This is a genomic window from [Scytonema hofmanni] UTEX 2349 (assembly GCF_000582685.1).
In the GTDB taxonomy this organism is placed as follows: domain Bacteria; phylum Cyanobacteriota; class Cyanobacteriia; order Cyanobacteriales; family Nostocaceae; genus Hassallia; species Hassallia hofmanni.
This window is the reverse complement of record NZ_KK073768.1, coordinates 5,291,602-5,349,272: the sequence shown is the minus strand read 5'-3', so window position 1 is coordinate 5,349,272 and position 57,671 is coordinate 5,291,602. Positions and strand designations below refer to the sequence as shown.

Genomic DNA, 57,671 nt, shown 5'->3' with positions numbered 1-57,671 from the left:
CTTCTGGATATTTTTTTAAAGTTGCTTGACGCACAATTGGTGCTGCTTCATAAGGAGGAAAATACTGCTTATCATCTTTTAGCACCACCAAACCCAAGCGGGCAATCCGTCCATCAGTGGAATTACCATTTATCATATCTACTTGTTTTTGCAACAAAGCTCGATATATTAATCCCAATTCCATCAAGCGGGGAGGTTTAGCAAAGCGGAAATTATAAGTTTTCGCCAAACCGGTAAAACCATCTTCCCTTTCCACAAATTCATAACCGAAACCACCACGCCATTGAGGTGTATATTTAGCAGCTTGGGAAAGAGTTTGAAGATTATAACGCTTTGCATCCTCACCGCGAATAATCATTGCAAAAGTGTTTTCAAAACCCAAAGGTTTCATTACTTCTAAATCGAATTGCTGCGCGTAACCTTGTTTCAACTTTTCGTAAAGTACTTTTGGATCGTTGATAACTTTTTGCTTCAATATACTAGTAAAAGCCACGCCTGTATACTCAATATACGCATCAATCTTACCAGCAATCAAAGCACTATGTGTCACCAAAGCACTAGTAAAGCGGCGACGATCAACTTGTAAATTAGTTGTCGTTTCAATTTGCTGCGCTAATAGTTCGCTTAAAATATCTTGCTCGGTGAAGCCTTTAGAAGCAACAACGATATCAACGCCACTTTTATTATTTGAATTAAACTGACAACTTGCCAGTGTAATTACTAAAACAAAAGTTAAAAAGCAGAAGACAAAAAATCTGGTAAATTTCATATTAATTTTTAACTTTTAATTTACCTTCCAGCCAACCAATAGCAAAATCTATGATTAAAGCAATTACCGCAGCGGGAATTGCACCAGCTAAAATTAAATCATTATTTACAACTGAAATTCCGCGAAAAATTAATTCTCCCAAACCACCAGCACCAATTGCAGCGGCAATAGTTGCAATCCCAATCGCAATTACCGTCGCTATCCGCACACCGGCGAGAATTATTTGCATAGCCAAGGGAATCTCAACTTGCAACAACAATTGTATATCTGTCATTCCCATACCTCGTCCAGCTTCCCGAATGGCTGGATCGACATTTGTAATACCAGTATAAGTATTACGAATAATTGGCAAAAATGAATATAAAGTAAGTGCAACAATTGCTGGAGTTGCACCAATTCCGCCAATAAATGGCACAGGAATAAGTAATCCAAACAGCGCCAAACTGGGAATTGTTTGCAGAACATTTGCAAGAATCAGAATTGGTTGGCGCAAGCTAGTTATGCGGGTAATCAAAATACCTAAGGGGATGCCTACAAGTATGGCAATTACAATTGCAATGCTTACCAAAAATAAATGTTCTAGCGTATGCTGAAGGATTTCTGGGGCGTATTTGATCAGGAAGAAATTGTTCATAAAGTGTCTTTTGAAAAAGTTTCCACGGTACGCAGACATTCAAGAAAGGCAAGGGCTTCTGGATGAGGCGATCGCGAAGCGACTCCTTCGGAGTATCGCCTAAATTCTGCTGGCGTATCTAATACTACCAATTCCCCGCCATACATTAAACCAATTCTCGATGCCAAAACAAAAGCTTCTTGAATATCGTGAGTGACAAAAACAACTGTTTTGCCTAATTCTTGCTGCAACCTTCTAAATTCTTGTTGCAATTCTAAACGTGTAATTGGATCGAGTGCGCCAAAGGGTTCATCCATCATTAAAACGGGCGGATCGGCTGCTAGCGCCCTCGCTACACCCACCCTTTGCCTTTGCCCTCCCGAAAGTTCATGAGGATATCTTTGCGCGAATTGTCCGGGATTTAAACCGACTAATTGCAACAATTCATAAACTCGCGCTTTAATTTGTTTTGATTTCCAACCTTCCAAAGAAGGAACTAAACCCACATTGCGTTCAACAGTGAAATGGGGAAATAAACCAGTTTCTTGAATTACATAACCAATCTTACGACGCAGTTTAATTTCATCCCATTGAGTTGTCGGAATGCCATCAAATAAAACTTCGCCTTTTGTAGGAATAAATAGGTGATTAATTAATTTCATCGTCGTGGTTTTGCCACTTCCACTACGTCCAAGTAATACCAGTGCCTCTCCTTGACGGATGGTGAAATTGAGATTTGATACTAACGGGCGATTATTGCGGCTAAAGGTGACATTGCGGAATTCAACAGCAATTTGGTTATTTTGCGGCATAGGTGAGTTTAAAGCTGGCTTTATCTAATTATGTAATAATTTGGGCATGATACGCGATTCGTGCCTCCTAGAACAGTAAAATAGACCCATGAACAGATAAGCTCGGCGTTCTAAAGTTTGAGATAACTAATAAACACAAAACAAGGTTTGTAAGTGTGAAAGGCTATATCAAAGGCAAAACAGTAATTTTAAATGATACTTTACCAGAGAACCTCACTGAAGGGGAAGAGGTTGAGCATAAAGCCTCTGTTTGGGCAGGAATTGCAGGCTATTACTTAATCTATGATGTCATGGGTAGGCAAACCCCTTGTAGGGCATCTTCAAAGAAGAGTAACCCCAAAATTTATCATTTAACTATTAATATAGGAAAGTTAGACTCCTTGACTTTGGACAAAAAATATTAAACATTAATTTATTTCGTGCAATTGTCTTGTCTTGTCAATAGCAGCCTGCTTGAATAAGTAGTCTCAAGTAATACTTTGCAGACTCTTTATAGCAACTTTATTGAGTCTTGACCATATGTTAGTCATAATTAGCTACTAATATAAAATAGTAAGTAAAATTTCTAATATAATTTTTTAGCTGTTAATGCAAATACTGTTATGACTAAACACAATCAATCTTCTAAATCTTTATTTTATGGTTCAATCGATTTAATTTTAGTTATTATTAGTATTTTCACAATTATAATAGCGACACTTTACCCTTTTAATTTTTCAATCCCGGAAAATTATTCACTACAAGCGCTATTCAATCATTTTGATAATACAAGTTTTTTTCAAGACCAGGTAAATAATGTTTTGTTATTTATGCCTTTTGGACTTGGATTAACAAGTATTCTGCTACGAAGACAAATTCAAGGATTAAACCAGATAGTTGTCGTTGCGATCGCAAGTGCGAGCTTATCGTTTTCGGTTGAGTTTTTACAATCTTTTCTACCTTCACGTGACCCAACTCCGGCTGATATTATTAATAATACATTTGGTGGTTTTGTTGGGTTGCTTTGCTTCTATATTTGGGACTCACGCAGTTTTAATTCGACAATCAATTATCTTGAAAATACTCAAGCTAGTAATTCCCTCAAAAAAGTTACGGTATTTTTTACAGGGTATATATTGTTAACATTTTTAATGGGCTTTTCCTGGGAAAATAATGTCAGTTTGAGAGAATGGAATACAAATTTTTCATTAATAATTGGTAACGAAAAAACTGGAGATAGAGCTTGGCAAGGTTCAGTCTCACAGCTATTATTTGCAGATAAAGCAATCTCTAATAACGAGGTAAAAGAGGTATTTAATAATCCAGATTCTTTGCAAGCTGGTAGTAATTCTCTACTAGCAATTTACCAACTTAACGGTAAAGATAACTATCGTGATTCGACAGGGCAACTTCCAGAATTATTATGGCAGGGGCAATCGAAACCGCAAGTTATCGACAATAAAAAAGGAGTTGATATCACCCCAACTCGTTGGTTACAAAGCGCAGAACCAGTAAAATTAATCAATCAAAGAATTAGCGAAACTTCACAGTTTACGGTTAGGGCAAAATTTGCTACTGCAAATTTAAATCAAAATGGACCAGCACGAATAATTTCGCTTTCGAGGGATTCGTTGCACCGAAATTTAACAATTGGGCAAGATAATAAAGATTTAGCATTACGCTTGCGGACACCTATTACTGGGCAAAATGGGTCAGACATTAAACTTTCTGTACCTAATTTTTTTGCAGATACTAATCCGCATCGCATTATTATGACTTATACTAAAGCAAAATTACAGGTATATGTCGATAAATCAGAAAATGTCTATAGTTTTAATTTGCTAGAATTACTGCCAAATAATCAAAAAGTTTTTTCCTATGCAGTCACTTTCATTCCGTTAGGGTTGTGTTTAGCGTTACTCAGTATTATTGCCAAACGTCAATATAATTTTAATCGGTTCATGGTTCCCTGTGGGATTTTTTTACCTTCGCTGATAGTTGAAGCTTTTTTGATTCATCAGAGCGGTAAAGCTTTGAGCTTAGTCAATTTAGGATTGGGAATATTTTTTACAGCTTTAATAACTTTATTATTTAAAGCACGAACTTTGATGTTAGGAGTTAAAAGTTAGGAGTTATTTTCTTTCTCAACTTCCCCACTCCCTACTCCCTTATGTTTCGTTGAAAAAACTACTGCGGTAAAAATACACGCTGAAAAGGTTGGCGACGATAGCGACGATAAATGTCAAAATCTTTATCAAGAGTAGCGATCGCACTAATATTCAAACGCTCTGAAATTGTCACCAATGACAAATCTGCAAAATCTCCAGGCAAACTAGCGTACTGAGAATTGAGTTCGGCAATACGGGCAAAATCTTCTACCGATAGATGTTCACATTTATAGATATTATTAGCAACAGCAGATAAAAAGTTGTTTTGCAATTGCCAGTTAGGGGCTAATAACCACATTACCTCGGTAACACAACCAACTGTAGTTAATAGCTCACTGGTACAATTAGCAAAAAAGCCACGCACTTGTCTGTGATACTCATCTGTCGAATCGTAATAAGCGACTAATATTGATGTATCTATAAGAATAACAGGGTGATAAGTCATACTTCCTGTTTTTGAGAACGTTGATGTCGCTGTTGTAGATGTTCGGCAATATATTTTCTTCGCACATCTCGATCAGATAAATTACCTGGGCTATTAGGTAGAGTTCCAGGTAAGCTACCCACTTCTTCTAATCGCTCTAAAACGGTTTTTCGAGGCTGTAAGCTTTGCCAATGTTCATGTAACAGGCGTTTTATCAATTCATTACTTGTTATCTTTTCCTGTGCCATAATTTCTACTAAATACTTCTCGGCTTCATCATCCAAATTTACGTTGAGCATAAAAATTCCTACCTTCTAGACAAGATACTTCCATTATCTAATAACTTAAAAATTAATTAAAAAGTTAAACCACTGCAACCAATGGGCTAAGTTGGCAGTGTAAACGTCATAATCAACAGCATATTCATCACTTTTCTCGTGATAAATGTAAGCTTTTTTATCTGGACTAAAGGGACAAAATAGGCTGACTTGACGTTCTTTATCTAAGCTTGCCCAATCTAGGCTAATACCTCCTTCCTCATCTGTGGAAGCTGAGGCTCTTGGAAAGCTATTTCCCATTAAACAATGTACCTGTAAAACTAAATTCATTACAGTTTTAAAAGCGTAATCAGTTGGCTGAGAAATGCCGTATTCATCCTCTTCTTCACTTTCTAAAAGTGTCACAATACGTTTCAAGGTGATGGTAATTCCTTGAACATCTATAGCAATCCGGTTTGATTTCTGAATCACTCGTGGAGGTAAGGGACTGGGGACTGGGGACTGGGGACTGGGAAGAAGAAATAAAAGTGTACTGAGTTTTGTTCAAAAATCAAATAGGAGTCCTATATGGAAGTAGCCATTATATTTATTTACCTACATACTTTGCTTGTATTCTTCTAATAGTTGCGGAATGTGATCGTAACCATCTACACCAATTACAGCGATGATTTTTGGGCGATGTTGTTGCAATGCATCGCTGAAAATTTCTGCACCCATTTGTCCTTGCAATATTATTAGTAACGCAGCTGGTTTACGCCACTCTTGGGAAGTAATTTGATTGAGTAAATACATTCCCAAACAACCTGTGTAAATTGCTCTAGTAAAATTTGCTATGCTATAATTTGCTTCGGCTAAACTCGCTAAATTTAAACCTTGCAAATACAAATCACCGGATGTTTGCGCTGTGTTAAAACCGTCTTCTAAATGTTTTATAGCAAGTTGTGGTTGTTCAGTTACTAAATAAGCAATTCCTAAGCTGCTAACACACAATGCTTTACTTTGAATATCGCCTAATTGTTCTGATAACTTTAAGCCTTGTTGCAAATAGTTAATTGCCATTTCATAAGTTTCTGGTTCAATTTGTTTTAGTTGCTGCGCTTGCATAACTTCGCTGTAGCCTAAATTTACTAGCGCGTTTGCTTCTCCTGTCCGATCGCCTGCTTGTCTACTGAGTATCAATGCTCGTTGACTATTGTTAATCGCCTCGGTATAATTCTCACATGCCACAAAAGTACGGCTCAGATGGTTGAGATTGGCAATTTCACAAGGGCGATCGCTTGCATTCCTGGCTATTTCCAAAGCTTGTTGATGAAACCCAATTGAGCGATCGTACTGCCCCATTGCTCGCTGTGAATAACCTAAAAGCGTTAAAATCCGCGCTTTTTCTTGAGTTCCCTCTGCTTGTCGCAGCGGCTCATCTAAATAATCTAAAGCATCTCGTAAATAACTTCCAGAAAATGAAGCGAAAATTCCGCCATACAAAGGAAAATACGGACGCTGGGCAAAGTTTCGCAATATTTGTAACAACACTTGCGAAGAAGCATTGCTGTAGCGGCTTATACTAACAAAACCATTTGCTAACTGATTCCAAATCGCGGCAAATGTCAAGAAAGTTGAAATAGATAAGTTGGAACCGGCTTTGATGTTGTAAGCTTGTTGGTCAAACCAGTTAACTAAACCGCGTTGCAAGTACTGCAAAACCAATGTTAATTCTACCCAATCGCTATCTGTAATAAAACGTTGCTGTTGGGCAAATACGATCGCTGACTCTTCCATTGCCAGCGTGTGAAAAAGTGCTTGAATTAAAGGGCTATTAACTATCTTTTCCCAACTTGCCCAAGGACCTTTTTCACCGGGTACACCACCAAATCCAATTGATGAGCGGTTTTCCTCGTACATCCAGCCGAGCAAGTTATCAGAAAGTCGTTGCCAAGATGTTAAACCACGAGTGACACCTTCTGACAGTTGCAGAATTTCTTGATTATCAGAAACCTGCTGTAGGGATTTTGCCAGTTGTCCCAGTTGTTGTAAACTTAGGGGATACTTTCGGTTGGGGTCAATGACGCGTAATAATGCGGCAAGCCGATCGCCTGATTCTTGGGTAATTTCTTGAACTGCGGAAGCGATCGCATTGTTAGCTTTATTTTGCTCTTGCGTGCGTTGCCATTGATTTTCAATTGTCTTGATTGCTCTTAAGCTGCGGGTAGCTTTCGCTTTTTTCAGTTCATCTTTTTCTGAGTTTACCAAGCTTTGGGCGGCATCGAGGCGATCGCTCAAAGCTAACTCAAAAATTTCCCCCGTCTCCGAATTTACCCCCTTGAGCAACATTTGATAAACTTGCTCAACAGAGCTAATCTTACCCTTGAGGGTAGTTTCCACAATTTCATCAATGAAGGCTAGATAGCGATCGCGCAATGACAGAGAATCTGACACTTTAGCTAATAGAAAAGGTTACGTTAATTCTCATTCTAGTCATTATAGCGGTTCTCGGTTGAGTGAAGTACATAAAACCTCACCCTCGCTTTTAGCGTAGCTAAAATCTTTCCCTCTCCTTTATAAAGCTACCGTGTACACACAAGTCTAATTACCCCCCTTGGAAAGGAAAAAGAAATCTATCTAGTTCCCTCCCCTTTATAAGGGCAGGGCTGTTTCATTCCCTAAAAGGCTTTAAAAATCAAGGGTTCAGGAGATGAAAAATAAGCAAGGCATTCAATATTAGGCTTCAATTTGGTCAACAATTCATGACTAAAGCCCAAATATTTATCGCCAATGGTCTTGACAAAATACATACCTTGTCGAATGAAACAGCCCTGCTTTATAAGGGCAGGGTTAGGGTGGGGTAAAACCTTGGTTAATCAGCTATTTCAGACTTGTGTGTACACCGTAGCTTTATAAAGGAGAGGGATGTCCGGAACAGACGGGGTGAGGTTCTATATTGCATCCAAGTGCAATCGGCTATAATTTCTTTCTATTAGACATCTCCATAAATTAATTATGCATTTTCCGAAAACCTTGTAGAGACGTAGCAATCCTACCTTTGGTACATCTTTATTACCTAGCACCAATCCGGAAAATAGGTGTTGAAACGCCTACTAGAAAAAATATAACTTAACGGTAGCTTTTGACTTCTCCGAGAATCGGTTGTTGGGCTAAATTCTCCAAGTCAACATCTCGCAACAAATTAGCCCAATCATTAATAAAGACGGTATTTTTAGGTTCGGTAAAACGAAGTTTAGCTAACTCGGTTAAAGCTGAATACCAAATACCATTTTGAGCATAAATAGCAGTACGCGATCGCGGTCTCATATCTGCTTGCAAAAGTTTCTCTAAATTTGATTTGAGCGCTTTTCTTTGCACCCATCCACGCACAAATACTGGGTTAGATAAATTTTGCTGACTACAATAAATTTTAAAGTACCATTGATAGCTTTTGTTAAGTTCTAAGGTTACTGTGGATGGTACACTGAGGCTAACTATACCTGGTGTTTCCGGCAGCTTAAAAGAAGTTCGGTAAACATCATTGTTTGCCTCATCCTGCAACGTAAACTCCCCCCCGGATGTATTATTAAACTGATAAGGGACAAAAAACCAAAAGGTAGGATGCTCCTCAACCGTTAAACCGGGATTTTTATTGGGTATCAAAGCAGTAACTGGCATTTGCACTGGTGGACATTCTCCCCGGCTTCCTGTTCCTACCCTTTTGGAAGGTCTGCCTCGACTTGATCCATCTACTTCTTTTTCGTTGAAACGAATTTGTATATTAGATGAATCGAAATATGCCAGAACTGGCATCATGTAGGTGATGCACAGCGATGTCAAAATAATGGTAAATGCATGTTTTAATTTTTTATTAATCATTAGTCACCTAAAGTATGAAAATCTCTGTTGCCTAGTCCCTAGGGCGTGTTTTCGCTCCTGCCCAACACCCTGAAGGGTGGGGCGTTGCGCGTACCAAGTCCCCCTGCGCGGACTACGAAAAACTAGGATTTTTAGCCCCCACGTAGGTGGTCTTTGTTTGTATAGCCCTAGGCTTCCAGCCTGAGGGCTTTTGGAGGAGTAAAACACGCCTTAGTCTTTAGTGTATAGTGTCACGATTAGACTAGAAGCAACAAAAACCAAGGCTGAGGGAACAAGCGGTATCCATACCCCTTGTATTAATATATAAAGACAAACTCCATATAAAATAATCAAACCGCAGGCGATCGCTATTCCTAAATATGATGGTGAGCGGAAGTACCAAGCAATTATACCTCCGCTAATAGACCAAGACCATACCCAAAGAACTTCACCCCATTTCGGCAAGACTGATAATAATGGTCTGCGATCTAACACAGCACTGAGAATCTGACTTACCATATGCGCTTGAACAACTATCCCTGGCATCCTTTGGTAGGGCATTTTTTGAGCGCTGTAGGGAGTAGACCAATAGTCATGAAAGCTTTCAGCAGTAGTGCCAATGATGACAATGCGATCGCGCACTAAATCTGGTGTAAGTTCATTGTTGAGAATTTGTTTAATTGTAACTTCTGGAGCAATTTGAGGTGAGGAACGCCAGTTTAACAGTATTTGATGACCTGAGTAATCGATTCCGTGATAACCCCCGCTGTTTTTCTCCAAGTTTTTGAAGACGACATTGCCAAACTGGAAGTTTTTTTCAGTATTAAGTTGTGGTATAATTCCCAAATCAGCCAAGTAACGGTTCGCTAAACGAAAGTTGAAGGATTTGTCAGTTGAACAAGGAAGTGCTGGTGCGATCGCCAATAATTGTCGGCGGATTATTTCGTCGGGATCAATTACAACATCACTAAAGCCTTGACGTTCCAGACTAACTTCTGGAGGTGGGGGAACACCTGGGTTTTTGTCTTCTTCACTGGCTTTGCAGATTGCGAAAAAGCGATCGCTGTTTTCCATAGTGTTGGCTAAGTCTGGATAATCTGCGCTGACTGGATTCTCGCGATAAATATCCAAGCCGATGGCACGCGGTTTAAACTGTTCTAATTTTTTTACAACGAGTGCCAAAGTTTTGTCTGATAATGACGCTCCACCTCTTTCCTTGGGGGGTTGAGTGCGAACATCAACTTCGGTGACACCAACTATTAAGATGCGTTGATCTTGTGCTTCATAAGGACGCGATCGCATGAGATGATCGAAAGACATCAATTCTGACGACTGCAAATTTCCCAGCGATCGCATTCCAATTATCAAAGCTGTGACAAACAAGCTGACTTGAAAAACAATCTGTAGAATACGTCGGCTTGGTAAGGATTTGCGTGTAGAAGTAAGAATTGGTTTTTGCCAAACTAGCGCAGAAGAGGATGGATTCTGACACATCACAGGTAACCAACTAGCACAGGGAAACTCATTTTCTAAACCCTGCAACCGATCTTGTGCTTCTCGCATCGCTAAGTAGAAAGACTCACCATCAGCAAATGCTGCAAGAAAATGCTTCAAAAATTCTTGTGCGACTAAATCCGGCACAGGTTCGCGCATAACAATCATTTGCGGAATCTGCAAAGAAGCTAAATTCCGCGCCAAGGAAAGCCCATCGCAGGAGTTAAAAATAGCTAAACGCAACCCGCGAGCGATCGCTGCTTTCAGCGCATTTTTCAACTGAGGAACCGTCAAATAATCAGTTTTATTAATATGAATTCGTCCGGTTTCTCCATCAGTTTGAGTTGAACCATGTCCAGCAAAGAAGAGAATATCCCAACCCTGTTTATCCCACAGCCATTTATCTAACTCTTTTCGTTGCGGCTCCACGAGAAAAACTGTTTCAGCGCCTGGTAATTGTTCTAAAATTGCTTTATCTTTTTCGAGATCAATTCCTTCACTATTGCCAATAATCGCTAAAATTCTTAACTTATCCCCTGGCTTTTTAGGTAATGGCTTAACTTGTGCAATCTCAGCTGCACTGATACCGACAATACTTGATTGATAATCTTCAAAAAAATTCCATAGATGCCAAGGAAGCCGTTTTACTTCTTCGTCTTCTGTTGCCAAAATTACCCGAATTTCATCATTAGGGGCTAATGTTGTGCGTAATTTTTGGTCAATATTGCGAAATGTCTCAGACTTCAGCCAAGTATTGATTCCCTTAGATAAATCATCACATAAATTAATAAAATCTACCGAGGAAATATTAGTTACATCTTCTTCATCTATTTCAATTTCTTCATCTTGTTTCTCTACGTATCTCCGCCAACCTAAACTAGGATAAAGCGCTTCATACAGCAACTGATAAAGTAACTGCCAACGCCTGTAGAGTTGCCAAAGCGACGATGCCGGTGGTAAGCTGCCTGTAAATTGCATGGCAATGGGATTGCCTTCTTCCCATAGCTGAACTGTCACCGAGGGAAAGCCTCGCTTTAAGTCACCTCTTCCCAAATTTAATACAACTAACTTACTCATGCCTGGAAATTAAGCAGCGATTAAAGCACAAAGTCTTCTTTAATACTGATATCATGAAAAGCTATTTTAATACTAAATTTTTTTCCAGGATAAGATTTAAATTTCTTTAATTGAATCAAATGATCGTGATTTCTTGATTCTACTTCCTGAAGAATTTTCCCTGATTCCGAGAGCAAAAGCAGTCTGAGATAGGGTAGCAAGTAAATTTCTTCATTTGCCGGATGAAGTTGCACGCGAATACTGATTTTTTCATCCAACTCTGATGTTAAACCCACTAGCAGCACAACGGAAGTACCACCCAATTGCATCCCCAAATCAATCAACTTGGCTCGCTTGACACGCAGATCGTTCAACGTCACATCAGTTCTAAATTGAACACCTAAAGTTTTCTCTTGTGAACTAATAACCGCATCAAAAGATTGCCAACCCACCTCAAAGATATTTTCAAACCATTGGCTCAAGTTATTTGCTATATTGTTATTTTTTTGATTTTCTACCCGTAGTTGATAGAGACGCTGCCGATATTCCTCCACTGCCAGTAGTGCTCCCCACATTTCAAAAGGCACATCTAAACGAGGTGAATAAAACATGAATTTACTTAGCTGGTCTAATAATTTATCTACTTGTCTACTTGATATCGACAAAGGTTTTACTTCTAGTTTATCAACAGGGCAAACTTCTCGTGCTACCCACATCACATTCAAATCTGTAATTAAATCTTCTACATCCAAAGAATAAGTTTGATCCAAAGAATCATATTTAGCTTCTTTCCTGATTTGTTGATGAGTCGCGTATCCCCATACCCCAAACCAGCGTTCTTCCAAGTTTAACTGCACAGCCAAATAATAGTTAGCTGCCCAGTTAGGAATATCAACCCATTCTTGGGGAATCCGCAACTCTTGAAAATTACTTTTATCGCTAGGAATTAGCACTAAATTAGTATCACCGATGGTTAGCATCGTGCCATTTACAACTTCCCAGACGCTTGCTAGTTGCTCGTCATCTAGCCAAACCTTGACAGTCTCCCGCAAATCTGGGTCTTCTTTCAGCCAAGCCCAAAAAACATGCAAACACAGATTATTAAGGTAGGCATTCCAACTAGCATTTGTATGAGAATAAGACTTTTGTTTAGATAATCGCCAAGCGTGTTCTTGTGCTTGATCTGATATTTCTAACCATAATCTTTCTGGATAAATTATCATTAATTCATTTAAGTCAGATGTCATTTTAGTTCACCCTTTATTAGCAACATACAGTTTGCATTTTATCCATTCATCAACAAAAATATCTATTTTAGATTCAACTAAATCTAGAGATTTTGTAGTTAAATTCATATTATTTTCTAATTCTTGCTTAAAAGAATTTATTAAATTCTGTTTTATGTCTTGAAGCATATTAGATGCTTCATATAAGTCAACAATTAACGGTTTTACTCCTTGCTGTTTCAGCAGATTTATTTCATTGGTCAGAGTTAAAAGTTTTTTTGAATGATTGCATTGCTGTTCAATTTTATCCAAAATCGAATATAACAAGTTTTGACACAGCGACTGCAAGCACTCAATCATAGCGTCTTTTATTCGTTCAATATCTTTGTCATGATTTAAACAAATTTCTGGATTAATTTTCCACCACTGATTAGCCAAATCTTTTAAGAGATTTTTATTGTATCTTGCTAAATGACGAGCCACTTGATATTGCTTTTGCAATTCCGGATACTTGCTTTTTACAACGGCTGCGATTTCAATTTGAGTTAAATTTAATCCTAGCAAAAGTTTCAAGACTATTTGTCCAGCTTCTGGCATATTTGAAAATAATTCCCAGATGAGAGATTGAACTTGTTCTGATGCTTCTTCTTGTAAAAGTTTATCCCAAGGAGTAGGCATCAAGTCAGATATAGTATCATATTCTTCTAGAGGTAAAAAACGTTTGGTGCGGTAATTGCGAGCAGCTTTAATGCAGGTTGACAGCATATCTTGAATTTTGTCTACTGAAGTTGCTGTAGAAGAATTTAGTTGATTTTGCCGTTGATTGTAGCGAAAAGTAATTTGGGTTAATTGTATTTCACTTGGATATTTAAAATTCCTATTGTTTAGGCTCTGGTTCGGTTGATAAATTTCATCTAAGCATTGCCAAACTAAGCAGTATGATGGAATTTGGTTCTTGTTTATCCCTTGATAAGTTAAAGCTTCTCGCAATTCTTTATAACTTAAATTTTTTAACAAACCATAATCAGAAAACCTATCTCTTTTTGCCTCTATATCTTGACGATAAATTGTATTGCTGACAAAACGTACTAATGCAGTTTTAGCATAACCTTCTATATTGGTTTGCGGATGTTCAAAGTTAAAATTTTTGAAAAGTTTGGCTGGAGGATTTGCAGCTGAATTAGCTATCTGAAAGTATTCTTCTAATGAGTATTTGTGCCGAAGAAACTTAAATTTTTGATAATTTTTTTGAGAAGCCCACAAACAAGCTTCTTGTAAGTAAGCTGACAAGTGTCTTCCTGCTATTAAAGAAGATGGTGAGACAGAAAATTTGCCCGTGGCAGTTTGAATTAGTGTTTGTGTATCTTTTTTATTTTCTGCTTCTCTACTCTGGGAATGGGATACCTCTGTTAAAATTTTCAAAAAATATCGTGCCCAAAATTCTTTATTAGCCTCTGGTTCTGACTTGACTAAATGTTTTATGTAACGTTCAAGTTCTGGATCTGTGTGCCAAATCAGGTTTCTAGGAATATTCGCGTTTCCGAAGCTCAGAAACGTCGAGAATTTTTCCACGATGTCTTCACGTTTTTTCATGAAGTTACCTCTTGCTGGTTGTCAACGAGTGTTCATAACCTAGTGGTAAAGCGATGGTTCTACTTTATTGATGGGACTCACTTGAGGTTAATTATGCACTTAAGGCAGATTTTTGAGGAGGAAGCAGGGGAGGCAGGGGAAGCAGGGGGAGCAGGGGAGGCAGGGGGGACAAGTATTTCTTTTTTCTTATCCTTTCCCCTTTCCCCCTTCCCCTTTCCCCTTCCCCTTTCCCCTTCCCCTTCCCCTTTCCCCCTTCCCTCTTGAAATTGCCCAATGCCAGAGATTGAAATTTTCAAACTCATTTTGGGAACTATATAAGTAGGACTTACGCACTCGTTACCAGAAAACAAATCTTTGAGATTGCTTCCTGCCGTCGATAGGGACAGAAATACGTAGTTTGTGTGTAAGTCCTGTATGATAAATAGCACAAAACATCTTCGTTTAAGGGCGATGCCTTTTGCAAGGATTTTATTTTACGCCAACTGATGTCACTGAAAACGATCGCCACCCGCACCCAGCTTGCCCAGAAAGTACCATTACGCCTTGTTTTAGTGGTTCCGTTTGTTCTGCAAATCTTTGCTGCGGTGGGACTTGTGGGTTATTTCTCTTTACGCAACGGACAAAAAGCGATTAATGATTTGGCAACTCAGTTACAAACCGAGGTGAGCGATCGCATCGATCAGCATCTAGATAGTTACTTAGCTACTCCCCATCAAATTAATCAGATTAATGCCGATGCCATGAAATTAGGCTTGCTTAACCTGCAAGACTTTCAAGGCATAGAGCATTATTTTTGGAAACAAATACAGGTGTTTGATGTAAGTTATATTTCCCTCGTACTGCCAACAGGTGAATTTGCGGGAGCAGGCTATTACAAAGATCCCAACCATGCTGACATTGAGGAAATTTCCCGCAATCACAAAGGTAAAAACTACATCTACGCCACAGATAACGAAGGAAATCGCACTAAGTTAGCATTTATCGAAGACTACAATCCTCAGGCAGAAGATGCTTATCAAGCTGCGGTGAAAGCGGGCAAACCCGTGTGGAGTAAAGTTTATCCGTGGAATGATGCTCCAGATATTATATCTATCTCTGCTAGTTACCCCCTTTACGATGAAACCCACACTTTCATGGGAGTTCTAGTCACTGATCTGCGTCTTTCCCACATTCATGAGTTCCTCCAGCAATTACTAATTAGTCCAAAAGGCAAAACTTTTATCTTAGAGCGTGAGGGGTTACTCGTAGCAAGTTCCGCAACTGAAGCGTCCTACACAATCGTAAATAAGGAGGCAAAACGTCTCAAAGCCTCAGAAAGTAAAGATACCTTAATTCGAGCCACGGCACAGCATTTAAGTAAACACTTTGGCAATTTAAACCAAATTAAAGCCAGCCAATACTTAGAATTTACCCTCAACGGTGAGCGCCAATTTGCTCAAATTACGCCTTGGAAAGACAAATATGGTCTAGATTGGCTGATTGTGGTGACAATACCAGAGTCTGATTTTATGGGGCAAATTAATGTTAACACCCGCATTACTATTTTGCTCTGTTTATTAGCTTTAGGAGTGGCTACGTTTTTAGGTGTGATTACTTCTCGCTCAATTGCAAAACCAATTTTCCGATTAATTCAAGCATCTGAGCAAATTGCTGCGGGAAACTTAGACTCTTCTATGGAAATTGTCGGGGTGAGAGAAATCAGTATTTTGGCACAATCTTTTAACAAAATGGCAAAACAACTGCAAGAGTCTTTTACAGAATTAGAAAATCGAGTTGCAGAACGTACAAAAGAATTGAATTTAGCTAAAGAACAAGCCGAAGCTGCCAACCGTGCAAAAAGCGAATTTTTGGCAAACATGAGCCATGAATTGCGAACTCCTCTTAATGGTATTCTTGGCTATGCTCAAATTCTCCAACGTGATAGAACTGCTACTTCTAAGCAACAGGATGGAATTAACATCATTTATCAGTGTGGTTCGCATTTATTGACATTAATTAATGATATTTTAGATATTTCTAAAATCGAGGCACAAAAGTTAGAACTATATCCTACAGATTTTTATTTGGATAACTTTTTATTGGGAGTTCGAGAAATATGTAGTATTAAGGCAGAACAAAAAGAAATTAATTTCGATTATCAACCACTCAATCATTTACCTACAGCTATTCATGCTGATGAAAAACGTCTGCGTCAAGTGTTAATTAATTTGTTAGGAAATGCGATCAAATTTACTGAACGTGGTGGTGTAAAGTTTCAGGTTGGTGTGCTGACTAATTCGCCTGATTTTACAGATTATCAGGTTGAACTTGATAACGGAATTGATAGTGGAAAAATCACAAAAATTCGCTTTCAAATTGAAGACACTGGTGTGGGAATGAAACCCGAACAGTTAGATAAAATCTTTTTGCCTTTTGAACAGGTGGGAGATATAGCACAGAAAGCGGAAGGAACTGGTTTAGGACTAGCAATTAGTCGCCAAATTGTGGAAATGATGGGCAGTAAAATTCATGTTGAGAGTATTTATGGAAAAGGTAGTAAGTTTTGGTTTGATTTAGATTTAATAGAAGCAACAGATTTGATTAAGTTAGAAAAAAACAACTTTGAGCAAAATATAATTGGTTATCAAGGTGAAAGACGGAAAATTTTGATTGTTGACGATCGCTGGGAAAATCGGGCTGTTATTGTAAATTTGTTACAACCAATTAATTTTGAGATGATTGAGGCAAATAATGGACAAGATGGTTTAGAAAAAGCTCAAGAATTTCAGCCAGATGTAATTATAACTGACTTATCGATGCCTGTAATGGATGGCTTTGAGATGACTCAAGCTTTGCGTAATTTAGCAGAATTTAAAAATGCACTAATTATCGCTTCTTCTGCTAGTGTGTTCAGCTCGGATCGTCAAAAAAGTACAGAAGCAGGTTGCAATGATTTTCTTGCTAAACCTGTGCAAGCAAGAAAATTATTTGAGCAATTACAGAGTTATTTAGGGTTGGAATGGATTTATGAAACTAAGGATAACTCAGAATTAGTTGCGGAAAGTCAAGAGACTTTTACTAAGGTGGATGAAATGGTTATCCCCCCAAGTCAAGAACTTACCAATCTGTATCAAGCTGCTAAGGGTGGTTATGTTTTGCGAATTATAGAGGAAGCTAACCGAATTAAACAGCTAGATTCTAAATATACAGCTTTTGCTAACTCTATATTAAAGTTAGCGGATGAATTTGACGATGAAGCGATCGCTAATTTAATTCAATCTTTTATTTTGTAAAATTTTTATGCTAAGTACTTACCAAGATACTATCTTAATTGTTGATGATATTCCCACTAATATTAAAGTATTACTTGATTTTTTAGATGACTCTAATTTTAATGTATCTGTAGCTAAAAACGGTGAAAGTGCCTTAAAAAAAGCCCAAGAGGAATTACCACAATTAATTTTGTTAGATGTGATGATGCCAGGAATTGATGGATTTGAAACTTGTCGTCGTCTCAAAGCTAATCCCAAAACTAGGGAAATTCCAGTAATTTTCATGACAGCTCTTTCTGATGTGGTAGATAAGGTAAAAGGTTTGCAATTAGGAGCAGTTGATTATATTACTAAACCTTTTCAACACCAAGAAGTATTAGCTCGAATTAATGTCCATTTAGAATTGCGTAAAACTCAACTTAAGTTAATACAGCAAGAAAAAATGTCTTCTTTAGGACAATTAGTCGCAGGGGTAGCTCACGAAATTAACAACCCCGTCAATTTTATTGAAGGTAATTTACATTTTGCGGCAAAATATATTGAACAATTGTTAAAAATGCTGCATTTATATGAAATTTATACCTCTAATTATATTCCAGAAATTCAAGATTATTCCCGAAAAATTGAGCTGGCATTTATTAAAAAAGACCTTTCTAAGTTGTTAACATCAATGAGGGTGGGGACTCAGCGAATTCAAGAAATTGTGCGATCGCTAAGAATATTTTCTCACTTAGATGAAGCTGAACCCAAAGCAGTAAACTTGCATGATGGCATTGATAGCACTTTGATGATTCTCGGTATTCGTCTCAAACAAGCTCAAAATTATTCAGAAATCGAAGTAGTTAAAGAATACGGTAATTTGCCTTCAGTCGAATGTTGTGCAGGGCAAATTAATCAAGTTTTTATGAATATCTTAGCAAATGCCATCGATGCAATACAAGAGTCCTTTGTTCAAAAAAAAGGACAAATTAGAATTACTACAGAAGTTACACCAGACGAAAAGAGTGTCTTAATTAGAATTGCCGATAATGGAGTAGGAATATCTGGGGATGTAATACAGAAAATCTTTGACCAGTTTTTTACCACTAAATCTGTAGGAAATGGAACAGGTTTAGGGTTAGCGATCGCTTACTCTATTGTAGTCGAAAAACACGGCGGAAATTTAACTTGTCACTCCAAGTTAGGAGAAGGAACAGAGTTTATTATTACTTTGCCACTAAATAAAAATTCGGAAATGCCACTGGTATTAATTGAGTAACCCACCTGGGACTATTAATGGTGCGTTAAACTTCGTTAGAACTGATAGATAACTTGCACTAATCTCAACAACCGCAGATTTCAGGTTTAGAAAGTACATATATAAAACCCCTCACCTTGTAGAGACGTAGCACAGAATAGTCTGTTATGTCTATTCGATATTAGCGATAGGCTGGTGTATCTTATAATTATTTGCACCTAGCTTCAGAGTAGTGACTAATTAAAAAAGTTGTTTTACGATTAAATTATATAAAACTCATGCCGATTGCAGAAATTTGAAAACTTAAGCGGAGTATATTTACTATGAAAAGTCTGATTTCTTCTAACTGGTTGCGTACCTTAAAAGTATTTATTACTGGTGCTGCATTAACTGTGACTTTTGTTAATGTTGAAACAGGTGAAGTGTGGGCAAAACCAAAAAAGCAAATAATTGCTGAACAAATCCAAACTCTACAACAATCTAATCAGCGCTGGATTCAAATTAATCTCTCAAAACAACGTTTAATAGCTTGGGAAGGGGCAACACCGATGTATGCTGTTGCTGTTTCCACAGGGAAAAAATCTACCCCCACTCTCACAGGTACTTTTAAGATTCAATCCAAGCACAGAAAAACCAGAATGCGGGGTGAAAATTACAATGTTCCCAACGTTCCTTATGCAATGTTTTATGATGGCAACTACGGAATTCACGGTGCATATTGGCATCGAAAATTTGGCACTCCAGTGAGTCATGGATGCGTGAATGTCGCAGTAAATCATGCTAAATGGTTATTCAATTGGGCACCGATGGGAACTTCTGTGGTTATACAAAGATAGGAGATCGAGAGAGGGGGGGACGACTCAGGGCAAACGGATCTAAATTAGTCTTGACAAAAACCTTGGTTAATGAATAAAGGCTCATAATCAGAATTTCTCGTGTCAAAGCGATCGCCTAACTAATTATCAATAAGCAGACCTTAATGCGATTTGGGGCTTTATTGAGAAGATGCGTTTGCCCTGCTTGTTGATGCAACAGATTCTTTTCGTCTTCTGTTAGTTGCACCCCTTCAGAAGGCAGGAGGCAGAAGGCAGAAGGCAACCCACCCTTACTCATAGTGGGATTGTAACAAGGACGTTTTATACCGTCCGTGCAAGCCATCTTGAGTATAATTATTTGTTTCAACTGGGCTTTAAACCCACAAAGTAAGTTTTAATTGATACTCCTAACATAAGTGCCTTCTGCCCTCGAACTTCTGCCTTTCTTGTAAGTTTTTTTGCCGACCAATCATTATCCTGAATGGTTGAGTATTTGTGTCATCCTCACTTTAGCGTCAAAAATTTTTTAATATCAATTCGCTACAAACTTATGCAATACTGTACTTACCCTATCCTGAAATTACAAAGTATCTTGAAAAAGTGAAAACAATTCTTATTATTTGCTGTGTGTATGAAAAAGAAGTCATTTCTGCGTGGGCAAGGCGAAATCCGGCATACAAAGTTATCATAGATGTAGTTGAAGAGTACGTAAAAGACGGTTTATATCAGCAAATCTTGGATCGTATTCAGAAGTATAAAAACGGAATTGAAAGATTTGATGGTGTTGTTGGAACAAATGATCTACCTAGTCTAGTGGCGTCGATTCTAGCTGAGAGACTACACCTTCGCGGTCCTTCTCCTGAGTCGATAGTAAGAACACAAAATAAATATCTCTCTCGTCTCTCTCAGAGGGAGATTGTTCCAGAGTGTACTCCGAAATTCCAACTTGGTAGTGAAATTCAAAGAGATGAAGATGTAACACTTTCTTTTCCTCTTTTCACAAAACCGGTTCTGTCTAAAGTTTCTAGATACTCTTTCTATATTGAAAACTACGCTTCTCTTCAAAAAATTTTAAGTCAGGCATCTAGCGTGCTTAATACACAAAATGAGCGTTACTGTTGGTCTTTTGAGGAGATGATGACGTTTGGACTGGTAAACCCTATGGAAATGCCGTCAGCGACTTCGATGATCTGTGAAGAACTACTTTATGGCGATCACATTACTGTTGATGGATGGATCTCTGATGGCAAAGTAGGTTTTTTCGGCAATACTCTTTGTGTATTTCTTCCTAATAAGATTAGCTTTGATCGCTTTGACTTTCCGTTTCATTGTTCCGCTCTCCTCGAAGATAAAATTTACCAGATAAGTGAGAGAGTGATTAAAGGAGTTGGATTAAACAATACACTTTTTAATATTGAAATGAAGGTAAGAGAAGAAGATTGCACGGTATCAATCATTGAAATAAACACGCGTTTGAGTATGCAGTTTGTTTTTTTAATCGAAAAGGTAACAGGGATGAATCCTCTCGCTCGACTCATTCAGGTTGCCTTAGGAGAGGATATCGTTGATACACTAGAAGAAAACTTAGTACTTCAAAAGTACGCAAGCTCATGTGTGCTTCGTAGAACGGCTGATGCAATTGTCACAGAGATACCAACTAAGTCGTATATTGATGAACTAGAGTCTCGATTTCCTAATACTCAAATTACTTCTCTAATTCCACCAGGAAGGAAACTTTCTGATTATCCTCAGGATGCTTTTACTTATAGGTATGCTTTTGTCAATATCGCTCGAGATTCTTTAAACGAGATTCTTAGTGAACTTCAAGAAATAAAACAGATGCTAAACTTTCGTTTTGGGATTTTTTAGAAATAAATTAACCAAAAAAAAGAAGCCGTTTTTACTTAATAATAGTAATCATTGTGATGAACTCAGAAAAGGGTTGCCGTTGGCAACCCCTTTCTGACTCTAAAGTATGCATGAAGAACTGCACCTTGTGACTTTTCAAGGGTATGTGGAAATTTCTTTACAAGAAAGGCAGAAGTTCGAGGGCAGAAGGCACTTATGTTAGGAGTATCAATTAAAACTTACTTTGTGGGTTTAAAGCCCAGTTGAAACAAATAATTATACTCAAGATGGCTTGCACGGACGGTATAAAACGTCCTTGTTTCAATCCCACTATGAGTAAGGGTGGGTTGCCTTCTGCCTTCTGAAAGCAGTTTTCACCAGACACCTCTGGCATCAAACCCAAGCATCATCAGATTGCCAAAATACTCAACCTCATGTCTGTTTTTCCAGCCTGACTAGAAATTCCCACGGATATATATCTGGCTCGTCAATGTCATAAGTTTCTTTCATATTAGCGACTAAGATAGGAGAATCACTTAAATAAACCTCGAAACTAAGCCTTTTGAATCCTATTTCTTTAAAGATGCGATTCAACCGCAATGGAGTATAAAATATCTGGCGATCGCTCCATTTCCTATCATAGAGAGCACTATCGGCTAAATTAATTGTTCCGTCTGTTAACCAGTGAGCTTTAGCTTGACTTAAATAGGCAACTTCTAAATCCCAAAAGATAGTTAGGAAAAATCCGTAAAGCCTTCCCCCTGGCTTGAGAACCTTATAAAACTCTTTAAGCATCTGACGATTCTTTACATCGTCATTTGATAAAACTGAATTAACAACGAGAACGTAATCAAATTTATCCTGCCAGTCAGGTCTTTGTTCTGTTAATTTTGTAGAATCAGCCTCAGCAAAAACTAATTGTTGATTGTTGAGTCTTTCATTTCCATTAGCTTGTTGCCAATTGCTTTGAGCTTTATCAAGAGCTGTTTTGGAAAAATCCGTACAGTAAATTTGTCCAATTTGGGGACAAAACTCGATTAATGTCTTCTGAAGAGAAATCTCAGAGCCACAGCCGGGAATCAGAACTTTGATTTCAGGAGAATTTGGGATATCAAAGCAGGGAGATTGGCTAGAAGGACGTATCAGTGTTTCACTGATTTTAGGCTCTTGCGTTAAGTTGAAAACATTTGTTGAATAATCTTTGTGAATTTCATCCCAATCCGCTTTCTCTTTTTCAAGAGATTTTGAGATAAGGCAAGAGGGGATGAGCCATTTGCCATCGTTTGTGTTCGTCATAAAATTCAACTCCAAGAGACTAAGTAAACGTCAAGTTTGTGGTTGTGTTAAGAGTCTATCCGAAAAATCTGTTAGTCTCTTAGTGTTAATCGTGTAAAGTAATGTAAAAAGCAGCCTCTCAGTGTGAGGACTTTTTGATTGTCACCCCGTTAGCAATTTTATACTAAGTTCATGGAGCAAATAACCTCAACAGAATTTAAGTCAGAGCTTCTAACAGAAGCACGAGTTAGTCTGGGATTGGTTGTACCGTTAGCAGTTGCTCAAATAGCTCAAATTGCCATCCCTGTGATGAATTCGGTAATGATGGGCTTGCTTGGCACTCAACATTTAGCGGCGGGTGCTTTGGGTGTAGTCACCTTTTTTACTCTGTTATCTGTTTGCTTTGGTATTCTCACAGCAGGAGAAGCGCTCGCTGCTGAGGCTTTTGGAGCAAACAATATAGATAGAGTCAGCCGTATTACTGGTCAAGGACTGTGGCTGGCAGCTGCCCTATCCTTACCTGCAATGCTTTTGTTATGGAACTGTGACTCTATACTGCCCGCCTTAGGTCAAGAAGAAAGCAACGTTTTATTGACAAAAAGCTATTTACACGCTCTAGTTTGGGGATTACCTGCGGCGATCGGCTTTTTATATTTAAAATACATTGCCACTGCCATCAATTTCCCGCAATTTGGCATGGTAATTATAGTTGTTTCTTTACTGTTAAACATTCCTGTCAATTACGTGCTGATGTTTGGCTATTTAGGTTTTCCTGCCCTTGGTTTAGCTGGAATAGGCTGGGGAACTACCCTCGTTTATTGGGTGAGTTTCTTAGCATCAATTAGTATGATTTATTTCCATCCTAAGAGTAGAAATTACCAGCTTTTTCGCTATCTACATCAGTTTGATAAAGAGGTATTTTTCCAAATTTTTCTGACCGGATGGCCGATGGGAATCCAGCTGGGAATGGAACTGGGGCTGTTCACCGTCACAGCAATGCTGATGGGAAACTTCGGAACCGCCAGTTTGGCAGCTCATGAAATCGCTATCCAAGCGTCAGATATCTTTTTGGCAATCCCAATGGCAGTTTCTTCTGCGACTACGGCGAGAGTAGGGCAGATGATAGGAGAGAAAAATACTAGTTCATTACTAAGGGCAGTGTTTGTCAATCTTGCATTGGGCGTACTCTTTGCGTTTGTTGTAGCGCTGGGTTTTGATCTGTTTGCCTCACGCATTGCCGCCATTTATTTGGACATCAATAATCCCGATAATGCCGTGGCAATTAGTCAGGCAACTTTTTTCCTCAAATTAGCAGGAGTCTACCAAATTTTTTACAGTATTCAATACATTTGTATTGGGGCTTTGTTAGCGTTGCAGGATACCCATGTGCCCATGCTAATTAACATGTTTTCTTTCTGGGGTGTTGGGCTGGGTGGAGGTTATCTAATGGGAATAATTTTAGGATGGGGAGGAATTGGTTTATGGTACGGTTTAATTCTAGCTCCGGCAATTTCGAGCATATTTTTAATGGTGTGGTTTTATAGGGTTGCCAGCGAAAGAGGATTGGGCTTTGCTTTTGACACAGAATGAGGGTTGCGTTTTTAGTGTCTAAACTTTTCAAATTAACTAATGTTTTATACTCTTTATTTGACTTGAGTAATTATGAACGACAAACATGTTTTTTGCGATCGCTTAGAAGTAGCCCTGGCGACTAGTACATTAGGGCAAAAAAAAGTGACCAGCCTTATTTTCTAGATCCTCGATACCGCACGACTTTTTACGGATGAAGGCTGGTCACTTTTTTCCGACTTCCTCCACTAGAAGTCGCGCGCCAGTTGCTACAACGGGGGGAACCCCCGCAAAGCACTGGCTTGGCTACACAGACAAAACCCGCCTGCGCGGGTTAAAAACTTTGATTTTTGGTTAGTCCACCTCCGTGGACTTTGCTTGTGTAGTAGCGAATTATATTCGCCCAATACTTTTAAAACATCCTCTTAGATGCGTTCTCCCAGGGGGACGACTTGGGAAAATATTTCTTTTTTCTTACCCTTTCCCCCTCCTCAAATTGCTCATTCTTTTTAACTCAATTGCGCGACTAATTGATTTTCTAAGAGGGTTTCATGTGTGAATAAGTCTTCAACTGTAATTCGTAAAAAGCGCTGCCCATCGACTTGAAAAAGAATTTTGATGCGATCGCTTCCCGGATATCCTGGGGGGGTAAGTTGGGCTATTGTTCTGGCGCCATCTTTGTCGTTGAGGGGTTGGACGGTTGTTTGTATGTTATCCTGACGCCGGGTAATTAAGCGATCGCCATCAAAAAATACTTCGGTGCCGCCTGTTTGCGCTCCCAATTCCCCCATAATTAATTCTATGCTGGGCTGATTTTCTAAAGATGCGCCTAAAACTAATTCTACGGCTTGATTCATCGGGTAAGGCTGTCCCTCTTTGATGATAGGATGCCAGCTATGGCGCTTGTTGCGCCGATCCCAATAGCGGACACCGTAACTGTGGTAAAGAAAATCTTTGATTTCTACACCTTGGGCTAATTGTAAAGCACCTTGAGCGATCGCTTCAAAAGGACGTTCGCAACGAATTTTATCTTCGCTAAAATACTGCTTTACCCAAGTTTGCACTGCGGGTAATTGTACTGTTCCACCAACTAATAAAACTGCATTAATATCGGTAATTTCGATTCCCTGACGTCGCGCTTGTTGTAACAGTGTCGTCATGGAATCATCTAACAATTCAAAAAACGAGTGTTCTTTGAGGATACTTTCTAAAGTATCACGATTTAGTTCTAATTCGTAACTTTCAAATGTCTCATCATCGAAATAAACTTCGTTTCCTTGAGTTTGCGTTGAAAGCTGAATTTTTATCTTTTCTGCTAATCGCGTTGTCAAAGGACTTACCGCTAATCCTTGATTTTTGGCAAAGTAATCTACCAACCAATTATCAATATCAGTACCGCCTAGATTTTGCCCTGCTTTCGCCAGTACGCGGGCTATTTTTACCTTTTGTTTTGAATCTTCGGCTAAAGTTTTATTACCCCATTTCAACAGAAAACCAACTGGTTTTTCGGTTCTTTGGACGCTTTTATCTAACTGTACCAAAGATAAATCTAAAGTTCCCCCACCAAAGTCAATTACTAAAAGTATTTCTTCATTTACCAACCCATAACCCAAAGCTGCGGCTGTGGGTTCATCTAACATTCGTACAGATTCGACGGGAAGGGCTTGACAAACTTTTCCTAACCAATGACGATAAGCTTCAAAGCTATCTACCGGCACGGTTAATATTAGAGAATCTAACCCTCCTTGCATCGGTGCTAATTCTGAAATCACTTGAGAAAGAAACCATTGCCCTACTTGCTCAAATGTGATATTTTGTCCATCAAGTTCGGGTAAGAAACCTTGAATTTCTGCACCAATACCGCGTTTAAAGCTGCGAAAAAATCGCGGTTCGCTACTTAAATCAAAACCGCGATCGCGCACTTGTTGCCCGACTAATACTTGTCCAGTAGAAGCATCTTCAACATAAACCAAGCTGGGAATTAGTGGTGGATTCAAGCTTTGTTTAACTGACAAACCTGGTATAGTCAGGGTTTCTGCGCTGTTGGTGACAGGATTCCAACGTGCAATAACTGTGTTGCTAGTACCAAAATCGATTGCGATCGCCATAAAAGGGGAAGGGTAAAGGGCAAAGGGGAAAGGGGAAAGGGAGTAGGAAGAGGGAAAGCTAAAATATTTCTTCTTTCTTACCCTTTACCCCTGTTATTTTCCCATAACCCACCAAGAGCGCAAATGGGCGATCGCTTCTTCTTTGCGTTTTGCTTCAATTTCTATCCAAGGTGCTTCCCGATATACACTTGGCATATCAGTAATCAATTCGCTGTGTTTTCTATCCTTAAAAGCTTGTTCACCGTTGGAAATATGCACTAATTGCCACTCTGGATTAGCCCAAGTTTCTCGCCCTGCATAAAACATCGATGCTACACTTGCATCATCGTAGCTATCTAAATTTTCATGGCAGATATGGTGATGAGCATCAAATACCATTGGCACACCAGTTCGGTGACACACTTCTAAAATTTCCTCACTGCTGTAAGCGTATTCGTCATTTTCAAAAGTCAAGCGGTTTTTGATGTTTTCTGGTAGTTCCGAAACTACTCGCACCAGTTGATCTGTACGTTTAGATTTGCCACCATGAATATTCATCAAAGACCAAGTGGATTTTGGCAACCCTAACAAGTCAAGCGTCTGCGCGTGGCGAGCAAGAATTTTGATACTTGATTTTACCACATCTGGCGAATCAGAACTCAAAACTACAAATTGATCTGGATGCAGCACCATTCTAATTTGTAATTCTGCCGCTTTTTGCCCAATTTTGGCTAAATCGCCGCTCATCTCTTCTAATATATGTGCGCCGATTTCATCTTCCATATCACTTAGAGGAAACAAAGCAGACGACATGCGATAAAGCCGAAGCTGATTATCTTGACAAAAAGACAAGCCAAGATTCAAACGCTGCAAATTATCTCGATAAAGTTCTCTCAGAGCGCTTTCACGTTGTTCTTTGGTCAGTTGCAAATATCGCGTGCGAGTCATCGTCCGAAAACGCACCAATGAAGAAAAGGTGATACACACCAGCCCTAACTCAGGTGTAACACCTTTTTGCTGCTCTACATTAGATGAATTGTTTATCTGGATTGCAGTCATTAAATAATTTCTATAGTATCGCCTTAGTTTGATTTAACTAAGTTTTGCCCCCAAAAAATCAGTATCTAAAGGCATAAAAGAAGATTGGGCAATGGGCAAAATTCGTCTCCCCCTTGTCCCCGTCCCTCAAATATCTATCTAAAGAGTTACTTTTATAAAATATTAATTTGCTACAGTTCTATTTAACTTACACCAAAATCTGTTAACAGACGCATTTTTGGAGTGTGAAAACCAATCACAATATCATGTTTTGGCACACCCATATCAATCAACTCACTAGCTAGATCGACTTCAGTTGTATTTTGCTGAATCCAAATTTTATCACCTTTGATATCTAGATGCATCATACAACCATAAATTCGCTTTTGATTATTCCAACCCACACTTACGATTTGATAGCGATCACGCTCAATATCAAAAATCTCTTCTATCTCAACTTCCCCATAACTCGGCTTATACTGGGAATATTTAATTAATATCTGCTTGACCTGTTCTCGATACTCCTCTAATTTAGCCATTCGATAATCTCCTCCTTCTCGATATCATAAATAAGAATTTTCAAATTATTTTCACTCACAACTATTTGAGTAAAAGGTAAATTAAAAAAATCACTATAAATTGCTGATGGAACGGCTAAATATAAAATTCTCTCTGGATCTTCCGAACGTAATGCCGTGCGATAATTAATAAACTGCCCCAATGCCATATGAAATTCAGAAATTTTGGAGGCACTAACAAAATTTTTAATCTCAACAGCTATTTTATCTGTACCTTTTTCTGCCGCTAAAAGTTTTTCAACACCTAAATCTATCTGAATATCAACCCCACCACAACGAATAGTTAATAGATCGTCTGTAATCACCCACCCATCTTTTTCTAGTGCAGACCTAACGATGTTATGAAATAGATCGCGTGCCATATCTTAAACAAATTCTGCACCAATTTAATCTCATTGTACCGATAATATCTAGCAATTCGCCAGCGAAACCGATTTTAACAGGGCATGGGGAATGAGGAATGAGGAATAAGGAAAAGGGGGAGTGAAAGAATTATTCTTCTTGCTTCTTATCTGCTCCACTCCCCTACTCCTCATTCCCCCAAATATCTATCTAAAGAGTTATATTTACGAAATGTTAATTTTTTTAGATATTATTGTCGTTTAGGTCACAAAAATGCATGACTACCCTGTATAGAATTTCAGAACTCGAATCATCAAATATCTTTAGATGTATATTCTGGCAGTTTAGTCAAGTTAAGAAAATATTTATTAATATAAAGTAGATACAAACAAATTACATATAGGAATTTCTACGAAATCATCAAGCAGGAAATTATGAACAACGAACAATCATCAAACTCTAATAAATTCGTAGGAAGTCTCAAGAATGGGATTTGGCTGTTTGGTATTTCATCTTGGTTATTTGGTATAACCGATCGCAGTATTGCTTCTTTTTCTGATGGGTATTTGTCAGCTTTGGATCTAACGCAACTATTTACAGCAGCGACTTTCTTTGTCGCATGGATATTTTTGAAGCCGGCATCAAAACCTGAATCATCAACTAGGTAATGTTGCGTGTGAGTGCAAACCCAAAAGCGATCGCACAAAGGAATGTAAATTATTCTGTATTCAGCTAGAGACGTTCCACTGGAACGTCTCTACAATATGTCTGATTTGTCGAACATGATATAATCTGGCATCAATTCAATTCTTTCCAACTGATGCCAAAACAGGTATAAAATAATTTGTGAGTGTAAAAGCATCAACACCCAATTCTGTCCGCTCTTCAGCCGCTAAAATCCCCGCTTGGGAATGCCACCAAGCAGCAGTTGCGACAATTTGCTCTACAGAAATATGCTTAGATTTAGCTTGCGCTAACAGTCCACCGAGTACCCCCGTTAAGACATCACCGCTACCACCACGAGCTAAAGCTGGAGTGCTTTCGGGATTAATCCAGACTGAATTTTGGGAATTTGCGATCGCTGTTCTCGCTCCTTTTAACAATACTATCGCACCACAATGCAGGGCAGCTTCGCGCACAGCACGCACTCTATCTTTCATCGCATCGCTGACATCGGGAAACAACCGCTTGAATTCACCAGCATGGGGGGTAAGAATTGTGACTGCTTGTCGTTTTTGTAAGGTGGGGATAGTTGCCATCTGTGCGAGAATATTCAAAGCATCAGCATCGAGAATTAAAGAGCGATCGCTTTCCAAAACTTGTTGTATAATTGGGGTAGAATCTCCCGTCAAACCGGGACCGCAAGCGATCGCATCAAAGGAACTCAAATCGGTATTTTTGGGTAATTGCAAAGAAGCGATCGCACCTGTTTGAGTTTCCGGACAACCGATAATTAGTGCTTCTGGCAATTGTGCCACTAAAAGCGGCTTCAAAGATTCGGGTACAGCTATCGAAAGCATTCCCACACCACTTACCCTAGCACCCAAACCAGTTAAAATTGCACCTCCAGAATAGCGTCGTGAACCACAAATCAGCAGTAAATGCCCTTCCTTATATTTGTGAGTGACGGCGGGACGTGGTAGCGGTAAAGTTGAAAGTGCAGTGGTTTGAGTGATGCGGTGAATTCTGTTTACATCTCCCACAACAGCTTGCACATCAGCCAAAGGGATATCAAAGTCGATTAATTCAGCTTTGCCAATATATTCTAAAGCATCGTCTTGGAATAAACCCAACTTCCACAAACCCAAGCAAAACGTTTGTGTAGCACGAATCGCAGTTCCCAACACCTCACCTGTGTCTGTGTGTAACCCTGAAGGTAAATCAATGCTGATAACTAGTTTAGACCAAGAATTAACTTGATTTATCGTTTTGGCGATCGCACCTTGCAACCTTCTTTCCAAGCCAAATCCAAACAACCCATCAATCAAAAAATCGCAATCTGACAGTTCCTCTATCGATTCATAACAGGGGATACCCAAACTTTGAGCATACTGCAAATGCTGCCAAGTTAATTCTTTCAGCTTAGAGAAAGAAGAATATATCTTGACATCATAGCCGCAAAAATGCAACTCACGAGCCACAACTAGCGCATCTCCCCCATTATGACCGGGACCTGCGAGAATTCCTACCCTTGGCAGATTAGAATAAAGAACTTGAATTTTGCGCGAAATTAATCCTGCGACCTTTTCCATTAAAGCAGCTACAGGCATTCCCGCCGCAAATATCCGCGCTTCAATATCGCGCATTTGCTGTGCAGTAACTATTATTTGGGAAATTTGTTCTAGTCGATCTACCATGAGTCATATCATGTCCGTTTAATTAACAGTAATAAAAACGTCGCAACCGTCGTAGAGACGTTCCGCCGGAACGTCTTTACAATATGTGTCATTTGTCGGATATGATATCAAGGGTCATATCATGCCCGCTTAATTAACATTAATAAAAATATTGCAACCGTCGTAAAGACGTTCCACCGGAACGTCTCTACAATATGTGTGATTTGTCGGGCATTATATCATACGATGTTACTTTCCGTAATAAACTCTGGCATTACCGAAGCCTAAATTTCGCAGATAACTGTTCCATTGTTCTGCTACGGTTCGTTGAGTAAAACCTCCAACAGCTACATGTGACCCTAGTGGCTGGTTTCTTTGCAATATTACCGCCCTTTGTCCGATATTGCGTCTAATTTTGTCTTCAATTACTGGTAAATCTTGCGATCGCCCCGGAATCACTACATAGTAATAATTACTTCTATTATTCCCAGAATAGCCTCCTGAATAGCCTCCTGAATAGCCTCCTGAATAACCTCCTGAATAACCTCCTGAATAACCTCCTGAATAACCTCCGGGTATTTCCTGTCCGTTGGAACTAACGATCCGTACTCCATTGATTCCGTTGTCTGCCAGTTCTCTGACGCGCCGTTGAGCGTTATCTGGTTTACTAAAGGTTCCAGCTTGGATTACAGAACGTCCTTGATATTGTCTTAATAAAGCTGTGGGTTCAACTCGACGTACTTGTTGCAGTAATCCAGAATTACCATTATCGACATAAACCACGTATCTACCTACGTTCTGGTTGTTTTGATATTGATATTGATATTGATACTGATACTGATTATTATTAAACTCTTGATCAGGTGGAGTTGTTTGGTAGGTGGTTTGAGAATTAAAGTCAGTTTGTTGCGCTGTATTGAACTGCGGTAATGCCTCTTGATTAAAGGGAATCGGTGGTTGCAAGTTTTGCGGTAGTGGTGGTAAAGGTTGTTGAGCAAGCAAAACCCCGTTGCGATTGATTTGCGCTTGTGCTGGGTTAGAGTAGAAGAGTAGGGAAAGTACGGAAAGTAGCGAAAGTAGAGAAACTAAGGAAGTAAATTCTTGACCTTTGACTCTTGACCCTTGTACAGACGCGATTAATCGCGTCTCTGCGCGTTTTGACTCTTGAATTGGTATTGCACTTAACATAAGTTTTGTCAATATTTCTAGATAATTTTTTCCTGGAACTAATCAGTTAACCGTTGTAGTAAATACATAGTGTTAGCTTAGAATAAGTTGCCTAAGCTCAATTTCCGGATGTCAGTAACTCAGGGCTAAAGCCACTGAGCTTGCAAGAGAAATCAAACAAGCTGTGCTGACCAGACCACCTAGCAATAGGTTAAGCGTTATTTGGGTCATGACACCTCGGAATGCGACGCTAGTTCCCCGCTCTGTCGCTTGTAATTAAACAGTTCTAAAGTCACTGGAACAGTGTTGCAAGCCTAACAAGCCCTTATAACAGGTCGAAGCGAACATTACCCCGCAAGGGAGGCTCATTCATAAACATTATGCGTACAGGGTTGTCAGATTTGAAATGGCAATTGTCCCATTGAAAGTACATCACAAAAGTACACCGAATTAAACAACCCCAAGGCGGTAATGGTATCAGAATATTCACGGCGATTTTAATCGCTCGTGCCGCTTCCCTCTCAGCTTTGAAAAGCTGAGTTCCCGTATACCGTGTATTCCTATGAAAAAAGTCGTCGTTGGTCTTTCTGGTGGCGTTGACAGTTCCGCTGCTGCTGCTATCCTGCATAATCAAGGTTATGAAGTTGTTGGTTTGACTCTTTGGCTAATGAAAGGCAAAGGTCAATGCTGTTCTGAGGGTATGATCGACGCGGCTTATATCTGTGAACAATTGGGTATTCCCCATCAAGTTGTTGATATTCGCGAAGTCTTTCAAACCAACATTGTCGATTATCTCGTATCTGGTTACAGCGCTGGTATTACACCGTTGCCTTGTTCCCAATGCAATAAAACTGTCAAGTTTGCTCCAATGATACAATATGCCCGCGAACAATTGGGATGCGATCGCATCGCTACGGGTCATTATGCCAAAATTAGCTACAACGAAGCTACTAATCGTTACGAGCTTTTACGTGCTGTAGATCGCAACAAAGACCAATCTTATTTTCTCTACGATTTGTCGCAAGATTTACTTGCCGCAACAGTGTTCCCACTTGGAGAATTACATAAGACAGATACGCGTCGCATCGCTGCCGAATATAACTTGAAAACCGCTGACAAGCCAGAAAGCCAAGATTTATGCTTGGTAGAAAGTAACGGTTCAATGCGAGCTTTTCTAGATAAATATTTAGCACCGAAAAAAGGCGATATTGTCGATGGTGACGGCAAAGTGCTGGGACAACACGATGGTGTCCATCATTACACCATAGGACAGCGCAAAGGTTTAGGTATTGCCGCTGCCGAACCGCTGTATGTAATTGGGTTGGATGCGGTGAATAATAAAGTGATAGTAGGCGATCGCACTCTCGCCACCGAACCAGAATGCACTGTACAACGTGTAAACTGGGTTTCTATAGCCGAACCATCAACCCCAATTCGTGCCGAAGTCCAAATTCGCTATCGTTCAAACCCCGTACCCGCAACCATCATTCCCCTAGAAGATTATAGAGTCCGCTTAGTGTTTGACGAACCCCAGTTCAGCATCACCCCCGGACAAGCTGCCGTTTGGTACGAAGGCGATAAAGTCTTAGGTGGGGGCATTATCGAAAAGTTTAATTAGTAGTGAGCGCTTCAGCGCTCTCAAAACTCATATCCCCGACTTCACAGAAGAAGCCGGGGATATTGTTTTTTCTATTGACATGTGAAACTTGACAAGGTATTGTATTCATAATGGAAAAGGTGTGGACATATAGACCCTATCCTGAAGAATTCAACTTACAAACTTTGCTCTTAACCACCCCACAAGAGAAAAGCAATTAATCAGACTATAGCGGTTCTCGTTTGAATCAAGTACAGATTTATCTGCGTCCATCTGCGTTCATCTGCGTTTCCTTAATTCTTTGATGTATTGCACCCAACGCTAGGGTGTCATTTTAGCGATCGCATTGTTGAAGAAACTCGGTTTTTCCTATTGACATGTGAAAGTTGACAAGGTATTGTATTCATGATGGAAAAGGTGTGGACATATAGACCCTATTCTGAAGAATTCAACTTGCGAACTTTGCTCTTAACGACGCCACAAGAGGAAAGCAATTAATCCAACTAGAAAACAAAAGGTAAATTGCACCCAACGCTTCTGGGTAAAGTTGATAAATCTGTCTTTGATTCCCACAGATGGGGAAGAGGGTGTATTAATCTGGGCGATGCGAGCTTGAGCGTATTCTTGGAATGGTGTATAGTTAATTTCGGCAGCGAGTGTCGCAGCTTCATTTAAAGAAATAATTGCTGCGTTTGATTCTCCCATCTTTAACTCGACATCAGCGATAAACAGCAGATTGCGACTTTGACTATATATATCACCAATTTGAATGTAGAGATTTTGAGCTTGGTGGAGATATTCTAATGCTTGCTGGGGGTTGTCTTGCAACTTACCAAATTCTTGCAGGATATTTGCTTCACCTAAGCGATCGCCAATTCTACCGCGACTTAAAGCTTCATCACCAAGCTACCGCTAAAAAATAGGTACAGATAGATGGTAGATTCAAAAGCATGGATAAAAGCTGCCTCGTCTACGGGATTGAAATTACCAACTCCAATCAAAGTCAGCGCATCTAATTTTATGCTTGAGAATACAGATTATTTTGCTGAAAATGGAAGCCTATTATAACCAAACAGCTTGTGTTCATCAGTTATTTGAAGATCAAGTAGAACAAATTCCTAACAGTGTTGCTGTCATTTTTGAGGATCAGCAACTCACCTACAAAGAAATAAATAGGTTGTCCAACAAAGTAGCGCACTACTTACGGACTTTGGGAGTAAGACCAGAGGTGCTAGTGGGAATTTGCATGGAGCGATCGCCCTATACAATCATTGCACTTTTAGGTATTCTCAAAGCAGGTGCAGCTTACCTACCCTTAGACCCAGTATATCCCCAAAAGCGCATAGCCTTGATGCTGGGAGATGCCCAAGTTTCAGTCATATTAACTCAAAGTAAATTACGGGACATTCTTGACGCTAGCATAATTACACAGCCGAGTATAGTAGTTTGTATAGACAGCGACTGGCACAAAATTGACTCTCAAAGCGATGAAAACCCAGTCAGTGGAGTGACACCAGACAACTTAGCTTACACCATCTACACCTCTGGCTCCACAGGTAAACCGAAAGGAGTGCAAATTGAGCATCGGTCTGTGGTCAACTTTTTAACTTCCATGCGTCGCGAACCGGGCATGACGGCAGAAGATATATTAGTGGCAGTTACCACCATATCTTTTGACATTGCCGGACTTGAAATTTATTTGCCCCTAAGCGTGGGAGCGCGTCTGGTGCTAATGAGTCGCGAAGTAGCTACTAATGGTGAACTGCTAAAAGAACAACTTAATAGCATGAATGCAACCATCATGCAAGCTACTCCCGCTACTTGGCAAATGCTGTTAGCTGCTGGATGGCAAGGGAACAAACACCTAAAAATTCTCTGTGGTGGTGAAGCCCTCACGCAAAAACTGGCATCTGAACTGTTGCAGAGGTGCTGTTCCCTGTGGAACTTGTACGGTCCCACGGAGACAACTATTTGGTCAACAGTCTACAAAGTCGAGTCAAAAGATGCTACCATCTCCATTGGAGGAGCGATCGCCAACACCCAGATTTATCTCCTAGACCAAAATTTGCGCCATCAGACAGACCCTGTAGAAACTGTCCCTATTGGTGTAGCTGGAGAACTTTACATTGGGGGTATAGGTGTAGCAAGAGGCTACCTTAACCAGCCTGATTTAACTAATGAGAGATTTATTTGCGACCCGTTCAGTGGAAAAGCAGGAACGCACCTTTATAAAACAGGTGATTTAGCTCGCTATCTAAGCGATGGTAATATTGAATTCATCGGGCGAATTGACCACCAAGTTAAAATTCGCGGCTTTCGCATTGAGTTAGGGGAAATTGAACAGGTACTCACGCAACATCCTGCTGTTAGGGAAGCAGTAGTTACTTGTGGTGAGGATAAGATAGGCGATAAACGCTTGATAGCTTACGTGGTTCCCCAAGACCAATCCCAAGATGTATCTTTTAAGCAAACTGCCCAATGGCAGCAGATATGGGATGATGCTTACAGCCAACCCACAGCGGAAATAGACCCAACGTTTAATATTAACGGCTGGAACAATAGCTATACAGGTCTGCCCGTCCCTGCTGAGGAGGTCAGGGAGTGGGTTGACCATACAGTAGCGCGGATTCTCTCCTTAAAACCCAAGCAGATACTGGAAATTGGTTGTGGTACAGGTCTGCTGCTATTTAGAATCGCTCCCCATTGCAAATATTATTGTGGCACAGATATTGCAGCTGCCTCAGTGAGTTATATTGAGCAACAGTTGCATTCATCACAGCAAGATTGGTCACAAGTAAAGCTTTATCAACGAGCAGCGGACAATCTGGAGGGAATAGGAGATGAAACTTTCGACGCTGTGGTAATTAACTCAGTCATTCAGTATTTCCCCAGTATTGATTATCTAGTGAGCGTTTTAGAAAGTGCGATCGCTCGCGTTGCTCCAGGAGGGTTCGTTTTTGTTGGGGATGTCCGCAGTCTGCCGCTACTATCCGCTTTCCATACATCGGTGCAATTGTATCAAGCTCCCCCTTCCCTATCCACAAACCAACTGCATCAGCACATTCAAGAGCGGCTGAACCAAGAAAAGGGATTGGTAATTGACCCAGCCTTTTTTACCGCTCTCCAACAGTATTTACCCCAAATTAGCAATGTGCAGATCCAAATTAAGCGGGGACGGTATCACAACGAACTGGTGCGTTTCCGCTACGATGTAATTCTCCAAGTAGGGGGTGAAGTTGCGATCATGGTAGAGCATCCGTGGTTAGATTGGCAACAGGAGCAGCTAACATTACCAGCTTTGCGCCAATTGCTAGTGGCAGAACCGGAAATACTGGGAATACGGCACGTCCCCAATGCTCGGATTCTCGCAGATGTGAAAGCAATAGAATTGCTAGCTAGCAGCAATGCACTACAAAATGTTGCTCAGTTGAGGGAATCTCTACGGGAAATTACCCAAGCTGCTGTAGACCCCGAAGATATATGGGCATTAAGCGCTGAATTACCTTATACAGTAGAAATTAATTGGTCAAATTCTGGTGATGATGGTCATTACGATGTGGTATTCAAGAGGGTAACTCCCCAACTCCTGACGGATCGTCAATCAAAAGGCGTCGATACCTCTGACAAAAAAGGGTCAGATTGGAGTGTCTTTGCTAATAACCCCACGCAAGAAAATGCAACTCAGCAACTGGTTCCACAGCTACGCAGCTACTTAAAAGCAAACCTAGCAGACCACATGATCCCTTCTAGCTTTGTAATTATGGATAGCTTACCACTGACACCCAGCAAAAAAGTAGATAGGCGATCGCTTCCTGAACCTAACCAAACTAGACCCGATTTAGAAGTAGCATATGTTGCACCGCGCAATTCTATTGAGCAACAGTTAGCACAAATTTGGGAGCAAGTTTTGGCAATTGAGCCAATCGGAATTTACGACAACTTCTTTGAGTTAGGGGGACATTCTTTACTAGCTCCCCAATTGCTTACTCAAATGGAAGAAGTTTTTCAGGTGAAGTTATCTCTAATGTACTTGTTTGAGAAACCTACTGTAGCCGGACTTGCTGAAGTTATTAATTCATGCTTTCAATCGGGTATCCTGGTAAACTTAAACACTACAACTATTCAAAACTTGCAGGCTGATGCTGTTTTAGACCCCACAATTTTACCGCCTGCTAGCAACTTTGAACTTCTAACTGAACCTGCTAATATTTTCTTAACTGGAGCAACGGGATTTTTAGGAGCTTTTTTACTCCAAGAACTTTTGCTCTCTACACAAGCAAACATTTATTGTTTAGTCCGTGCAGGTAATGTTGACCAAGTGCAAGATAAAATTCCAAAAAATCTGCAAAGCTATGCACTTGAAGATGAAAGTTTTTCTTCTAGAATTATCCCCGTTTTCGGAGATTTATCAAAGCCACTTTTGGGACTGTCTGAGGAACAATTTGAGCAGTTAGCCCAAAACATTGATGTTATTTACCACAATGGGGCGATGGTAAATTTAATTTATCCCTACAGCTTACTGCGATCTACTAATGTTCTGGGAACTCAGGAAATTTTGCGTCTGTCAACTCAAATCAAACTGAAACCAGTTCATTACATTTCTAGTTTAGCCGTTTTTGAATCACATGCCTACGCTGGTAAAAAGTCTATTTCCGAACAAGAATATATCAATGATAGTGCGATTCCTGCTGATGGGTATGGTCAAAGTAAATGGGTAGCTGAAAAGTTGTTGATGGCATCTCGTGCTAGAGGTATTCCTGTTTGTATCTACAGACCAGGTATGATTACAGGGCATAGTCAAACCGGGGTAACAAACACCGATGATTTGATGTGCCGACTCCTGAAAGGTTTTATCCAAATGGGTAGCGCACCTGATCTAGATTTGTTTATGGATATGATACCTGTAGATTATGTCAGCCGAGCCATTGTCCATTTATCACGACAGAAAGAATCAGTGGGTAAAGTCTTTCATTTAGTTAATCAACAGCCTTTGCATTTAAGCAAAATTATTCAGGAAATCAATTCTTTGGGGTATCCTGTGCAACAAATTTCCTACGAAAAATGGCAAGCAGACCTGATTAATGCGAGTAAGCGTTCTGAAGAAAATGCATTGATTTCTGTGTTGCCATTAGTGACAGAAAAAAATTATGGTCAACAGAAAACTTATTTAGAAAATTCTTCAATGGGATGGCAGGCTTTTGATTGTCAGAATACCTTAGAAGGATTGGCAGGAACTTCTATTGTTTGTCCTCCTGTAGATGCACGACTGTTAAGCACGTACTTTAACTACTTTGTTAGTAGCAATTTCCTCTTTTAATACTACTTGTTTTGTTAAATTAATTGCACCTAGAATTGTTTTTTCCAAGAGCGGAGTATAAACATATCTTGAAAATTCAGTTTTGAACAAATTAAACTGAGGGCAATGGGTGCATAAATACCAATTGCGGTTCCTAGTACCAAATGCATGACGGGTTCTGTCAAACCGAATATTTTTTGCAGCGCGATGCGAAAAGTAGATGCAGCAATAATATGAGCCACAAAAATTTCTAAGGAAAATATTCCCCAATTTTTAACAAAGAAGAGTAAATTGAACTTATTAAGTAAAACAGCCAAAGCTACTGTTGCAACGATACCAAACATTCCAATCAGGGGAATTGCTATCACATTTTCAGTTAGTTGAAATTGAACTGCTAGTGCAACTGCTATATATCCACCTAAGGTTATTAATATCAAGGCAAAATGGTTAATTTGACTCTTGACAGATAGCCAGGTGCCACTACCGAAAATTACTCCTAATGCAAAGTAAATAGCATGGCGACGAAACAAATACAATACACCCCAAGTACCAAAGTTGACGTTTAATCCATGTAAACAGTAGAGAAAAAGAGCAAAAATCAAGAAGAATATTGGAGATAGTTTCAGCTTATGAAGTATTCCATAAACTATCAGGATGGCAAACAGAGTATAAAAAAACCAAAATTGCTGGTAGGGTTGATAGATAATCTGCCAAATGTTTGTAAGTGATATCTGGTTTGTGGTGGTATAACGTGATGCTACTGCTTGAATTGTCATCTGTATTAGCGACCACAGGAAATAGGGGTAGACGATGACATACAGCTTATCAAGCAGAAAATGTTTGAAAGGTTTGGATAGCGATCGCTTGACAAATAAACCTGAGGTAAAAAAGAATAAAGGCATGTGAAAGCCATAAATCCAGCGATCGACAAACAATAACAGTGCAGAAGGTTGCAATATTGAACTATTTATTAAACCCCGAAGGACGTGTCCAACTACAACCAAAAATATCCCGATTCCTTTGGCATAATCAACCCAGTGCAGTCGCTCTCGCATTAAGGGATAATCGAGCTTGACTTTTGGTGCAGACACTGAATTGGCAGATATTTTTTTCATAAACGTATCTATTAAAGTATTGCCTGAATTGGCAGACCAAATCCTAACGAATTGCGAAGGATCAAAAGTAGAGCGAGTACTCCAATAAAAAAGGCAGTACTCTGAATATCTTGGGTTATGCAGGAAAGTTGTTCTCTTCTTAATCCATAAAGGTTGACTATATACAAAGGCATATCGCTGAGTGCAATCACAATAATTGCTCCCACTGTGCCAAAACGATAAAATGCTAAAGGTAATCCCAGACCAATCATCACAAACCCTGCTAAATTACTTTGGGCTGAGTACAAAGGCTTCCCAATCGCTAAAAGAGCAGGACTTGTGGTGTAAAACAACACAGAAAACCAAATGCCGCAAGATAGAATCGGCATCATCCAGGTTGCTTCAGCATACCTTTTATCATAAAGTACGGCGATGACTAAATCGCCAACAGTTACTAGAACAGCTATTAAAATTGCAAACCCCATCAGTATTAACCGACGTTGCCGGATAATTTTGGCTCGCAGACTTGAGCGTGGCAAATCAAGCAGGTTAGAAATTGTGGGAAAAATGACTCTATAGCTAAGATGTTTAATGATTTCTCGCGGTATACCTGCCAGGGTATAAGCTATTGTATAAACACCTAACAGCCGAAAAGATAGTAGTTTAGCAAGAATTAAGCGATCGGCTTGCTCATTTAAAAAGGTTACAGATGTTGCTAAAAAGATCCATCTTCCAAAGGACATAATTTCTTGAATTGCATCCCCCTCCCAAGCGAAGCGATTGGAATATCCTGGTATTAACCAATGGCTACCCACCATTCTGTATACTGCTCCTAGCACTACTCCAACACCTAAAGCCCAAATAGTTGGACTCAAAGTTACCAAAACAATTAAGGTAGACAGACCTAATACCTGCAATATCAGTTCAAACAGGCTGAACTTAGCTAGTTGCATCCGGCGCTGAAGGGTGGGTATAGTAGTTGAAGTAAATCCATCGAAAAGTGTGGACAATGCAACGATGGGAATTAGCCAAAGCAGGCGATCGTCATTGTATAATTTTGCAACTGGCAAGGTAATCAGTAGGCAAAACAACCAAAGTACACAGCCACGAATTATTTGTAGTGTCCAGGCAGTATTTAGAAAAGCTGGTTCATCACCCCGCTTATTGTTGACAATACTTTGAGTAATGCCAAGGTCTGAGAATAGTTCGATGCCAATTCTTAGGGTGTTGACCACAGCCATCAAACCAAAATACTCTGGTACTAGCAGACGAGTTAGGATTAGGTTGCTGCCAAACCGCAAAACTTGATTAGTTCCGTAACCTGCAATTGTCCAGATTGCTCCACGAATGGCAAGCTTTTTTAGTGTTGTCATAATTTCATTAGCACAGTTTTGCTTAAAGTGGTAGCGTTTTTAGATGCATTGGCATAACAAGGCGATGCATTAACATAACGAGGCGATGCATTGGCATAACGAGGCGATGCATTGGCATAACGAGGCGATGCATTGGCATAACGAGGCGATGCATTGGCATAACGAGGCGATGCATTGGCATAACGAGGCGATGCATTGGCATAACGAGGCGATGCATTAACAATGCAAGAAACCAGTCGATAGCCCCGACGATTAAAATCGCGGCTACAGAAACAAAGTCCGCCTGCGCGGACTAATATGAAGATGGGGTTTTACAATGGTTTTCTTGGCTGTATTGGAATAGCTTTGCTAATTTACTTGCTTCTTGGGCAACATTGTGATATTGTTTTATTGATTCAGTTCCGGCTTTACCCATTTGCTCAAGTTTCTCTGTTGGCAGTTGCAGAACCTCACGCATCACTTCTGTTAAAGCTTCCACTGAACCTGATGGGACGAGCCAGCCGTTTACACCAGGCTTTACCAGTTCAGGAATGCCAGCAATATAGGTGCTAATTACTGGACGCTCCAATGCTAAGGCTTCCATGATGACTACAGGTAGTCCTTCGGCAAAACTAGGCAGAATCAAAGCACGAGAATTCATAATATATTTTTGAACATCTGTACCACTAGCCCAACCAGTAATTTTTATCTGCTGTTGAAGACCGTAGTCTTTGATTAAGGTTTCGATTTCAGGTTTCAAAGGACCGTCACCTACCAAAGTCAAATTACATGGCAAACCAAGTGCCGCTAGTTGGCTGACTGCTTGAACGAGCAACAGTTGTCCTTTTTCTTCACAAAGGCGACCAACGCAGACTAAGTTTGGCTCGGATGATATCGCTGTTGTGTATGAGTTGAGAAAATCATTGTCTACACCACAACGAATTACATGAATCTTTTTCCATTGTTGGTGGTTACACCATCGATAAAGTTGGCTTCTAGTAAAGGAACTGACGGTGACAACAAATGCGGCTCGATTTATCTTTTCGGTCAAAGCTAAAGCTTCGGGTTGATCAAATTCGTATGGACCATGAACTGTAAAGCTGTAGGGTGGTCCACCTAAAGTTTGACACAACATCGCGACAGTGGTTGGATTGGTTCCAAAGTGAGCATGAAGGTGAGTTACTTCTGATTTACGAAACCAATTGAGTAGGACGCAAGCTTCAACTAAGTATATGATATGGTAAAAAATGCCCCGATCTGAAGCCGAACCAATCACCAGAGCTAACCATAGGCTTTTTAGCCAGGGAATTGGTCTAGCGATCGCAACGCTCAATAAGTTAAATAGCAATCCGAAAATACCTACACCCAAAACTACCTGAGTCTTCTGAAATTCCAATTTGTCTTCTGGGTCAATTAGTAGTTCAGATTCGCACTCTCGGATCGAGAAGCGTGCTACTAAAAGTCCGCAAGCTTCAAGTGCAGCAATTTCACGTCGAATAAAGCTGTGGCTTATCTTTGGGTATTTATTGACTAGATACGCAATTTTCATGTTAACCTCAGCAAATGCATTTTCATGAAGAGGGGGAAAGGGGAAGGGGGAAAGGGGAAAGCTTTATGCGTATTTTAAATAACTCTTTCCTTTACCCTTTTTTCCTTTACCCTTTCCCCCTCCTCTTTGTATTCAACTAAAGTACGCTGTCGTTTGAGCAAGCGGGAGATGTGAAACTGAATTTGACCCTGCACTTGTGGGAATTTGCCTAAGAGACAAAATAAAGAGTAGAGAAGTGCATCTTCTGATTTAAATCCTCGTTGTAAAGTATGTTTATATACTTTATAAATTAATGAGGCATAAGCGGTTAATAGTAATAGTATGCTGAGACTGAAAGTTAAGGGTGTGGTTGCGATCGCTAGTAGGGGCAAAAGTAAACCCCAAAACCAAATACTTCGGCTTTCTTTGACCCAATGCTGTTGGGGACTGCGACCGTGTAACCAAGATCCCTCAGCATAAGCATGACCTGCTCGAAGCGATCGCTTCCACCACTGATCAAAACGGGTGATTTGAGCATCGTGCATTGTCATATCAGCGTTTATACGGTAAATTTTGCCTCCGGCTTGACGCAGACGCACACATAACTCTGGCTCTTCACCGGCAATCAGGCTAGAATTGAACCCAGAAGCTTGTTTGAGTGCCGAAACACGCATGATTGCGTCACCACCACACGCTTTAGCTTCACCAACGGGAGTATCCCACTCGATATCGCACAAGCGATTATAAATCGAGTTAGCGGGAAATTCTTCTTGGCGCCGACCACATACTACTACAACATCAGGCGATCGAACCAATTCACCAACTGCACGTTCCAACCATCCGTCTACTAAGAAACAATCTCCATCCACAAACTGAACAAATTCGATATTTGGTTCTACTTGTAATAGATATTCAAAGCCGGCATTTCTGGCACGAGCAGCAGTAAAGGGAATAGATAAATCCAGCTCTACTACATGCACACCTAAAGAGCGAGCTAGCGCCACACTACCATCTGTTGAGCCTGAATCTACGTAAACAATTGTTATCAGGAAAGGCAGAGGGCAGGAGGCAGAAGGCAGAAGGGAATTCTGATTCCTGCCCTCTGCTACGATGGTCGGGAGTAAGGGTTTAAGCACGGAGCCAAATTGAAAATTTGGTGGCTCTTGTTCAGGAGGGGTCTGAATCCCCAACTGATGTAAACCTTCTGCCCTCTGCCCTCTGCCTTCTGCCTTCTTCATCCCTTCCCCTACCACTGATAGTAGGCAGTGATGGAGACGATTTCCTTCATTTCGTCCGATGACAACGACTCCAATTTGCTGCTTCATATTCGTCTTCTTTGGTTAACAGAGAGAGCGCTTGTTATGTACAAAACCCAATACACGTTAGCTAAACGCAGTAAATAACTTTCCGTCACATTATTCAATGCTAGGAAAACCAGAACAGCTAAGGGCCAAAAATCCTCTGATTTTTTTGCTGCGTAAGCTTGTTTAAGTGCGCGAAAATAAGCGATCGCAAAACTAATTAAAAAAAGCGATAAACCTATAACACCAACATCAAGCGCTAAATCAATGAAGCCATTGTGGGCATGAGGTGGGATAAAATTTTCCGATACTGCTTGACCTGCTTCGATTGCATATTTACTTCCGCTTGCCCAATACGCACCACGTCCAAAACCTAGCCAAGGGCTTTCTTGAAGTCTAGTTAGTACAGAACCCCAAATCTGTGTCCGTCCAGTTAAAGTGGGATCTTTTCCTAAACCAGTTAACAGAGATACCCATTGAACTAAAACTACTGTAGAAATACATCCAAAAATAAGAATTCCAATATCTAAAAAAATTATACTGATTTTTCCCCGCCATTGAAAGTTACGATATAAGAGCAAAATCAATATCATAACGAAAGAAAGAACAAGAGAAGTTTTTGAAGTTGAAAGCAACATCATCAGCAGCGAAAGACCAAAACCTGCCCATTTATATAGGCGTCCTCTTAAGTTTTCCACTGGCAGCAAAAAAAATGCTAATGAGCTTAAAACCATCATGCTGCCAAAGGTATTTTTATAGTCGTAGATTCCTTTCCATGCTCCTGGATGATCGTCCACATGCTTGCCAATAGTAGGTAGCCCTACAGCAAAAAATATACTCAAGAAAATTCCGATAGTGAACGTCCACGCAACTAGTTTGATCTGCTCTTTGACGCTAAATCGCATGGCAAAATATAAGCCAAAAGTGGTCATTTGCCCAACTTCTCGCATATATTGAGCCGTGAATTGTGGAAACAACGACCAGATAGATGATGCCAAAATTATTGGTATCAATATCCAGATAAATATATCTCTTTTGGCTGTGAATAGAGACTTTTTCCACTCAAGGCAAATTATCAGACTGGCAGTTGTCCAAATGAAATATCTGATTGCTGTGATGATGATTGCTGGAATTATCCCAGGAGTAAGTGTGATAGGGCTTGATCCGACAGCAAAGCCTCCTGTGAAAAAAGTTAAGCTTAAAATGACGAATGCTTTCTCAGCAGGTTCTAAATATTTACGCACAATAAGATTACTTTTTCCGAGAAAAAATTAAATACAATCAGGACTTACGCAAAAATTCTCTCTCTTGCTCATACCTCTGTGAACTCTGCGTTCTCTGCGGTTCGTTTTTCCATAACGAGTGCGTAAGTCCTAACAATGAAGTTATCTACACTAACTTGTTCAACTTGCTTAAATCTTTGTGATTTTACCGCGAGCTATTTGTCATCATTAACTTCACCTCTTGTTTTTTCTGAATTGTTATAAGGATAGATTTAAGGGTAGCCCCCCAACTTTTTGTAGTATCGAAAAACTGCTCTTGCGCTATCAAGCAAGCCTGTCTCTTTTGTTGATAAAGTTGGCGATCGCTACATAACTCTAGCAGTGCATCACCGTAAGCCTTAACATCATTTGCCGGAACCTCGATTGCCGCATCCCGCACATAAGACAAAGCTGGACAAACTGCTGAGGTAATAACCGGACGACCTGATAAAATACTTTCGCACACAACCCGATTGAAACCTTCGACAAAGTTTGTTCTGGTAGGTACAATGACAACATGCGATCGGCTAAACATTTCCCGCATTTGCGGCTTCGTGCAGTACCCATGACAGATAAACGAGCCATCAACGCCGCTCAGATGACCTGCAAGACGTAAAGACTCTAGTGCCGAACCTTCCCCACAAATGTCAAAAATGATATCTTGTCTGCCCTCAATAGCAAAGCGTTTGGCAATTTCTAGGAGGTCAAACACGCCTTTTTCTTGCTCAACCCTACCTGCAAATAGAACTCGGAAGGGGGATGCAACTGATGGTTTAGGTATGTTTGCAAAGTCTGCTCGCAGATAGGTAGAAAAGAATTCCAAAATCGGTTGATGTTCACCGCGCGTTAGTTGAGAAATTTGTTTAGCTATGTCCTGGGATGCAACTAATATCGCTTGACAATCAGAAGCAAACAAATTACGGCTAAGTGATAAATTTATTTTATCTACTAAACGTGGAGGCAGGTACTTATACCACAGCATACAATGCATCGTGGGAATAACCTTTATGCCGATCCAGGAAAATAAATACAAAACAAACCAATATGTTGTGCCGTCATTTATCACTGCAACATTAGCTCGAAAGCGAATGGCAGAGGCAAGTAAATGCAATCCACACCAGACTTGTCTTAGGTGATAAAAAATTCCTGATGCGTTAGGGAATGGAACCCGACGGTGTTCAACAATAAAGCGATTGTCTTGCACAAATTCCTTTTTGTTAGACCGTGCGATCGCGTAACCTTTTGCATTTAAAGTTTTGCAAACTTCATAAAACTGACTTGAGAAGGTAACTGATACCTGTGAAGGAGCATCCCCACCATTAATCCAATAATTGTAAGCTTCAATAACATCTTCTGGACCAGATGCATAAAGAATCCGAAGGGGTTTAGCCATGTTGTTATCTGGGGTTTTCAATGGCACAGTGTGGAGTGCGATCGCAGTTAAATATTTTTAGGAAAAGCCCTGTTAATCTATGGGTAACATTAAGATGTCTAGGATTGAAGGGCAGATTCTTCTTTTTGAATGCGACGTTGTTGATTGGCTCCTGTGATTTTTAAAGCCATAGTCTCAATTTCACAGTAAAGCGATCGCGGTAGCAGCCAGAGCAAATAGGCAGCACCTAAAGTCATCAATGTACGTCGTGGCTCCTCTAGCAAAATTAGCCAGTAGGTAGATAAAGCTTGGTGCATGAGTTGCACAGATGTTGAACCCGATTGCAAAGTTACTGCCCTTCTGGCTAGATGTCGCAGTTGGTAAGCCATAGCTATGTTGTCCAACTCAACCATCACTGTTGGAGAGTAGGAACAGGCTTTTTCTAGCATCCTTTCCCAGGAATTTAACTTTTTAACCAGTTGGGCTGAATATCCCTGTGAATTGACCCGATAAAGCGTCAGAGGCTCAGGAACACCCTCAATTTTCCATTTTGTTTTAATCGCAATACGCAGCCAACATTCGACATCTTCTGACGGGTGTAATTGGCGATCGTCGTCAAAATAAAAGTCCTCTACAACACCATAAAGATTGTCTTGAAATCTAATATCTTCAAAAACTTCTCGTCGAATTACTGCCACCGATCCATTGCCAATGGGAGTGCGGCAAAGTAAATCAAGCAAAGTAATTCCCTGAAGCTTAGAAATCTGGTATATACCTAAAGGGTTTCCTGCCTCATCAATAAAAGCAGAGCGACAAAAGCTAACTCCTACTGCTGGTGAATTATCTAGATGCTCAACATGTTTTGCTAGCTTTTCTTTTAACCACAAGTCATCTGCATCTAAAAAGGCTAAATATTCTCCTTGAGCATAGCGAATGCCAGTGTTCCGAGCGGCAGCAACTCCCCGATTTTGTTGACGAATAATTCTAATTCTGGGGTCTGTAAATTGTTGGCAAATTTCTATACTTCTATCAGGAGAACCGTCATCAATAAGTAGAAGTTCAAAGTTTGTATAAGTTTGTTCCAAAACTGATTGCACTGTAGCTGCTATATATTTATCGACTTTGTAAATTGGAATAATGACAGATACTTTTTTCATGGTAAAAACTTCACTTTTCAGAACGAGCAAACTTTGAATAATTGATGATTTTTGCCGGGATGCCAACTGCCGTTGCTCCTGGGGGAACATCGTAGAGAACTACGGCATTAGCACCAATATTTGCGCCATCTCCAATAGTGACGTTGCCAAAAATTTTTGCTCCAGCACCAACATTGACACGTTTACCTAACTTTGGTGCATCAGAGGGACGGTCTAAATAACGGTTGCCTAAAGTAACGCCTTGACGAATAATACTGTCATCAGCGATCGCACAATTTCCATGAATGACAATTGCTCCTTGGTGTTCAATAATTACCCGACGACCAAGTTGGACAGTGTAAGGTAGTTCAATTCCATAAGTGTTGCGAATTTTCCGAAACAACATCCGATATAGTATGCTGAAGGGTGCGCGAAGTAGTTTCGGTTGAATGTTCATCCTCCATACTCCAAAACGCTGAACTGCTACAGCCCTAAATCCTGGCTTAGTCCAATCTCGTCCGTGAGCAATCCAGTCTTCTTTAACAAGCTGCCAAAGACTTAAAGTAAAAAGTCCTGCGTCGCTTGTGTTTGCTCTCAACTTTGGTGATGCACTCATCTTATGGTTCCTATTTCAGTTTTTACTTTCTCCACATTTTGTTCAGATCGGGAGTTGTTGTAGTAAAAGTAGTTATCAGGCTCGTGCTTCACATTGACCGCGTTGGCTATGATTCCCAAAATATTAGCTTCAGAACGTGCCAGTAAGGACTTAGCAGCGGTAGCAGTGCTTGAATCTACAACACCAGGTCGCACTACAATTAAGACTCCATCCACCATGTTGCCTAAAACTGCTGCCTCAGCGCTGCCAACTAAAGGAGAAGTGTCAAAAATCACATAATTGTAAGTTTTCGACAACATATCAATGAAATTTGTCATGCGTTCTGAGTCAATCAATGCTAGGGGATTAGGTGGCATGACCCCAGCAGTCAGTACAGATAAGTTATCGGTGATATTTTGGACGGAACGTGAAAATTCATTCTCACCAACCATGACGTTACTTAAACCTACTGAGTTTATAAGACCCCAAAGATGATGTTGAGATGGCTGACGCATATCTGCATCAACTAGCAAAACTCGTCGTCCAGCTAGAGCCATTACCGCAGCTAAATTAGCAGCAACTTCTGATTTACCCTCCCCAGACATAGAACTTGTCACCACAATTGCAGAAACTTTTCTGTCTAAGCTCATAAACTTTAGATTTGCTTGAAGCATTTGGTATGCTTCATGAATCACAGTACGCGGAGTGGTTGCAACAATAACTCGCGGCGAGACACTTTGTAAGCTAGTATCCAAAGGAGCAGATGTATTATTATTAGTTTCAAATTTGGGAATTAGCCCTAGCAAGGTATAGCCAAAAAGTGCCTCTGCTTCTTTAGTGGTCTTTAATCTTCTATCGATTAAGTCAACAAAAAAGGCAGCTGCCACACCAAGTAATACACCAGCAAATCCACTACCTAATGATATTCCCAGCTTCTTTTTGGTTACTCCTGGACTTGTACCAACCACAGCAGATTGGATGACACGAGCATTTCCAACAGTTTGATTTTCTGCTATTTTGATTTCCTGTTGTCGAGTCACAAGGTTTTCGTAGCTTTTTTGTGCGATTGATAACCTTCGCTCTAGTTCTCCTTGCTGTTTCTCTAAATTTGGCACAACATTAGCTCTGCGCTTATAAGACGCTATAATCCCAGACAAAGCTTCTACTTTTTTTTCTAACCCCAAGCGTTGTGACTGTAATCTCACAAACTCTGATGTTAGGTTTTGCTTGATCTGCCCCATTTGCAATTGACCAGGAGAAATCGGTGTTTGATATCCTAATGATTGGGATATTCGCTGCTGCAATAAAGAATTTAATGTTGCTTCTTGATTCTTGAGAGTAACGATGGATGGATGTGATTCTGTGTAGCGTGCTTGTTGAGCTGCTAGCTGAGTTTGTACTTTTTGCAGTTCACTTAAGAGTTCTTGCACACCAGGTACTTGACTTAAAGAAGTAATATTTACAGCTTGATCTACAGGTAGATTCATTTGACGGCGTATTTCTACTTCCTGGGCACTTGTATCAGCGAGTTGAGATTGAGCTTGGGCTAATTCTTTCTCTACATCACCCATAATTTCAACTGACTTATTCGTCTCTTCTTTCAGCTCGATAATTTGATTTTTTAGCTTAAACTGACGCAAGTCTTCTGCTGCTCGATCTAATTGTGTTTTAGCTCGTGGCAATTGTTTTTCAATAAATCCACCTGCGGATATAGCTTCGGAGCGATTAGTCATTTGATTATTGGCAATGAAGGATTTCATTGCCTGATTGACTACTGCTGTAGCAAACTGAGAATCTTCAGAGACGTAAGAAACTTTAAGTACATCAGTGCCTAAAATTGAGTCAGCTTTAATTGCCAGTAACTCTGGATTGAGAAGAGCGTCGTTTTTATCTTTCAGCTGGAGAGTATTTATCACCTCTTGTTTGATGGGCAAAGACTGTAAAACTAGAGCTTGCGTGTCTAGAGGATTAGCTTGAGCTTTTACGGTTTCAAGATCCCCTATTTTTTCTCCTACTCCCGTTAGAGATGAGGTGCGATTTGATTGGAAAAGGAGCTGTCCAGTTGCCTCGTAGGCAGGTCGTTGCAACAACAAACTAATCCCAGCTAAAGAAACACACGCTGCAAACACTCCTGAGACTACTAGCCAGCGACGTTTGAGAACTAGCAAATATCTTTGAACATCTATCTCTTCAGGATAGTTCCTATTCTCCATACAATTTATTTAATGCTAGATGAATGCTTTGGGTTATGAATGAAATTAGGATACTAAGACCTTGATGAAAGACCTGGTTATATCAAAGTTTTTACATTTTTCTAATACTCTTTATCAAACTTTTCAAGGAGCTATTTTTATGCACCTTTGTGCTTGACCAAGGATTTTCGTAAAGCTGAAATCTTTGCTTCACAATTAACCAGAAAAATGGGATGGCATCTAACAAATATCTCTTCCAGAGTCGCTGAGGTTCGCTTAAAAGCCGATAAAGCCACTCTAGACCAACTTCACTCATCCATTGAGGCGATCGCTTGATATTACCAGCTTCAAAACTGATAGTTGCACCAATAGCCAAAAATACTTTGATATTCTTCAATTGCTTTCTATATTTAGCAATCCACATTTCTTGTTTGGGTGCCCCTACACCAATTGCTAAAACTGTAGCATCTGAAGAGTTAATCAGTTTAACAATCTCTTGACACTCTTCTTCATTTTTCTCAAATCCAAAGGACGGCGAGTGCGCCGCAACTATAATATTTCTACCTACCTTTGAATTAATCTTTTTTTGAGCTATCTTAACTACATCTGCCTCAGCACCCAGCAAAAATATTTTAATTTGATCGTCGTGCTGGTAATATTTGTAAAATGCTGGAAATAAATCTGAACCAGAAATTTTCTCCTGTATTGGTGTTTTCAAAAAACTCGATATGTACATCAAAACTTTACTATCGCAAACTCGATAATCTGCCTCTTGGTAAACAAGATAAAAGTCTTGATTTTTCTGCAATTTCATCACATGATCCACGTTAGGAGTAAAAACAATACCACCGATTCGCAGATTTTCTAGCAATTCGACCATTGTGATATTATTGATGGTCACATTTAGTAAGTTAACCTGTCTCATCACCATCGTTAAAGTAACTAAGCCTACGGGGAAAAACTTCTTTTAGTGACGAACCAAGCAAATTGTTTTAACTAGGAAAATCGAAAAAAACATGATGCACCGATATTTATAAAATACAGTTTTCAATGATTGCAGTTTCAACAATGACCCGAAAGAAAAAAACTTATGCAATAAAAAATTAGATCAGCCAAAGTAATATTTCATTGCTTAGTTGCTTGGTTATTTACTGTGGACATGTACATTTTCTATCACTAAAAATAAATATACCTTTATTCCTTGTAATTTCAAAGAGATAATATAAAGTTAATATGTAGAGAGAAAAATATTTTTTAAAGTAAGTGTAAAGCTTTGGTGAAAAGCCCGGATTTCCAGAAAAAAAATGGGAAGTCAAATAAGTTATTGAATCAAGCAAATGTCATACTAGGTCTGGGTTTTGGCATTTCACAAGTAGATCTATTTAAGAAAAAAGGTGGTTGCGGGATTTACTTATGCGGTATTTACATATATCTTCGACAAAAGCAAAATATATTTGGTAAAGTGTAATAGTAAATACAGTTTTCCATTAATTCGTAGCTTTTTTAAACGCAGAGTCTTCCTTATATTTTCAAAGCAAATACTTAAGCCAAAAAAACATCTGACTTAGGGCAGAATTTATTAGGACTTACGCAGTCGTTACGACAAAACAAGACTTAGATAGGTGCTTCCTTGCGTCGATAGGGACGGAAATAAGTAGTACCGTGCGTAAGTCCTGTTTATTAAGGAATGGGAATGCAGAGAGACTTTTAACGATCGCTTTTAAACCACTCGACAATTCCTTGCGCGATCGCTCTAGCTTGCTTCTTCTGTTCAGAGGGATTCGTCACCAATTCAAATTCATCGGGATTACTCATAAAACCCAATTCCAACAACACCGACGGCGTACTTGCTGGACGTGTCAACGCCAAGTTATCCCAAAATACACCATAAGCAGGACGCTTTAACTTCTTCACTACATAATTATGTAAAAATAAAGCTAAACTGTGAGCTTGGGGATGATACCAAAATGCAGCGAAACCCTTAATTTTCTCAGCATCACCATCATCAGGTAAAGAATTGTGATGAATGGAAAGAGAAATTGCTGCTTCTTCTTTGTCAATTATTGCTTGGCGATCGCCTAAAGAAACTTCCTTATCATCTTCCCGCGTCATCACCACCGTTGCCCCTAGTTTTACCAACTCATCTTGCAGCAACTTCGACACAACCAAATTTAAGTCTTTTTCTAAATACCCAGTCGGACCACTTGCCCCAGATTCTTTACCGCCGTGTCCCGGATCGAGTAAAATCTTGATGCCAGATAGTGGCTTATCATTTTTGCGGATTTCTGGAGGTTGACGCAAAGACAAAACTAAACTTGTTCCGTCGTACCTCAGCTTGTATCCCCACTGTTGGTTTCTTTTGAGGTTAAAGGTGTACTGCACGCCACCTTGAGGCAACTGTTGCCAATCTAGGCGAGAAATTAAGGCGTTGTCAACGCTCTTGATAATGTCTGTTTGCGCCGTAGTATTGTAGAGCGTCAAAGTGAGAAAGCGATCGCCTTGCTGTACGCTAACGGGTACAGGAACTTGCAACGGAAAAACTATTTCCGTCGCATTCGCAAGTTGACGATATCCCACGCTGCGAATAATTGTCTTTGGTGGAACTGCACCTGATAAAATGCGAGTTTCCTTACTATTAATCCAAGCACCATAATCCAAGCGCAACCATTCACCTTCAAAACCTGTGACTGTGGCGCGTGTACCTTTAGGTAATGGTGTTAATCTAGAATAATCTGTACTAGGACCAGTACGAGCAACTCCAGCATCTACTGTCACCTCGGCAACTTGTAATTGTGCGGGTGAAATAATTTGAATTTTTCCTTTCCCCAGTTGGTTTATACTTTTACCATTCTGGGTTAGTTGAAATTGAGGTTGTCCCACATCGGCAGCAGCATTTATAGTAGTGCAACCCTCGTACTTAGCGACGTTAGATTGGGTAATTGGCTGATTATTTCCCGTTAGAGCGGCTAAATTGCTTGGAAGTTGCGCTTGAGTTGGTTGAGGCAAAAGGGGAATAGTTTGATTCGCTACCTTGACAGATACTGTAGCGTTAGAAGGTGCGATCGCGCTAAAACAAATAAGTTCCCCCACTATTCTAGCAATATCTGCCACTGGAGTGAGAGAATCTTTAGCAAAAGCTAACCCTTTTGGGATCTCAGGTAGAGAAGATATCCTTGTAACCTTTATTTGACGCTCTTGATTTTGATAGCGCACAGTAAAGAGATTCTCTCCTAACTGTAAGGGTAAACTTGGGGCAAAATGCCCAGCTTTACTGCGAGTTATGGGTTTACCATTGATGATAACTTCTCCATTTGCAGGTGCTGTACCCAGAAAGAAAATTTTTTCTTCGCTGGTTTGGTAGTTTGCTGCGGGAAAAACAATATTGAGAGATTGCTCTTGAGCCAAAGTTGGGGAGGATATGACTATAGAGCTTAATAATACCAATCCGAAGATACTTTTCACAGCCAAATTAAAGAAAATCGAAAACACAATTACTGTGGCACAATGACGGCATGTATTTTTAGAAGTTGCTAGAAATTGTAAATAGTATGACTAAGTTTGTCTTTGTTACTGGGGGTGTAGTTTCCAGTATTGGTAAGGGAATTGTCGCAGCTAGTCTGGGACGATTACTCAAGTCGCGCAATTATTCAGTGTCAATTCTCAAGTTAGATCCTTATATTAACGTCGATCCGGGGACAATGAGTCCTTTTCAGCATGGTGAGGTGTTTGTTACTCAAGATGGTGCTGAGACGGATTTAGATTTAGGACATTACGAACGCTTTACTGATACATTAATGTCGCGTCTTAACAGTGTTACCACTGGTTCGATTTACCAAGCTGTAATTAATAAAGAGCGGCGCGGAGATTATAATGGCGGCACGGTGCAGGTAATTCCTCATATTACCAACGAAATTAAAGAGCGGATTATGAGAGTTGCTCGTGATACTACTCCTGATGTGGTGATTACGGAAATTGGTGGAACGGTGGGGGATATTGAATCATTGCCGTTTTTAGAAGCAATTCGCCAGTTTCGTAAGGAAGTAGGGCGACAAAATGTATTGTATATGCATGTGACGTTGATACCGTGGATTGCTTCGGCGGGGGAGATGAAAACCAAGCCAACACAGCATTCGGTGAAAGAGTTGCGTTCTATTGGCATTCAACCAGATATTTTAGTCTGTCGGTGCGATCGCCCTTTACCAAATGGGTTAAAACAGAAGTTGTCAGAATTTTGTGATGTACCATCCGAGTGCGTCATCACGGCTCAAGATGCTAAGAGTATTTATGAAGTACCGCTCATTGTAGAACAAGAAGGGCTGGCAGAGCAAGTACTTGATTTGCTGCAAATGGAACAACGCACTCCCGATTTGGTGGAGTGGCAAACTTTGGTGGAAAGGTTGTACAGTCCTCAATATCAAGTTGAAATTGCGATTGTTGGGAAGTATGTCAGGTTAAGTGATGCTTATTTGTCAGTTGTGGAAGCATTGAGACATGGAGCGATCGCAACTAATGGAGAATTAGTTTTACGCTGGGTAAATTCTGAGACGCTAGAAGTTGAAGATGTTGAAAAGCATCTTGAGGGTGTTGATGGAATAATTGTACCCGGAGGTTTCGGTACAAGAGGCATAGATGGTAAAATTGCCGCAATTAATTATGCACGCGAAAGGCACATTCCCTTCTTAGGTTTGTGTCTGGGAATGCAATGTTCGGTGATTGAATGGGCGAGAAACCTTGCGGGATTTACAGATGCAAATAGTGCCGAATTTAACCCAACTACGACAAATCCAGTAATTAACCTTCTGCCCGAACAGCAGGATGTAGTTGATTTAGGCGGTACAATGCGTTTGGGTTTGTATACTTGCCGCGTCATACCGAATACAATGGCTTTTGAGCTATATCAACAAGATGTAGTTTACGAACGTCATCGCCATCGCTACGAGTTTAACAATGCTTATCGCCAATTATTTTTAGAATCAGGCTATGTAATAAGTGGCACATCTCTTGATGGACGCTTAGTAGAAATGATTGAATTACCGCATCATCCCTTCTTTATAGCTTGCCAATTTCATCCAGAATTTCTTTCCCGTCCGAGCGCACCACATCCATTATTTACAGGATTTATGCAAGCAGCGATCGCTCGTTCTCACCCTAGCTCTAATTTTGCAGCACCATTAGAAGTGTTTTAAATGCCTTCATGGGTTCATGGGAAAGAATTTAGAGGAGGATTGTGACCTCCCCTTGGGGGAGACCTCCATCTTTATGAGGGGGCTTTGAACCCGTATAGTAGGTTCATGTAAGAAAAAACTGATCTTCGTGTTGTGAATAACTTCTTCACATGCACCCCTTTTTTCATGAACCCCTTTCAACCCAAACCAGATCGGTAAAGTGAGGGTGAGGTTTGGATTTTCAGCTTTTAGAGTCAATCTGAATAATGTTTTTCCGACTTGTGTACACCACGTTAGCTTTGTAGGAGAGAGGAATGGAAACGAGGTTAGAATATTAGATTGCACCGAAGCGTTGATTAGTCATTACAATTGAGGAGATTTTGTGACGTACTGGGTGAAAATCCTTTACGAGAGGAAAGAATATGTAATCAATATTGACCGTATTAATGCCTTTTGTTATGAACAAAATGGCAGGGTTACATTTTGGCTACCTGATAGTACGCTGCCGATTGTGATTAACCCGCAGAGCAACATAGAAGATTATCAAAAGATTCTCAATTATATAGAAAGCGTTACAAGATTGGAATTAGAGAATGCTTACTGGGTGAAAATTCTTTATGAAAGAAATGAATATGTAATTAATCTCAACTGCATCAATTCATTTTGTCATGAATCCAATGGTAGGATAAGTTTTTGGTTGCCAGATGGGACGATTCCGATCATCATTAATCCCCTGAGTAATCCAGATTCGTATCAGAAGGTTATGGATTACGTTTATAAGGCAACGGGATATTCTTTATAAGGTAGATGCCGAAAAAGAAGAGGAGGAACAGGCACGTAGTGCCGTATTCCGTGCTTCTCCCAGGGGGAGACGCTGCGCGAACAGACCGGGGATATTCGCCCTTGGCGTTTCCCCGAATCGAGAAGGCTGGATGCAGGATTTATCCTGCCTTGGCAATCTTTTGATGTAATCACCAGTTGCACCACTCTTAATTTTAACCCGCCCTCCCTCCTGAATTAAAGTTCGCCAGGGAATTTATTCCTCAGGGATGAGTTATGGATCGGACGTTGCTCGTTTGGGTGGTTTTCTTGGTCGTAAAGGTGATGGGCTTCAAGGGAAGGCAAACTCTATGGCTTATTTTCCACATTAAACACACAATATCTTTTTGAAAGCTATAATGGGTGAAGTTACGCTACGACGTTGGTGACTGCCATCAAGTTTTTTGATCTATGCCTTTAAAGAAAAGGGAGTCAACTGTTCTCGTGGCAGTAAACCGAGCAACGACTCGGAAACTTTAAACGAGGAATTCGATTCCCACCTGGATAAACCCAGGTCATAAACTTAGGTAAAACGGCGTCGCGGTGAACTTAAAATTTTTAGCTCCCACAGTCAGCAAAGACTTGGGAGCTTTTAATTATATTATGACGGCGTACAATGTAGATACGTTGTTTCATTGCTATAACCTTACCGGAAGAGGGTATGGGGTGCTTTCTTGTAGGGTGTAGGGATTGGAAAAATCATACAGCAAATTTCAGGTAGATGAGGTATAAGCGTAGGGTGCATCCCAATACGGTTCGGATAAGATTTTTTGATGAAAATTATAGATCACAAAGACGCGATAAATCGCCGTCTTTACAATAAAAAGTCCTTTGTAGAGACGGCGATTTATCGCGTCTCCTGCCCTAACCGAACCGTATTGGGGTGCATCCCAGTTTTTATTATTCGATGAAATAATAAAAATTAATATGTCATTGCGTTCGCGTTGCGCGTCTCGTAGAGAGGAACGTTCGCGGACGCAATGACGCTTATATTGTTAGATTTTGCATTCATTGGGATGCTCCCCCGAAAAACGCTATAGTTGCTCGAAAAAGTGGGAAAAATATTCTCATTTTAAAGCAATCATCAAGAAAATAATTAAGTGATATCACTGAAATAATTTGATGATTGAGAATATAGAATTAACAGGTATGTATATTCTCAACTTTAGA

At 40.0% G+C, this 57,671-nt stretch carries 43 protein-coding genes and 1 other RNA gene (1 of these 44 running past the window's edge); 14 read left to right on the top strand and 30 right to left on the bottom strand.

Features of this window, described 5'->3' with window-relative positions:
• The 3 genes in view from TOL9009_RS40885 to TOL9009_RS0129445 are tightly spaced (at most 1 nt apart) and all read right to left on the bottom strand, a layout consistent with a single transcriptional unit that may run on beyond the window.
• A protein-coding gene (locus tag TOL9009_RS40885) for a glycine betaine ABC transporter substrate-binding protein (protein ID WP_051503063.1) crosses the window boundary here: on the bottom strand, nt 1–769 show its 5' portion. Its footprint begins 191 nt before the window's first position; 769 of the gene's 960 nt are visible here — the first part of the coding sequence; the start codon lies at nt 767–769; its stop codon lies beyond the left edge, outside the window.
• Nucleotide 770: 1 nt separating this feature from the next.
• Nucleotides 771–1,403, bottom strand: coding sequence for an ABC transporter permease (locus tag TOL9009_RS0129450; RefSeq protein ID WP_029636978.1), 633 nt, complete (start codon nt 1,401–1,403; stop codon nt 771–773).
• Nucleotides 1,400–2,194 carry an ATP-binding cassette domain-containing protein gene (locus TOL9009_RS0129445; RefSeq protein WP_029636977.1) on the bottom strand — a complete coding sequence of 265 codons (795 nt, stop codon included), beginning with the start codon at nt 2,192–2,194 and terminating at the stop codon, nt 1,400–1,402. The genes TOL9009_RS0129450 and TOL9009_RS0129445 overlap by 4 nt, the downstream gene beginning before the upstream one ends.
• Before the next feature lie 155 nt (nt 2,195–2,349).
• On the opposite strand from TOL9009_RS0129445, the gene TOL9009_RS0129440 reads away from it, so the two are divergent.
• Together TOL9009_RS0129440 and TOL9009_RS0129435 are read left to right on the top strand one after the other, a co-directional pair.
• Nucleotides 2,350–2,598, top strand: coding sequence for a hypothetical protein (locus TOL9009_RS0129440; RefSeq protein ID WP_029636975.1), 249 nt, complete (start codon nt 2,350–2,352; stop codon nt 2,596–2,598).
• Between the two features lie 198 nt (nt 2,599–2,796).
• Nucleotides 2,797–4,302 carry a VanZ family protein gene (locus tag TOL9009_RS0129435; RefSeq protein ID WP_029636973.1) on the top strand — a complete coding sequence of 502 codons (1,506 nt, stop codon included), beginning with the start codon at nt 2,797–2,799 and terminating at the stop codon, nt 4,300–4,302.
• Between the two features lie 58 nt (nt 4,303–4,360).
• Here the strand turns inward: TOL9009_RS0129435 and TOL9009_RS0129430 are convergent, their stop codons facing one another.
• From TOL9009_RS0129430 to TOL9009_RS0129395, 8 genes are all read right to left on the bottom strand, one after another.
• Nucleotides 4,361–4,786, bottom strand: coding sequence for a type II toxin-antitoxin system VapC family toxin (locus TOL9009_RS0129430; protein ID WP_029636971.1), 426 nt, complete (start codon nt 4,784–4,786; stop codon nt 4,361–4,363).
• Complete coding sequence (locus TOL9009_RS0129425) at nt 4,783–5,064, bottom strand: hypothetical protein (RefSeq protein WP_029636970.1); 282 nt, start codon at nt 5,062–5,064, stop codon at nt 4,783–4,785. Before TOL9009_RS0129425 ends, TOL9009_RS0129430 begins: the two co-directional genes overlap by 4 nt.
• A gap of 45 nt (nt 5,065–5,109) precedes the next feature.
• The gene (locus tag TOL9009_RS0129420; RefSeq protein ID WP_260675961.1) at nt 5,110–5,514 is read right to left on the bottom strand and encodes a hypothetical protein; all 405 of its coding nucleotides are present in this window, start codon (nt 5,512–5,514) and stop codon (nt 5,110–5,112) included.
• Between the two features lie 123 nt (nt 5,515–5,637).
• Nucleotides 5,638–7,476, bottom strand: coding sequence for a tetratricopeptide repeat protein (locus tag TOL9009_RS0129415; protein ID WP_029636966.1), 1,839 nt, complete (start codon nt 7,474–7,476; stop codon nt 5,638–5,640).
• 675 nt (nt 7,477–8,151) lie between these two features.
• A complete protein-coding gene (locus TOL9009_RS0129410) occupies nt 8,152–8,901 on the bottom strand; it encodes a DUF928 domain-containing protein (protein ID WP_029636964.1) in 750 nt (249 codons plus the stop codon).
• A gap of 210 nt (nt 8,902–9,111) precedes the next feature.
• Nucleotides 9,112–11,451 (bottom strand): CHASE2 domain-containing protein, encoded by a 2,340-nt coding sequence (locus tag TOL9009_RS0129405; protein ID WP_029636962.1) that lies wholly within the window; start codon nt 11,449–11,451, stop codon nt 9,112–9,114.
• Nucleotides 11,452–11,471: 20 nt separating this feature from the next.
• A complete protein-coding gene (locus TOL9009_RS0129400) occupies nt 11,472–12,677 on the bottom strand; it encodes a DUF1822 family protein (protein WP_029636961.1) in 1,206 nt (401 codons plus the stop codon).
• A 6-nt stretch (nt 12,678–12,683) separates the two neighbouring features.
• Nucleotides 12,684–14,249 carry a hypothetical protein gene (locus TOL9009_RS0129395; protein WP_029636960.1) on the bottom strand — a complete coding sequence of 522 codons (1,566 nt, stop codon included), beginning with the start codon at nt 14,247–14,249 and terminating at the stop codon, nt 12,684–12,686.
• A gap of 485 nt (nt 14,250–14,734) precedes the next feature.
• Between TOL9009_RS0129395 and TOL9009_RS0129385 the strand changes: the two genes are divergently transcribed.
• The 4 genes from TOL9009_RS0129385 (at nt 14,735) to TOL9009_RS0129370 (ending at nt 21,421) form a co-directional block, all read left to right on the top strand.
• Nucleotides 14,735–17,521, top strand: a complete 2,787-nt coding sequence (locus tag TOL9009_RS0129385) for a hybrid sensor histidine kinase/response regulator (RefSeq protein WP_038296684.1) — start codon at nt 14,735–14,737, stop codon at nt 17,519–17,521.
• Nucleotides 17,522–17,528: 7 nt separating this feature from the next.
• Nucleotides 17,529–18,758, top strand: coding sequence for a hybrid sensor histidine kinase/response regulator (locus tag TOL9009_RS0129380; RefSeq protein WP_029636954.1), 1,230 nt, complete (start codon nt 17,529–17,531; stop codon nt 18,756–18,758).
• A 302-nt stretch (nt 18,759–19,060) separates the two neighbouring features.
• Nucleotides 19,061–19,573 carry a L,D-transpeptidase gene (locus tag TOL9009_RS0129375; protein WP_029636953.1) on the top strand — a complete coding sequence of 171 codons (513 nt, stop codon included), beginning with the start codon at nt 19,061–19,063 and terminating at the stop codon, nt 19,571–19,573.
• Nucleotides 19,574–20,152: 579 nt separating this feature from the next.
• A complete protein-coding gene (locus TOL9009_RS0129370; RefSeq protein ID WP_144238368.1) occupies nt 20,153–21,421 on the top strand; it encodes an ATP-grasp domain-containing protein in 1,269 nt (422 codons plus the stop codon).
• Nucleotides 21,422–21,832: 411 nt separating this feature from the next.
• Here TOL9009_RS0129370 and TOL9009_RS0129365 read toward each other — a convergent pair whose 3' ends face one another.
• Entirely contained in the window at nt 21,833–22,696 is an 864-nt protein-coding gene (locus TOL9009_RS0129365; RefSeq protein WP_029636949.1) for a class I SAM-dependent methyltransferase, read from the bottom strand.
• 171 nt (nt 22,697–22,867) lie between these two features.
• Here TOL9009_RS0129365 and TOL9009_RS0129360 point away from each other — a divergent pair, with 171 nt between their 5' ends.
• Nucleotides 22,868–24,265 (top strand): MATE family efflux transporter, encoded by a 1,398-nt coding sequence (locus tag TOL9009_RS0129360; protein ID WP_038296683.1) that lies wholly within the window; start codon nt 22,868–22,870, stop codon nt 24,263–24,265.
• Nucleotides 24,266–24,753: 488 nt separating this feature from the next.
• Here the strand turns inward: TOL9009_RS0129360 and TOL9009_RS0129355 are convergent, their stop codons facing one another.
• The 4 genes from TOL9009_RS0129355 to TOL9009_RS0129340 form a co-directional block, all read right to left on the bottom strand.
• Nucleotides 24,754–26,352: an Hsp70 family protein gene (locus tag TOL9009_RS0129355; protein ID WP_029636945.1), complete on the bottom strand. Its 1,599-nt coding sequence runs from the start codon at nt 26,350–26,352 to the stop codon at nt 24,754–24,756.
• A 93-nt stretch (nt 26,353–26,445) separates the two neighbouring features.
• A complete protein-coding gene (gene uvsE / locus TOL9009_RS0129350) occupies nt 26,446–27,390 on the bottom strand; it encodes a UV DNA damage repair endonuclease UvsE (RefSeq protein ID WP_029636943.1) in 945 nt (314 codons plus the stop codon).
• A 182-nt stretch (nt 27,391–27,572) separates the two neighbouring features.
• Nucleotides 27,573–27,908, bottom strand: coding sequence for a XisI protein (locus tag TOL9009_RS0129345; RefSeq protein ID WP_029636942.1), 336 nt, complete (start codon nt 27,906–27,908; stop codon nt 27,573–27,575).
• The gene (locus TOL9009_RS0129340; RefSeq protein WP_029636941.1) at nt 27,896–28,309 is read right to left on the bottom strand and encodes a XisH family protein; all 414 of its coding nucleotides are present in this window, start codon (nt 28,307–28,309) and stop codon (nt 27,896–27,898) included. The genes TOL9009_RS0129345 and TOL9009_RS0129340 overlap by 13 nt, the downstream gene beginning before the upstream one ends.
• A gap of 414 nt (nt 28,310–28,723) precedes the next feature.
• Here TOL9009_RS0129340 and TOL9009_RS0129335 point away from each other — a divergent pair, with 414 nt between their 5' ends.
• Nucleotides 28,724–28,957: a hypothetical protein gene (locus TOL9009_RS0129335; RefSeq protein WP_029636939.1), complete on the top strand. Its 234-nt coding sequence runs from the start codon at nt 28,724–28,726 to the stop codon at nt 28,955–28,957.
• A 135-nt stretch (nt 28,958–29,092) separates the two neighbouring features.
• Here TOL9009_RS0129335 and TOL9009_RS0129330 read toward each other — a convergent pair whose 3' ends face one another.
• Together TOL9009_RS0129330 and TOL9009_RS0129325 are read right to left on the bottom strand one after the other, a co-directional pair.
• A complete protein-coding gene (locus tag TOL9009_RS0129330; RefSeq protein ID WP_029636937.1) occupies nt 29,093–30,646 on the bottom strand; it encodes a bifunctional ADP-dependent NAD(P)H-hydrate dehydratase/NAD(P)H-hydrate epimerase in 1,554 nt (517 codons plus the stop codon).
• 228 nt (nt 30,647–30,874) lie between these two features.
• Nucleotides 30,875–31,813, bottom strand: a complete 939-nt coding sequence (locus TOL9009_RS0129325; protein ID WP_051503062.1) for an SPOR domain-containing protein — start codon at nt 31,811–31,813, stop codon at nt 30,875–30,877.
• Between the two features lie 535 nt (nt 31,814–32,348).
• Here TOL9009_RS0129325 and mnmA point away from each other — a divergent pair.
• Nucleotides 32,349–33,410 (top strand): tRNA 2-thiouridine(34) synthase MnmA, encoded by a 1,062-nt coding sequence (gene mnmA, locus TOL9009_RS0129320; RefSeq protein ID WP_260675990.1) that lies wholly within the window; start codon nt 32,349–32,351, stop codon nt 33,408–33,410.
• 447 nt (nt 33,411–33,857) lie between these two features.
• Here mnmA and TOL9009_RS0129315 read toward each other — a convergent pair whose 3' ends face one another.
• Nucleotides 33,858–34,217 (bottom strand): hypothetical protein, encoded by a 360-nt coding sequence (locus tag TOL9009_RS0129315; protein ID WP_029636931.1) that lies wholly within the window; start codon nt 34,215–34,217, stop codon nt 33,858–33,860.
• A 223-nt stretch (nt 34,218–34,440) separates the two neighbouring features.
• On the opposite strand from TOL9009_RS0129315, the gene TOL9009_RS40880 reads away from it, so the two are divergent.
• Entirely contained in the window at nt 34,441–38,706 is a 4,266-nt protein-coding gene (locus TOL9009_RS40880; RefSeq protein WP_051503061.1) for a non-ribosomal peptide synthetase family protein, read from the top strand.
• A gap of 29 nt (nt 38,707–38,735) precedes the next feature.
• Here TOL9009_RS40880 and TOL9009_RS0129305 read toward each other — a convergent pair whose 3' ends face one another.
• From TOL9009_RS0129305 to TOL9009_RS0129280, 5 genes are all read right to left on the bottom strand, one after another.
• Nucleotides 38,736–39,800: an acyltransferase family protein gene (locus TOL9009_RS0129305; protein ID WP_199341346.1), complete on the bottom strand. Its 1,065-nt coding sequence runs from the start codon at nt 39,798–39,800 to the stop codon at nt 38,736–38,738.
• A gap of 11 nt (nt 39,801–39,811) precedes the next feature.
• A complete protein-coding gene (locus tag TOL9009_RS0129300) occupies nt 39,812–41,152 on the bottom strand; it encodes an oligosaccharide flippase family protein (RefSeq protein WP_029636928.1) in 1,341 nt (446 codons plus the stop codon).
• Between the two features lie 292 nt (nt 41,153–41,444).
• Nucleotides 41,445–42,680: a glycosyltransferase family 4 protein gene (locus TOL9009_RS40875; RefSeq protein WP_038296681.1), complete on the bottom strand. Its 1,236-nt coding sequence runs from the start codon at nt 42,678–42,680 to the stop codon at nt 41,445–41,447.
• Between the two features lie 74 nt (nt 42,681–42,754).
• Nucleotides 42,755–43,984, bottom strand: a complete 1,230-nt coding sequence (locus TOL9009_RS40870) for a glycosyltransferase (RefSeq protein WP_313770081.1) — start codon at nt 43,982–43,984, stop codon at nt 42,755–42,757.
• Nucleotides 43,981–44,958 (bottom strand): O-antigen ligase family protein, encoded by a 978-nt coding sequence (locus TOL9009_RS0129280; RefSeq protein ID WP_260675960.1) that lies wholly within the window; start codon nt 44,956–44,958, stop codon nt 43,981–43,983. Before TOL9009_RS0129280 ends, TOL9009_RS40870 begins: the two co-directional genes overlap by 4 nt.
• Nucleotides 44,959–45,055: 97 nt before the next feature.
• Here TOL9009_RS0129280 and TOL9009_RS49775 point away from each other — a divergent pair, with 97 nt between their 5' ends.
• Nucleotides 45,056–45,235 carry a hypothetical protein gene (locus TOL9009_RS49775; protein ID WP_260675959.1) on the top strand — a complete coding sequence of 60 codons (180 nt, stop codon included), beginning with the start codon at nt 45,056–45,058 and terminating at the stop codon, nt 45,233–45,235.
• 153 nt (nt 45,236–45,388) lie between these two features.
• Here TOL9009_RS49775 and TOL9009_RS40865 read toward each other — a convergent pair whose 3' ends face one another.
• The 6 genes from TOL9009_RS40865 to TOL9009_RS0129245 form a co-directional block, all read right to left on the bottom strand.
• Nucleotides 45,389–46,615, bottom strand: coding sequence for a glycosyltransferase family 4 protein (locus tag TOL9009_RS40865; RefSeq protein ID WP_038296679.1), 1,227 nt, complete (start codon nt 46,613–46,615; stop codon nt 45,389–45,391).
• 98 nt (nt 46,616–46,713) lie between these two features.
• Nucleotides 46,714–47,751: a glycosyltransferase family 2 protein gene (locus TOL9009_RS0129270; protein WP_029636925.1), complete on the bottom strand. Its 1,038-nt coding sequence runs from the start codon at nt 47,749–47,751 to the stop codon at nt 46,714–46,716.
• Between the two features lie 10 nt (nt 47,752–47,761).
• Nucleotides 47,762–48,346, bottom strand: coding sequence for a serine O-acetyltransferase (locus tag TOL9009_RS0129265; protein WP_029636923.1), 585 nt, complete (start codon nt 48,344–48,346; stop codon nt 47,762–47,764).
• Nucleotides 48,343–50,538 (bottom strand): GumC family protein, encoded by a 2,196-nt coding sequence (locus TOL9009_RS0129260; RefSeq protein ID WP_029636922.1) that lies wholly within the window; start codon nt 50,536–50,538, stop codon nt 48,343–48,345. Before TOL9009_RS0129260 ends, TOL9009_RS0129265 begins: the two co-directional genes overlap by 4 nt.
• A gap of 91 nt (nt 50,539–50,629) precedes the next feature.
• Nucleotides 50,630–51,442: a WecB/TagA/CpsF family glycosyltransferase gene (locus TOL9009_RS40860; protein WP_038297759.1), complete on the bottom strand. Its 813-nt coding sequence runs from the start codon at nt 51,440–51,442 to the stop codon at nt 50,630–50,632.
• Nucleotides 51,443–52,224: 782 nt separating this feature from the next.
• Complete coding sequence (locus TOL9009_RS0129245) at nt 52,225–53,979, bottom strand: N-acetylmuramoyl-L-alanine amidase (RefSeq protein WP_029636918.1); 1,755 nt, start codon at nt 53,977–53,979, stop codon at nt 52,225–52,227.
• A gap of 86 nt (nt 53,980–54,065) precedes the next feature.
• On the opposite strand from TOL9009_RS0129245, the gene TOL9009_RS0129240 reads away from it, so the two are divergent.
• The 3 genes from TOL9009_RS0129240 to ssrS all read left to right on the top strand — a co-directional run bounded on the left by TOL9009_RS0129240 (nt 54,066) and on the right by ssrS (nt 57,052).
• Nucleotides 54,066–55,703, top strand: a complete 1,638-nt coding sequence (locus TOL9009_RS0129240) for a CTP synthase (protein ID WP_029636916.1) — start codon at nt 54,066–54,068, stop codon at nt 55,701–55,703.
• Between the two features lie 361 nt (nt 55,704–56,064).
• Nucleotides 56,065–56,484 (top strand): hypothetical protein, encoded by a 420-nt coding sequence (locus tag TOL9009_RS0129235; protein WP_029636915.1) that lies wholly within the window; start codon nt 56,065–56,067, stop codon nt 56,482–56,484.
• 385 nt (nt 56,485–56,869) lie between these two features.
• A non-coding RNA gene (ssrS, locus tag TOL9009_RS42705) (6S RNA) lies at nt 56,870–57,052 on the top strand.
• The last annotated feature ends 619 nt before the right edge of the window (nt 57,053–57,671 follow it).

Excerpts from the sequence above, each read along its gene's own strand:
- TOL9009_RS40860 (WP_038297759.1), bottom strand. The coding sequence starts at position 51,442 with ATGAGACAGGTTAACTTACTAAATGTGACCATCAATAATATCACAATG.
- TOL9009_RS0129445 (WP_029636977.1), bottom strand. The coding sequence starts at position 2,194 with ATGCCGCAAAATAACCAAATTGCTGTTGAATTCCGCAATGTCACCTTT.
- TOL9009_RS0129340 (WP_029636941.1), bottom strand. The coding sequence starts at position 28,309 with ATGGCACGCGATCTATTTCATAACATCGTTAGGTCTGCACTAGAAAAA.
- TOL9009_RS0129360 (WP_038296683.1), top strand. The coding sequence starts at position 22,868 with ATGGAGCAAATAACCTCAACAGAATTTAAGTCAGAGCTTCTAACAGAA.
- TOL9009_RS0129395 (WP_029636960.1), bottom strand. The coding sequence starts at position 14,249 with ATGAAAAAACGTGAAGACATCGTGGAAAAATTCTCGACGTTTCTGAGC.
- TOL9009_RS0129430 (WP_029636971.1), bottom strand. The coding sequence starts at position 4,786 with ATGACTTATCACCCTGTTATTCTTATAGATACATCAATATTAGTCGCT.
- TOL9009_RS0129300 (WP_029636928.1), bottom strand. The coding sequence starts at position 41,152 with ATGACAACACTAAAAAAGCTTGCCATTCGTGGAGCAATCTGGACAATT.
- TOL9009_RS0129325 (WP_051503062.1), bottom strand. The coding sequence starts at position 31,813 with ATGTTAAGTGCAATACCAATTCAAGAGTCAAAACGCGCAGAGACGCGA.
- TOL9009_RS0129330 (WP_029636937.1), bottom strand. The coding sequence starts at position 30,646 with ATGGTAGATCGACTAGAACAAATTTCCCAAATAATAGTTACTGCACAG.
- TOL9009_RS40870 (WP_313770081.1), bottom strand. The coding sequence starts at position 43,984 with ATGAAGCAGCAAATTGGAGTCGTTGTCATCGGACGAAATGAAGGAAAT.
- TOL9009_RS40880 (WP_051503061.1), top strand. The coding sequence starts at position 34,441 with ATGGAAGCCTATTATAACCAAACAGCTTGTGTTCATCAGTTATTTGAA.
- TOL9009_RS0129345 (WP_029636942.1), bottom strand. The coding sequence starts at position 27,908 with ATGGCTAAATTAGAGGAGTATCGAGAACAGGTCAAGCAGATATTAATT.
- TOL9009_RS0129305 (WP_199341346.1), bottom strand. The coding sequence starts at position 39,800 with ATGAAAAAAATATCTGCCAATTCAGTGTCTGCACCAAAAGTCAAGCTC.
- TOL9009_RS49775 (WP_260675959.1), top strand. The coding sequence starts at position 45,056 with ATGAAATATCTGATTGCTGTGATGATGATTGCTGGAATTATCCCAGGA.
- TOL9009_RS40865 (WP_038296679.1), bottom strand. The coding sequence starts at position 46,615 with ATGGCTAAACCCCTTCGGATTCTTTATGCATCTGGTCCAGAAGATGTT.
- TOL9009_RS0129270 (WP_029636925.1), bottom strand. The coding sequence starts at position 47,751 with ATGAAAAAAGTATCTGTCATTATTCCAATTTACAAAGTCGATAAATAT.
- TOL9009_RS0129385 (WP_038296684.1), top strand. The coding sequence starts at position 14,735 with ATGTCACTGAAAACGATCGCCACCCGCACCCAGCTTGCCCAGAAAGTA.
- TOL9009_RS0129400 (WP_029636961.1), bottom strand. The coding sequence starts at position 12,677 with ATGACATCTGACTTAAATGAATTAATGATAATTTATCCAGAAAGATTA.
- TOL9009_RS0129380 (WP_029636954.1), top strand. The coding sequence starts at position 17,529 with ATGCTAAGTACTTACCAAGATACTATCTTAATTGTTGATGATATTCCC.
- TOL9009_RS0129450 (WP_029636978.1), bottom strand. The coding sequence starts at position 1,403 with ATGAACAATTTCTTCCTGATCAAATACGCCCCAGAAATCCTTCAGCAT.
- TOL9009_RS0129240 (WP_029636916.1), top strand. The coding sequence starts at position 54,066 with ATGACTAAGTTTGTCTTTGTTACTGGGGGTGTAGTTTCCAGTATTGGT.
- TOL9009_RS0129425 (WP_029636970.1), bottom strand. The coding sequence starts at position 5,064 with ATGCTCAACGTAAATTTGGATGATGAAGCCGAGAAGTATTTAGTAGAA.
- TOL9009_RS0129265 (WP_029636923.1), bottom strand. The coding sequence starts at position 48,346 with ATGAGTGCATCACCAAAGTTGAGAGCAAACACAAGCGACGCAGGACTT.
- TOL9009_RS0129335 (WP_029636939.1), top strand. The coding sequence starts at position 28,724 with ATGAACAACGAACAATCATCAAACTCTAATAAATTCGTAGGAAGTCTC.
- TOL9009_RS0129375 (WP_029636953.1), top strand. The coding sequence starts at position 19,061 with ATGAAAAGTCTGATTTCTTCTAACTGGTTGCGTACCTTAAAAGTATTT.
- TOL9009_RS0129365 (WP_029636949.1), bottom strand. The coding sequence starts at position 22,696 with ATGACGAACACAAACGATGGCAAATGGCTCATCCCCTCTTGCCTTATC.
- TOL9009_RS0129410 (WP_029636964.1), bottom strand. The coding sequence starts at position 8,901 with ATGATTAATAAAAAATTAAAACATGCATTTACCATTATTTTGACATCG.
- TOL9009_RS0129405 (WP_029636962.1), bottom strand. The coding sequence starts at position 11,451 with ATGAGTAAGTTAGTTGTATTAAATTTGGGAAGAGGTGACTTAAAGCGA.
- TOL9009_RS0129260 (WP_029636922.1), bottom strand. The coding sequence starts at position 50,538 with ATGGAGAATAGGAACTATCCTGAAGAGATAGATGTTCAAAGATATTTG.
- TOL9009_RS40875 (WP_038296681.1), bottom strand. The coding sequence starts at position 42,680 with ATGAAAATTGCGTATCTAGTCAATAAATACCCAAAGATAAGCCACAGC.
- TOL9009_RS0129435 (WP_029636973.1), top strand. The coding sequence starts at position 2,797 with ATGACTAAACACAATCAATCTTCTAAATCTTTATTTTATGGTTCAATC.
- uvsE (WP_029636943.1), bottom strand. The coding sequence starts at position 27,390 with ATGACTGCAATCCAGATAAACAATTCATCTAATGTAGAGCAGCAAAAA.
- TOL9009_RS0129355 (WP_029636945.1), bottom strand. The coding sequence starts at position 26,352 with ATGGCGATCGCAATCGATTTTGGTACTAGCAACACAGTTATTGCACGT.